Here is a 57,671-nt window from a genome sequence, read left to right on the forward strand (position 1 = left end):
GGCAGTGACCGCAACAATACTTTCTGCCCGAACTGCGGAAAAATGTTGATCAAGCGTGGCTATTTCGATATTGAAAAGTATGAGATCACACCTGAGAAAACCTGCCCGAAATGTGGGGAACACATTCCCATTGTAGGTGAATATGCCGGTTCAAAACATGCACCGGGTGAATACGACTATTAAGCGGAGTATTCAGCAAACGACAGATGAGAATAAACTACCAAGAATAAACTACCAAGAATAAACTACCAAGAATAAACTACCAAGAATAAACTACCAAGAATAAACTACCAAGAATAAACTACCAAGAATAAACTACCAAGAATAAACTGCCAGACAAAATTAGATCTCAAAAAATATATTTTTCGCACCCTTCGTGGAAAATTTTTATAATTCCTTCTCGCAGGGAAGGCGTATATTTCTCAGGTTCAGTTTTGACAGCCCTGTGCAGTTCTTCAAGTTCAACCCATTCTACAGATACGGCTTCTTCCGGGTCAGGCCGAATTAAGCTTGCAGTTTTTTCCGAGCATAGGCCTGAAAATACCATATGAAAAGCTCCTTTGTTTTCGATGATACAGGGAATTTTAAATAATTTTTGGAATGGAACCGAGATTCCTATTTCTTCAAGCATTTCCCGTGCCATGCAGGCTTCATAAGACTCATTTGCTACAGTACCGCTTACCGAATATGTATAACGGCCCGGAAACCACCGTTTTTGAGGTGCCCTTTTCTGGATAAGCATTTTATTTTCAGGGTTGAGAAGGATAAGTTGGGCAGCCCTGTGGATATGCTTTCCCGAATAAAATTCCTCTCGTTCGCGCAGCCCGAGAACGTTATCGTTTTTGTCTACTTCAGTGATTAGTTCTGCCACAAAAGCACTCCTATTAAGTTGTTTCACTACCTTTATTCAGGCGGGGAAAAAAATAAAAATGTCGGTTAAAATAAAAATGACAGGCTTCATTAAAAAAGGTTAAACCTGGAATAATGCCATGAAAAGAAAAAAGAAATTCACTTTTCAGGCTTTTTCAGGGTTCTGAGACCTCTTTTGGTTTTTCTGCGGCTTTCTGGATCTCATCCAGAAGCTGATCATCGGTCTTACCTTTTATGTCAATCCCAAGTTTCTGGGCAGTTTCCTGTACCTTGCTCTTTGGAGCTGTGGGTTCTGTGATGGATTTTTCAAATTCTTTAAGGTTTAGCTCGGATTCCTTCTGAGCTTTCTTAAATTCGCCCACTGAACTTCCCATGGACCTGGCTAGCTCCGGAAGTTTAGTAGCTCCGAAAAGGAGTACAACTACTGCAAAAATCATTATGAGTTCTTGTGTGCCTATCATGGCTTAACCTCAAGTTTTTCGTTTTCTTAAATAAATATAATTCAGCAGGTGATAATGATCTAAAAATTGTAAATATCTATAAGTTAAGCTAAGATTTTTTATGTTATATAAAGTTTCTATTTTTATTTACTATTTTGCAGATTTTATATATTTAATAGTTTTTATTTTGCTTTTTATATTTATTAAATTTATCCCATTTTGGTTTTCGACTCAGGTTTATCTACTTTTATCCCGATTTAATCCTGGATTTCAGATTTTCCGGAGCTCTTCCTGTTCAGAAACAGATTTTCCGGCTTCCGGCTTGTTTTCCAGATCTGTATCGATTTTCGTGTCTGTACCGGTTTTAAGCTCTGTATCGATTTTCGTGTCTGTACCGGTTTTAAGCTCTGTATCGGTTTTCAATTCTGTATCGATTTTCGTGTCTGTACCGGTTTTAAGCTCTGTATCGGTTTTCAATTCTGTATCGATTTTCGTGTCTGTACCGGTTTTAAGCTCTGTATCGGTTTTCAATTCTGTACCGGTTTCCAGCTCTGTATCGGTGTTTGTTTTTTTACTGCTGCTGGGAGTATCTTTTTGTTCCTTCCCTTTCTCTTTTTCCTCAGAAGCAGCTGTATTCGCAGCTTTTCTGGTGTAGGCATCAAATTGATTGAGCTCAAGCTCAGAAGCGCGCTGTGCTTTTTTAAATTCTCCCATTGCACTTCCTAACGATCGTGCAAGCTCAGGAAGCTTCTGCGGCCCAAAGAGGAAGAGAGCTACAATAAGAATTACTATTAATTCCTGTGTGCCTATCATTGTTGGTTATTATCAACAATCAAATATAAAAGTTCTTGTAATAAGATCGGTAGGACTGGCTTGTTCGGAGATCCTTTTAAAAACATCTGTTTTTAAAAATAAAAAAGCCCTATAAATAGGCAAACTAGCTATCAAAATAGCCGGATAAGTAGCAGGCTGAACTCAAAGAGAATTCCCAATAAAAACGCCACAAGGATCTGGGCAATGAATGTAGGATCAGGCGAAAGGAAAAGTGAAATTGCCATAATCACACTGTAGACCAGTATCCTTTGCTTTTTAAGAGTCTCGTATTCTATAAGCCCCATTTTCACGGCAAAAATCACAAGCAAGGGAAGCTGGAATACAATTCCGAAACCTGATAGAATTGTAGTTACTGCTGAGAGAGTATCCTGAACGGAAAGCTGCGCTGTAGCCATGTCTCCCGAGTAAAATAGAATATATTTGAACATGACAGGCAGGACGATAAAGTAACCTACAGAGGCCCCCAAGATGAAAAGCAGGAAGGATACAGGAATGACCTTGAGGAAAAAGTGCTTTTCATGTGGATAAAGCCCTTTGCCTGCAAACCTGTAAAGCTCGTAGAAGAGCAGAGGGACTGAAGTGGCCAGAGCAAAAACGAGGCAGAGCTTGAGGCGCGCAAAGGTCCATTCAAGAGGAGAGTAAGCCGTCATGTAAAAGTCAGTATTTATAAATTCCTTCCAGACAATCAGCATCCCTTTTGCTGAAAATGGAAAAGCAATAAGTATTCCCAGACAGAGCCAGATCAAAACGATTGCTAGGCGGTTTCTGAGCTCTAACAGGTGAACCATGAGAGGTTCCTCAGTATCTCCCGGGACACCGGAAGTATAAGAGTTCATCCCCGAGTTTTTTTCGGTAGAAGCTGTTGGTCTGTTGCCTGTGTTCTCTGAGTTCATTTTTTCCGCTCTTATATATATCTAGGTAAATATATTAATATCAGAACATAATATAGAATGTAAATCTGCAACTCTTCGGAGGTATTCCAATTTCCCGGTGAATGAGATCTTCACAATCCATTTTACGATCCCTCTTCAGAATATCTTTCTACTATATATTTGCATACTTGAGAGTTGGATATCTGAGCATTTATAGTACTGAGCCATTAACAATGCAATCACTTAAAATGATTAACATAATCACTTAAAACGATTAACATAATTACTTAAAGCGATTAACATAATTACTTAAAATGCTTAACGTAATCACTTAAAACGATTAACATAATCACTTAAAACGATTAACATAATCACTTAAAACGATTAACATAATTACTTAAAATGGTTGACATTATCACTTGAAATGATATATAATCACTTAAAATTATTAATATAATACGATTAAGAGAGTTTGATTAATATATGCTGACGATTATTATAAATTACTTAAAATAATTTATGTATTATAGTTATTCAATTAATATAAATTTAGTTATAACAAATAATATAATCGGATTCAGAGAATTAATTGATGATTGTGTAAACGAATTAAGATAATTAATATAATATACTCGTAATAAATACTATCACCCATTAAAACAACTGCTATTTCCCGGTTCTCTATACTTGAACCTGTTGTTTCCATACTCCGATTTCGTGACTTTCATCAATTGAATCTTCTGAATGGCTTGCAGTCTCAGGAAAATTTGAAGGATTCCGTGAAAAGAGCCGAAAAAACCTAAAATCGAAAAAACAAAATAGGTAAAAAGAAAGTTGATATGAAAATCTCTGCAATGAATAGATCTCACTGCGGTGAATATAAGAGTTTCTTTAAATAGGACAAAAAACTTTCTTTTGCTTTCCCGGATAGGTACTCATTATGTCTGAAGCGATTGAAAATCTCAGTGCAATTCTGCTGACCCTGCGAAATAAGTTACTTGTGATTGCTGGGGTCCTTATCACAGGCATTATTCTCTCTTTCCAGTTTACAGGCCCTCTCATTGAGAGAATGAAGGTTGATCTTCTCCCAGAGGGCGCAAAGCTGGTGTATGTATCTCCCCTTGAGGTAATGATGCTGGAGCTAAAGCTCTCTATAATAATAGGAATTCTCATCACCCTGCCTCTTATTGCATTCTATGCTTATAGGGCAATCTCGAAGCGGTACTCAATTAAAGTTCCGATATCTATTGGAAAAGGCCAGTTTGTTTTCCTGAGTCTAGCTGTCATTGTCATGTTCGTCATTGGAGCCTCATATTCTTATTTCCTCATGCTGCCTCTCTTTCTTAAGTTCCTCTACATTGACGCAGCAGACTCAGGGGTGACTGCGACTTATTCGGTTTTCAAGTTTATCTCATTTATAGCAACAACTACAGCAATCTTTGGTCTGGTCTTTGAACTCCCTATAGTACTTACTTTCCTTACCCGAAATGGATTTGTAAAATACAGTACTCTTGTGACGTACCGCAAGCATATTTATGTCCTTGTCGTGTTTATTGCAGCCGTAGTTACTCCTGGGGCAGATGTCTTCAGTCAGATGATGGTTGCCGTGCCCATGGCGTTCTTTTTTGAGATCAGTATGATAGTTGTGCGGTTAATTGGAGTAAAGAACAGGCTCGGAAATTCTGATCCTTCAGCAACTGCATCAGGGATTACAAGAAGAGACTAAAAGAAGAAATGTGACAAAATACAGTTTAAGGATCTAAAAGTAAAATGGCTCTTCGTTATTTTGTGTGGATATCCTCATAATATTCTCATAAAAACCAATGCGGTCTTGAATTGAAAATCATCTTATCCATAGGGAATGAAAAAGAGCCAGTAAAAGTTTGATAATGTGCAAGTTAACTTCAAAAGTGCAAGTTAACTTCAATTAAGACCATAAATTATTCAGTAATCCAGATACACATCTGGACCTTAAAAATACTATTTTTATATAATTTTTAAAACAAGAGCTATTATAGGACCTGCATATTCGATACTAATCATTCTATTCCGCACTCGTCTATCCGCATTATCCTGTTTTGAGAACTTTAAGATTTACAAAATGCCGACTGCTAATAGTCTGCTGTCTGGATATTACTTTCAACATACTCAGGATAATCTTATTTAACAGAAATACATATTTGAAGAGGTCATGGAGACGCAGCACATAAAAGCAAATATCCAGGTAATTGCCGCATCTGTCATCTACGGATTTTCAGGAATTTTTTTCATGTATGTAAAGAATATGGCCGCAGGAGCTGTTGTGTTTTACCAGCTTCTTTTCGGGCTTCTCGCACTTACAGGTTATCTGGCAGTTACTGGAAAACTGTCAGGAATCAGGCTCCGAGGAAAAAGAAAAAACTTGATACTGCTTGGAGCTTTCAATGCAGGTGCAATGGTCTCTTATTACATGGCTGTGAGCTTTACTAATGTATCAATATCCGTACTTCTACTTTATACGGCTCCGTTTTACGTTTTGCTGCTTGCCCCTCTTTTCCTGAAGGAGAAACATAACAAAAAGAGCCTTGTTGCCCTTATTCTTTCTCTTACGGGTGTAGTAATGGTAATTGGTCCTGAAAACCTTGTTTCTGGATCGGGAATTGAGCCAGCATATCTTTTTGGAGTGCTTATGGGACTTTTTTCAGGCTTTTTTTACGCCTGCGTTACTATTACTTCCCGAGATCTCAGGAACGAGTATTCAGGTTTAGAACAACTTTTTATCTCAACCATCGTAATGCTTGTATTATTGCTTCCTTTTGTAAAACAGGCATCAGTAATAGCTCTTGTTGAAAACCTACCTGTTCTCCTCTTTCTAGGGATAACAATCACTTCAGTGGGTTCGATTCTTTACTTTACAGGGCTTTTACATGTCAAAGCCCAGAATGCAAGCATACTTTCCCTGATTGAACCTGTAAGTGCGATTTTTTTCGCTTACCTGCTCTTAAAAGACCCCATATCCGCTGAAACCCTATTTGGATGTGCCCTTATCCTTTCCAGTTCTTTCCTGGCAAGTCTGGAGGAGGAAAGCAAAACCGAAGAAGAACCTGTTTTCAAGGAAAAACTGCCTGCAGTCCCTTAGCTTACCAGAAGCGGGAAAAGTAATGTGAAAATCTCGAGTCCAGCAAGCTTTTTGAAAACACTCAAGAAGACTAAAATATAACAAAAATACGAATAACCGTAATTTTTAGAAAAACTCTAATAATAAGGAAATAGTTTTCAGATATAACAAAAAAAATATTCTTAAATGTGTTATTCTTAAGAATTTCATTCTTAAATGAGTTATCTGCCATCCGGGTTGTATTTTTTTATTTATTAATAGCTCTGTTTCCGGTTGGATCTAATAAAATTTATTAGTATGTGATCTTTATTCTATTAATCTTAAGCATATTTCACAGATTATTTCAAAAGAGCCTGGTATTCTTATGGTAGACGTAGTTAAGGAATTGGAAGCCCTGAGGCAGAATTTGCTTGATCTGTCCCTTCGAAATAATCTTCTCAATTACCGCCCTTCTCAGAAAAGGACCATCTCGATTACAGGTCGGAACCCGGAGGAAATTTACGAACTCTTTGTCCTCCAGGAAAAATCGATGAGGTTCAGAGCAACAGCTCAGTTAAGAAAAGGCAGGAAAAGTGAAAATGGGGAGAAATACGAGGCTTCTGAAAAGGAAAAACGGCTTTTGAAAACAATAGGAAATATTCTGGTATCCGAAGATAAAACCCATACTTCTCGCTCCGAAACTTTTCTGGAAACTCCTGATGACAGCGAAACCCTTGATAAAAAGCTTTTTTATGTCTTTAACCAGGCAAACTCCATATTTGAAGAACAGGGATATCCTGTTCTCTACCTTGCACTGGGCTTTCTGCAGTGGAGCGAAAGCCGCTCGGCCATAAAAAACCCGAAAGCTCCTCTACTTCTTATTCCCGTTGAACTCAAACGCATAAGTAAAGGCCGAATTTTCAGCATCCAGTGGACAGGAGACGAAATCTTCACTTCAATTACCCTACAGGCAAAAATGAAAGAATTCGGAATAACGATTCCTGAATTTGAAATGCCTGAGGAAGCTTCGGGGATTGAGGAATACTTCAGGGCTGTATCCAGAGAAATTCATGAAAATAGAGACTGGAAACTTCTGCCTGAGATCTGCCTTGACCTTTTTAACTTCAAGAAATTTGTCATGTATAAGGACCTTGACCCTGCAACCTGGCCTGAAGACATGTCTCCTGCTGACCACCCATTGATCCAGGAGGTCTTTAACCCTGAAGACCCAGAATGTGAGGTTTCCGGTTTTCTCGAAGAAGAGGTTGACCTTAAACTTCCGGCAAAGGACACTTATCAGATAATGGACGCCGATTCTTCCCAGATTGCAGTCATTGAAGATGTGAAAGCCGGAAGAAACCTTGTTGTTGAAGGGCCTCCCGGGACCGGCAAGTCCCAGACGATTGCAAATACGATTGCAGAACTTATAGCCCAGGGAAAAAGCGTACTTTTCGTGAGTGAAAAAATGGCTGCCCTTCAGGTTGTAAAAAGCAGGCTGGACTCTGCCGGCCTTGGAGAACTCTGCCTGGAGATCCACAGCAACCAGACCCGCAAAAAAGCCGTGCTCGAAGAGCTGGAAAAGACCCTGAACCGTGAAGCTCCTTCCCCCATACGCCCTGACAGAGATATAAACGAGCTCGAAAAGCTAAAACATGAACTCAACCAGTATGCTCTATCCCTTGGAGAACCTGCGGGAAAAATCTACCCAAGCCTCTATACCCTCTGTGGCATTCGAGAAAAAACAAGGGCTTATTTTGAATCAAAAGGCCTGAAAATGCCCTTATATAAGTTTCAAGAACCTGAAACCTGGGATCCTGAAGCCTGGGCCGATGCAGAAACTGTTATAGAAAAACTGAGTCAGGTACTTCCTTTTCTCGGGCCGGTCTGGAAAAATCCCTGGTACGGCTGCGATCCAGGGCTTGTACTGCCTTCGGATCTGGGAGAAATCGGAGCCTTTACAGAAGAATGCGCTGAGGCTTTTGAGACCCTTGAAACCGCCATAAAAACCCTTAATGACCTTTCTGCAACCTTAAAACCTGACACTCTCGAGGGAATTGCAACCGTAATCAATGCCGCAAAATTCCTTGGAAACTCAAAAACCATCCCTGAAAAAATGCTTCAGAATTTGGGATATGAATCCGAAGACTCAATAACAGAAGCCGAAACTCTGGTTTCAAAATTCAGAAAATACCTTGAGCTCAAAACTTTTACGGACAAAACTTTTCGCCCTGAGATTTTTAGCCTTGATACATCTGAATTCGAGGAGCTTTCCGGCAGTCTCCTCAAGTTTTTAAGCCCGAAATACAGGAGGCTCAAAAAAGAAATTTCAGCTTGCTATCTCTCACGAGTGCCTTTCCGAGACAGTAAAATCCTGCTTGACCTAACCGGCATTTCCGAATACAAAGCCCTCAGACTGGAACTGGAAAATTCGGGTGCAGAAGGGGAAAAATACTTTGGGGATTACTGGAAAGGCTTTGAAAGCGATCCTGAACAGCTTGAGGAATACAGCCAATGGATAATTCTCTTCCAGCAGTATCTGAAAGAAGGCACTTTCACAGACAGGAGTCTAAGGCTTATAGGACTTGGAATTGACAGCGAAGCAATCGAATCTGCGTCCAGCCATGTACTGGCCGCAACGCAGGAGTTTCTGGAGGCATTTAAGGGAGTTGGGATTCGTATAGGCGCAGATTTCGGGAAAATGTGCCCAGAAGGCCTGGAAGCCGCAAAGCTAAGTTCATTAAAAACCCTCGTAACTTGCTGGAAAAACGAGACTTCGTCCCTGGTGCTCTGGAGCCAGTATCTTGGTTACAGGCAGGTCTGTCTTGAAACAAAGGCAGCCCCGATAATGGAAGACCTTGAATCCGGAAAACTCGCAGTTTGTGATGCAATTCCTGCTTTTGAAGGCAACTACGCCGAAATCCTCCTGAATCGCACTTTCAGGAAAAGGCCTATACTTTCGACTTTTATTCGGGAACTCCACGAAGGTAAACTTGGCAAGTTCAGGAAACTTGACAAAAAGGTCCTTATGGAAAACCGAAAAAGAATTGTATGCTCGGCTTATAAGGAAACCCCAAAATTAGCTTCAGGAGCCTCAAGATCTTCAGAGGCGGGTATTCTGCTCAATGAGTTTAACAGGAAAAGAGGGCATATGCCTATCCGCACCCTTATGAAAAAGGCAGGCGGCCTGGTCCAAAAAATCAAGCCCTGTTTCCTGATGAGCCCGCTCTCCATTGCTCAGTACCTTGATCCCAGAAGCACACGTTTTGATGTGATTATCTTTGACGAAGCCAGCCAGGTCAAACCCGAAGATGCAGTTGGAGCTCTCCTGCGCGGAAAGCAGGTCGTAGTAATGGGGGATTCAAAACAACTTCCGCCGACTGACTTTTTTGATACTGTGCTCGATTCTCCGGAAAGCGAGCCTGATGACTGCATTACAGCCGTAGATATGGAAAGTATCCTGAATGTGTGCAAACGCAGTTTTCCGGTAAAGACCCTGCGCTGGCACTACAGGAGCAGGCACGAGTCCCTCATTGCAATTTCAAATCAGGAGTTTTACGATAACCGTCTCTATGTTTATCCCTCCCCCATGCAAAAAGACGAAAAACTTGGGCTGAAGTTTGTGCATCTTCCAGACTCAATTTATGAAAGGGGTAAAAGCGGAGCCAATCGGATAGAAGCAAGAGCCGTTGCAAGAGCTGTTTTCGAGCACTTCAGCAGGTACCCTGATAAAAGCCTGGGAGTCGGGACTTTCAATATAAAACAGCAGGAAGCTATCCAGGAAGAAATCGAGGCTCTACTTAAAACAAATCCCGGACTTGACCTTAACTCTGAAAATGGAAAAGGTGAGCATTTCTTTGTTAAAAATCTTGAGACCATCCAGGGCGATGAAAGGGACATTATACTGCTGAGCGTGGGTTTTGGCTTTGACAGCAACAGAAAGCTTTCCCTTAACTTTGGCCCGCTTAATCGCGAGGGAGGGGAAAGACGCCTGAATGTACTTATTACGCGGGCCAGGGAAAAATGCGTTGTTTTTGCAAATTTCACATCAAGGGACCTGAAGCTGGATGAAAACTCACCTTTCGGGCTTCGGGCCCTTAAAGTATTCCTTGAATTTGCAGAGAGCGGCAAGCTTCCCTTACCTGCATACCGCAGGGAAAAACTCGATCTGCCTTTTGAAGAAGCAGTTTACAATTTCCTGGCAGAAAACGGCTGCGAAATCCACAGGCAAATCGGTTGTGCAGGATACAGGCTTGACCTTGCAGTCCCTGACCCCGCCCATCCAGGGCGGTATGTGCTTGGGATCGAGTGTGATGGAAAAAGCTATTATTCCCTGCACGTTGCACGGGACCGCGACCGTCTGCGCCAGCAGGTGCTTGAAGGGCTGGGCTGGAGGATCTACCGGGTCTGGTCAACGGACTGGTACTTACATCCGAAAGATAGCAGGGAAAAACTGCTTGAAGCTGTGAATGGGGCTGTAAAACAGGCAAAAATACAGGCAATATCCGAAATCGGACCTGAGGTTTCGAGGGCTAATGAGCCGTCTGCCCGGCCTGGGCCTGTGAATCGAAGTCCTGCAGGAAAGTATTCCAGTTCTCCTGCAAATCCGGGTTTATCCCGGGTTCCGGTCTCGCCTGCAGTGAGTGTGGAGAGTGAAGGTGGGAATGAGGACGAACTTGAAAGTCGATCTTATAATAGAGCCTGCCTTTCGGAAACTTTTGAGGCAAAACTTCTTCTGGAGCCCTCATTTGGAGCTGAAGCTGAAAAGCCCTATTCAGACTCGTTTTTTAAACTGGAAGAAGGACTTACAGCCCCGCAAGATACAGATTTCTTGCCGGAAATAGATGTAAGAGCCAGGTCGATGGCTCTGGTAGCCGATGAAAACTCCCGTAAGAAGCCTGTAGGACGGTCAAAAAAATCAAAACTCCTTAAATTCAGTGTAGATCCCCACTCCAAGGGAAACAAAATCGATTTGATACCTGAGCCAGAGCCTGAGAAAGTGAGTTTTTACCAGGCTTACCCTGAGATTGACTTCAGCGCAAGCCCTGAAAAAAAGAAACGCAAGCGAATTAATGAGTTTGCATATATTTACGGCTCAGAAGGCTATTTCGAACCCGAGCCAGACTTAGAGGAAGAAAATTATGAAGCTGGAGATGACAGTTATGAATGGACATGGGACTCAGAAACTCAAGTTAAGCACGAAGACGAGCCTGTAATTGAGCATGATATAAAAAGAAGAACTGAAACCCGGTTAAGTGAGCCTGCTCTAAAACATACGTATAAGGCAGAAACCAGAAACCCAAAGGAACCCTTCTCTTCAGCCCCGGCTGAAAAAACAGGAACGTTTTTTGAGAAACCCGATACTGGAAGCTCCTTAAAATTCAGGACCGGTAATACCGGATCGAGAACTGCCGAAATCCGGGAAATTCCAGGAAAAAAACCTGAACTGGGTAATTCAAAAAAAGAGCCTGAAAATCTATCCGAAAAATCCAGTTCACTCGAAGATGTCGTACCCCTTTACCAGGTCTGCCTTTCCTCAGGCCTTCCGCAAACCGGCGATCTTTCGGAGGTTTCGGATAAGCAGCTTGAGGAGGCTATTCTAAGAATTGTAGCGTGTGAAGGGCCCATTCACGCGCAACTCCTGCAGCAGCGAATAAAATCGCATACAGGAATTTCCCGAATGCTCGGGAAAATCAAGCAGCGAATAAATGATGTTGCAGATCTTGCCGAAAGTTCCGGAGAAATCAAGGCCAAAGGTGAGTTCTACTGGCCAGTTTCAAAACCTGCATGTCTCCTGCGCAGGCGTGAGGGAGATGAATCCGCAAAAATCGAGTGGATCTGTGACGAGGAAATAAAAGAAGCTATCCGTTTTGTCCTGTACAACCAGTATTCGACTCCTCTTGAAGATCTTATTGTCCAGACTTCGAGAGTGCTCGGTATAAAAACCACACGCAAAAACGCAAAGGAACGAATCGAAAAGCTTGTAAAAGCAGGAATAGAGAATGAGGAATTAACTCTCACTCCAAATGAAATGATTTATTTTGTGAAATGAAAGAAGTATTTTGTTGAAGAAAAGAAGTATTTTGTTGAAGAAAAGAAGTATTTTGTTGAAGAAAAGAAGTATTTTGTTGAAGAAAAGAAGTATTTTGTTGAAGAAAAGAAATTTTCAGAAAATCATATTTTTTCCAAAAAGGTTATTTCTTTCTTTAAAATCTTGATTCCTGTTTATAATTTCTCATTTTTCACACACTACTTTTTAAAAGAGTGCTTTACCCTTCCAGGTACCTTTGCTTGAAACGCAGCCAACTATTGCCCTCGTCTAGAGTCCAGGTATCGTACACAGATGTCGCATTAAGGCCGCTATAGTGGTAGAGCGTATAATTACCGCAGTACAACACCCTATCCGGCTTATATGCAGTAACAAAGGCATCAGGCGTATTCGATTGTGAGTCATTATTACGAATAACGAAGTACTCAGTGGGTCTTTCGTTGTACCACCTTACACAAGAATTCCACTTATAAGGGATAAAGCCACTATCCGTAAAAATTACTGGACGGACAATCACCTTTTCGTTTGCAAGATATGTAGTTATGCCGGCATCCCAATAGTAAGCATATGCATAGGTAATATTGTTGGATTCCATGTAATCAACAAGTTCATTTACTCTGGCATTCGGTTGAGAATCTAAATTTGTGACAGAAGAAATGTTAGCAGTGGCAGATGATATTAAGAGAATGGCGATGAGGAAAATATACAACTGGTTTTTTGAATTTGTGAAGAAAGATAAAATCATGAAGACCGAAATGGCTGTGAATCCGAGGTATCTGTAAGTTCCTTCGCTTAAACTGGTGAAAGTAAGTCCGGTGAACATAAGCGCGGCTGATATCGCCATTATGACAGCGAAGCTTTTCATAATATGGTCGGTAGCATGCCCCAGATTCCAAATAGCAATGCAAAGAGCTGTTAAAAAAATCAGCGTAAATAATATGTCTATCGACGAAGGGGTCTGTCCTCCAGTTAGTACATGATATAAGCCTGTGTTCAAATACAGTGACAATTGACGGAAAATTTCTAAAGCGTTGGAGAATATGCTAGCCTGGTTCTGAACAGCGAACGGGTTAGGTACAAGGTAGTCAATAAACATGGATTTAATGACAGAGACAAGCCCAGCGAGAAGCGTCCATGATATAACCCACATATTTAGATTCCTGGATCTGCCCTGATTAACTAGAAAATAAGCAGCAAGAAATGGCAAAACGAACCATGCGACCACGATGGTATCAGATAGAACCACCAGCGCTATTAAAACTGTGATTAAACCAAGCTGTAATGTACTGGCCTTTTTTAGGTATAACACGAGAAGTAATAGGATGCCTGTAAAGAATAGAGTACCAGTGTGAGTCAAAGCTAGGGCGTAAACATTTTCGTAAGCTGTCATATTTACATTAGCTAGCATAGCAGCAAAAACAAGGGATGGAATAAGTCCTTTATTTGTGATTTTGTAAACAAGAACAGAGAATATTGCCAGAACACCAATAAAAATTATAAAAACCGTCAGCCGCAATACCATTGGGTCATAGTTGGTAATTCTCTGCAGCACCAGGTGAAAAGGTATCAATTCAGTAAAATAGTATGGATCCAGGGAAGGCAGATAAATGCCTGAGAACAAATAGTTATGATGTTTCCAGAACTCCATCGCTATAAGGCCAGCATTAGTATTGTCGCTATTCAGACGAAGATGTAGTGTCACAAGTAGCTTGCAGACTAATCCTTCGGTGATTAGCACGAGTAAAGCGATAACTGGCAGCTTCTTCATTAATAGATCTTCTCTGTCCACAATAACATCCCAATTTTTTAATTAGCCTGCATCTAAAACAATTGACTTCTTTGATTTTTATTTACTGATTGCTTTTTTATTATCCTTAGTTATTTATTGAATTTGTCGTTTTCATTAAAATCAATATCAGCAAACATGCCTTGCTTAGAATCAGTATCAACAAACATGCCTTGCTTAGAATCAGTATCAACAAACATGCCTTGCTTAGAATTAGTATCAACAAACATGCCTTGCTTAGAATCAGTATCAACAAACATGCCTTGCTTAGAATTAGTATCAACAAACATGCCTTGCTTAGAATCAATCTCAGCAAACATGCTTTGATTGGATGAATAATTACTATCGGTTTTTAGTTTCCATGTAATATGCCTGTTCACCAGGTAATTCCAGAAAAAAACAATTAATATTCCTATGAGGTTCGAAACAAGATAATAAATTCCAAAAAAGTCTGTTAAAATGTATAATATTCCTATATTAATTATAAGCCCTACAATTGAAACACACTGGAAAGAAAAGAACCGCTTAAGACGATTCTGTGTAAACGAATTTACTTCATCCTTTAGATCAAATGTCCAGTAATCATTCAGAAAAAAATTATTTAAAATAGCTATTTCGATTGCTAATACACTGGCTGTGATATAATAAAGACCCAGATATTCGGTAAATAAATACAGAAAACCTACGTTGACCAAAACTCCAGAAAATCCAACAAAGCCGAATTTTACCATTTTTTTCCATTCGTTCCAGATCTGGTTATTGCGGGAAGTCAGAGAATATTCAGCGAGACTTAAAATCTGTTTTGCATAATCGCTTATTATGCAGAAAGTAAGTTTACTCTCTCCATTCTGTCTGTCCGTAAATGTAAACGGGATCTCGACGATTGATTTCCATTGCCCTTTGCCAAGAACTTCCATAAGGATCTTATACCCTCGGGGATGAAGTTGAACTCCAGAAATCACTTCTTTTCTAAGAGCAAAAAATCCGCTTACAGGGTCTGTAATTTCAGGAAATAGTATCCTTCCCAGGCCTGTTGCCCCAAGAGAGAGAACCCGACGCTTAAGGGGCCACTGCTGAATTTTTCCCCCATGGATATATCGACTTCCTATGACAACATCGGCTCCTTTTCTGATTTCTCTATAAAAAAGGGGAATTAACACCGGGGGATGGGAAAAATCGGCGTCTATTACTATAAAAATATCCGAATTCGCCTGTTTGAAACCTTCTATTACGGATTGTGAGAGTCCATGGTCTTCATGCCTGACAATAATCTTCAGATTATTGTATTTCAATGTGAGATTCTGAACAATTTTGATAGTCTTATCCCGAGATTCGTCATCAACAACCAGAATCCCACCACGAATATTGTTTGCTGAAAGAGTTGAATTCACAGCCTCGATAATGTCAGCAATATTGGCCTCTTCGTTAAAAGTAGGTATAATTACTGTTATTTCATACTGAGCGTCCATTTTAACTCCAGATTGGATACTTTAAGGATTAAAATAATTATCAAGACCAAAATAATAAAACTTTTGTATGATTTTTCAAGAATTGCATATTATTTTATAACTGTCTATTTTCCATTGTTACTTGCATGTGAACTTACTGCTCCAGTTGTCACTCTAGCCATAAAACAGACTATGAGTAGAATTTCTGATACATTTTTTATTTTTTTATTGCAACAATAGTATTCTATAAAGATTTTTTGTCAGTCAGTGTGTATTATTGAAAACATATGCACAAGCCTCTTTTCACATTTATTTCAAATCAGACAAATGTACTTGCTTTTTCGGAATTGATCAACAACTCACGTACACGACAGACTTTTGTTGATCAGTTTAAGACTAAGTTTAGAACTATGCAGTTGAAAAAGAAAGTGCAGTTACCAGCGATTTTTGCTAGTTCAATTGCATAAACCATATTTTTGATTAACTTAGTCACCTATTTTGATTAACTTAGAGTTTATCCGAAAACTCAGCAATGAATGTTGAAAAAATCACAGGAGGTCTATATTTTTGGAGTAACCATTCAGGTTTTAGATATTGTGCAAGTTACACAGCATGTCATTTTTGGACAGGCTCTTAGTCCTTGGCTCTTAGTCCTTGATTCTGTGTCAACAATTCCTAAATTAGCTAAATAAAATATAATCATACTTGTATAATTGAAGCTTTATGGCGGTCTTCTTTTTTAACATACTTTAGTTGAGATTTAATCTCTAAAAAAAGTAATTATAATCCATTTGATACTTATTAAGGTTCATTAAGAACTTATAAGCTAAAAAGAAGTCATATATTGTTTGTATTTTTGTAATGAAGTCCGTTTCTTACTTTGAGGCAAGTAGCGTCAACAAACAAGGAAGTAATTTCATGCTCAATTGGCTTTGAAAGAATTTCTTCACCTTGTTTGATGACATCATCAAGGTTTCGACACGCCAACATTGGTCCATTTGCATTCGTCTCCGGAGCACGTACCTGACGAAGTCTAGTGCATTGAGTCCAAAGTATGTCAGGAATGAATTTTTTGAAAACAACTGAAAGCACAGAAAACACGGAAATCAGTATTAAAGGCGTGTTTCTTCCGTGCTTTCCGTGTTTTCCGTGGTTGTAATATCCAGATAGAATCACTCTGCGACCGGCTGTGTTTTCTGTGTTACAGAATTCCATGTGACTTGAAAATAATATTTGAGTCGTAAGCCACAATTATTTCCTTATTATGTACTTATTTAAGAATCGATGCACTAGCCTTGCCTTTTCCATAACGCTCACTACCGTGGCTTTTGACCAAAACGCACATGATATTCTTTGAATAACATGCGTAAACAATGAAAATGCTTGCAGATGGCAGCATTTTCATGCTAAACAGCTTATGGCAGTTTGAAATCACTTCCTGTAAAGCGAATTCGAGGAGCCTTCCCTCATCTTCTCTGCAGCATAGCTACCTTCATGAGACAAAACTGCCTCATGGGCGCGCTTTCGTGGCGCGCAGTCAGCATCCATTCGGATAGGATAAAATTAGAACCCTTATCCATTCCGTTACAGAATGGATTTCGCTTTTTACTGAATCCTCTGCCCTCAACGCCATCGTCATCCTCACGGGAATCATACTCGTAATGGGAGTATTTATAAACCAGCCCTTTTGGTTACAAGCATTAGTCTGCAACCGTTGCACTGGTTTATCAGACCTGATGGGAGGATGTGGACAAAGCACTCAAATTCAAACAGTTATTCAAACGTTTCGCAGTTTTCGAGTAAGTAGTGTTTTTCACTCAAGCTTTTTTTGAAAAGGCTTGCGGAAAGCAATTATTCAAAAGGCTGGAACTAACAACTGACTTCATACGTGGTTTCAAGGACTTCCTGGGCAATCTGGATAAGCCTGAACCATGTATTCAGGGCTGAACGCAGGGAAACCACATCTTCAGCTTTTACGCTGAGTACCAGCTTATTTGCATCTTCAAGAGACAGGCCTATTGCAGACCTTTGTGAAAAATTGTCATCGAGTTCGGGCAGGAGAGACCTATAAATCGTTTCTGCAGCTTCAGTTTCAAAAGTAAATTCTGCGAAAAGTTTCAAGGGATTACCTCTACTAATTTTTAAATTTTTTTGAAGTAAGTAAGGGAAAATCGGTTTCCAATTTCCTATGAGAATTGTCTTAAGATTCTTATCATAAAAATCCTTATCATAAAATTTCTTATCATAAAAATCCTTATCATAAAATTTCTTATCATAAAATTTCTTATCATAAGATTCTTATCATAAAAAATTAATTTATAAAAATCGGCTTTAAATATAAGGGTTTGGAAAAAGTTTGGAGGTCAGTACTTTTTAAAACCTTTGAGATTAAGCTTAAAAAGGGACTTTCCACTGCCCATAAAATCAATATCTTTTTCCCCAATCGCTATTAAGATGGAACTGGGAAGAAGTTGATCGATTTTATCGCTCTCAACCCTTTGAAAATGGAAAAAAGCCTCAAATGCGTCCGCAATCTCTCCCTGGCCTGTAAGCAGAGGCTCGATATCGGGAAACCAGTAGGAATCAAGTTCCTTGGAGTACCAGTCCGTAAACCTGAGTGAAAAAAGGAGCTTTCCGACTTCATCGTAAAAGCTGAGTTCCCCGGGATTTCCATGGTACTCTCCTACAACTATGAGAGGGCCGCCCTCCGCAAACTCCAGAAGCTCCTGCATGCCCATTTTTCCGCGCGTTATACATCTGCCAGCCATAAACCGCGAAAGCAACTTACAAAGTGCCCTGGTTCTTGCAGAAGGTTTTCGAGAAGAAGTAACCAGCATACTTCCCCTGATAAGTTAGAAGTATATATTACTTTCTCTCCATGGTTCTGGAAAGCGTGTAGGCCGAAATCAAAGAATCAAATCTGGATTTTTTTCTTAAAAAATATTTTCTGTATGATTCTGCATCGGTGAATTCTGGCTTGAAGAATAGATTTCCTGTACGCCTTGTAGAATTTTGGCTCTTCGTTATTCCCTATGGATAAGATGATTTTCAATTCAAGAACGGATTAGTTTTTATGAGAATATTATGAGGATAGCCACACAAAACAACGAAGAACTCTATTAAATAATTCTGAACTTTTTACTTATTCTGATTTCATGATAGCCGCAGTTTCTGCATTTAAAATACCTGATTTTCTTTTTGAAAATGTAATTTAATACATCCATGTTTCTATATTCTTCTAGTGCATGTTCTTCCCCGCATTCCTCGCAGGTGTCTTCTTTTAAATTATCTTGCCTCTTCTCGTGATGGTGGTCTATGTATTGAGGTTCGACTTTTATGTCTTCACGCCCACAATTTATGCAGTGCCAGTATTGTGTAAGGGTTTTTGTATAGGCATCGATTTTGCTTTCTTCTTTTACGAGTGGAACCTGAAATTCCTCAAAAACTAAATGCTTCCTGCATTTCTCGCAGTATGAATCCATACAATAGTTCGTTATTGCCTTGTAATAACCAAACATATAAAGGAAAACGATTTCTGACACAATTGTTAGGAATCTTCCGGCTGATAACAGAAAGCTTTCGGATTTTGTAGATGGCTGAACAGGGAAAAACATCAAAAACAGGAATAACAGTATTGAAATAAGAAGGAGTTTTGAGAATAACCTGGCTCTTTTTTGAATTCCTTCTACTCCAAGCTTATTTGCCAGATTAAAAGCTTCTTCGCTGCTCTCAGGGCTATATCTTGGATTCAATTTCTGGGTCATTTCCACGGTGTCATTCTCAGGGTCTATTTTGTATAGGACGCCTTCATAAAAAGCCTGATATGAGCCTGATGGAAACCTTATCCGTTTGTCTTTTGTCAATAGATCAGCAGCTTGTTTCTGTCTAGGTTAGCTATTATTCGTAAGTAATTTTATATCACAAGGCATAATAAATGTTTTTCCAGCAGAGCTGTGGCGCTGCAGCCCGAGCTCCGTCTGGGAAGGAGGAGGCACTATTTGCCGTCCGAATTCCATCCAGGAGAAGCAAAGTTTTAACTACGCTACGCTTTGCTCAGGAGGGCTGAGTTACAGTTAAAATACTGAGCTACATTCAAGAAGGGCTGACTTATTATAAAGTAGTATTACTTTTACTCAACCGGACCGGTTTTAAAGATCTTGCAATCAGGTTATCAGATGTGAACGTTTTTGAAATCCACTCAAAACAGGCTTTATATTCCGAGTTTTTCTCAGACTCATAGGAAACTGGAGTCCTTCTAGGATTTACTTCGCAACCACAACATCACAATATTCTTTTCGTTCCTTTCTGCTTTACTAAAAAGGGCTTAGAAAACCCATTTTGTAGTTAACTTAGGACTCTAGCAACAAAAACTTACAATTGTCATGAGGTACTTCCGGGAGAAACAAGTAGACTTAAATTATATATATCATGAGGTAGACTAGGATGTGGGCATCTGGAAAGGTCAGATAAGACCTTTTAACTTTTTTAATAACCCCCAACACCCCCCACTCCCCAATATCCAGATGCCCAATTTCCATATAATCAGTTTTCTTGAGACTTTTTATTATTTTCTGGCCATTAGATTTTCTCTCTAAATCGTGCAAAACAATAAAATTTTAATTATATTGAGATAATTTTTTATTTATGGGAAAAGGAAAAATCGTATGGCAAAAGGAAAAATCGTATGGCAAAAGGAAACATCGCAATAGATAAGTCAATGGTAAAAACGTTTGTTGACAGGAAAATAATAATTCCTTTGTCAAGGGTTTTGGTTGGAAATCAATAATACTCTATGTTCTCCATATTATATCCTATTCTCCATATCATATCCTATTCTCCATATCATATCCTATTCTCCATATCATATCCTATTCTCCATATCATATCCTAATCATTGTGATGACTGTGGCAGTAAATTAAATGTAAACTCTCACTGCACTCGTTTTATTTTGTCAAGTCACGGCACTATAGTTCGCAATGTTACCTCTTGACTTTGACAGTAAATAAAAATAAGTGCTCTTTATCTTGTGTTACTCGATACAATGCACATCACAAAACAGAGAGCCTTCCCACAATTCCTAACAAGAGTATATATCTTCGGTCAAGGCCGGTGAAGTATCCACAAGGCTTTTGCATCAGTGAAATCTCCAGACAAACAGGTTTTGACAGGAAAACCGGGAGGAAATATCTTCGGCTGAAAACCCTGCCTGCACCCCAGAAAGGTCCTGGAAGAAAGAGCAAGCTTGACCCTCACAAATCCTATATTATTGATAAACTCAAAGAAAGTCATTATAAAGCTCCTTTATAGGGAAATCAGAGAAACGTGTTTTGATGGAAGAAAAACTATCGTCAAGGACTTCATAAAAAAATAGACAAAAAAAAGGGAGTAACTGCAGTAATTCGCTACGACAAAAACAGGTGTATAGGGTCAGGTAACTGTGGCCTCTTTACATGAAATCGATACCCTGTTCCATCCGAGAACTTATTGAACATTTTACACATGTCGAGATATTGCTGCAATTTGTCATGATTCCTCACTTAACCAAAGACGTATGGAAGAGGATATGCTTTTTATATAGTTATTATTTAATTTTTAATAAAACATTTAATAATAATGTGTAAAACTATGATATTTACAATAAAAAAGTTTCAAAAAATATTCAAATTATGTCCAGCGCAGGTGGGGCACAAAAACCGATATATTAGAGAAAGAACAATATTATATACGCAAAAAACTGGATTTGAATTAATATAATATTGTTTATGGATATCAATTTTTTCGTGTCCATCCCCCTCACAACGAATAAATTTAAAAATCTATATATAGATCTATAACTTACATAGTTTACTACATCAGTAAAGGTGGTAATTAATGGTATCCATCCGAGCTAAAATTAAATCCAGGTTAGAGAAATTTCTAGAAGTTGATTCCAGTGGATATCGAAGGGCAATCCTGTGCATTTTTATCAAGGTAAAAAAAGCAACTATTGACGAGCTGCATGAAATGCTTACAAGTAAGTATAATGTATCTCGAAATACGGTTGCATCCATGGTAGGATATATCCATTCGAAGCTTGGAATTCTAAGAGCGCATAAAGAATCCTATAAAACCCCTATGGTTTACCTTTTGAGAGAAGAATATGTAGATCTGCTGATGAAGATTGTAACTTCACCTAAAGAATCTGCTGAATTCACGGCTTGATAATTACTATTACACCCTAAAATGTCTGATGGACGATGTCACTCGTTAAAAACGCACCCAGAACAGCAACTACTATTGTCGTAAGATCGGATTCCAATTCTCGAATAAGCCATTCAAGGGACCCATATTACACCCTTATGCGACGCATTTTTCAAGAAGATGCCACTGCAGTAAGAGGTCAAAAGTTCCTAACTCTAGTAGAAGAGCGTCAGGCTGCTGGAAGTGCTATCCGGACTGATGAATGGAAAAACCTTCTAGAAGAACTTCAGATAGGGCGTGCCTCATTTTATGCGATGCGTAACAAGTTGCTTGGAGCCGGGTTGATTTCGATAAAAGATAAGGAGTACAGGCTTTCAGGTCAGTTCTCAAAGGATCTTTTAGATATGGCTCGCTGGTGGTGGACCGCAGTTCTCAACCAGTCTGAAGAGAGCCTTTAAAGGAATAATTCCTCTTTTTCATTTGACTTTAAAACATCTCATTTTAACATCTCATTTTAACACTTCATCTCAACATTTCATCTTAACACTTCATCTCAACATTTCATCTTAACACTTCATCTCAACATTTCATCTTAACACTTCATCTCAACATTTCATCTTAACATTTCATCTCAACATTTCATCTCAACATTTCATCTCAACATTTCATCTCAACATTTCATCTCAACATTTCATCTCAACATTTCATCTCAACATTTCATTTTAACATTTCCAAGCACTTCAGCCGAAAGGTATTTATATAAAATCTTCCTTTAGAAGATACGCTTCAGGGCGAAAGAAATGCGTCCCACAGCGAAAAATCATCGAAGCCCGGTAGTGTAGTGGTCAATCATGCGGGACTCTGGATCCTGCAACCTCGGTTCGAATCCGTGCCGGGCTATACTCACTAAATAAATAAACCTACTTTTCTGCCATGATGTAAAAAATTTTTCTAAATTTAGTATCTATCTATTTTTATAACAAACGAACAATTAGGAAGACAATCTTTCTTTGTCTTTGAATAATGATTCCTGGGTATCCTCTTCAAATTTAATGGAGAATTCCAACCTTTGTAGAATTTTCTTCAAAACGAACATGATATTCTTTGAATAATATGCACAAAAAAATGAAAATGCCTGCAGATGGCACATTTTCATGCCAAACAAAAGGAAAGTTGCCTCAAAATAGAGTTTTTCCTTGGGGTTCTGTGTTCTTCCCAAAAGCTCTTTAGTTAAAAGCCCCTCTTTTTATTATAATTTTGAAAATGCAGGAAAAGCATGACTGAAGAACGCCCAATTATCGAGCTTAAAAACCTGACAAAAATATATAAAAACGGAATGGAATTTCGCGCCCTCGACAATGCAAACCTGAAAATTAAGAAAGGGGAATTCGTGGCAATTGTCGGACCCTCGGGTTCGGGAAAAAGCACACTTATGCACATGATAGGCCTGCTGGACACCCCAAGTTCTGGGACGCTCTTAATCGATGGTAAAGACGTAACAAATATGTCGGATAAGGAACGTTCTGAGATGCGAAACAGAATGCTTGGTTTTGTCTTCCAGTACCATCACCTGCTCCCGGATTTTACGGCTCTGGAAAATGTAATAATGCCGCTCTTGATTGCGGGAAAAAGCAGGAAAGAAGCACAGGAAATTGCTGAAAACCTCCTTAAAGAGGTAGGACTTGAAGACCGGATGGATCACAAGCCCGGTGAACTTTCAGGAGGGCAGAACCAGAGAGTTGCAGTAGCAAGGGCACTTAGCTGTTCTCCTGCAATCGTGCTTGGTGACGAGCCCACAGGCAACCTTGATACAAAAACGGGCGATCTGATCTATGACCTGCTCAGACGACTGAACAGGGAGTATAATCAGACTTTTATTGTGGTTACTCACAATGAGAACCTGGCATCAAAAGCTGACAGGGTTATCAGGCTTGTGGACGGAAAAATCACAGATCAGTGAGGATAAAAAGATGGAATATGCAACAGGAAGAATAGGTAGAGTATTTACCGTAAGGATCGATTCTGGAGACGACCTGATTCTGGAACTGATTAAACTTGCTGAACTGGAGCGCATCGAATCTGCTGTTTTTGTGTTGATAGGCGCATTAAAAGAAGCAAAACTTGTCACAGGCCCTAAAGAAAGTATAATCCCTCCAGAACCTGTATGGTCAGGCTTTGACGATGCACATGAGATTATGGGAATTGGAGATATTTTTTTAATGGAAGGAAAGCCTAAGATCCATCTGCATGCAGGTGCAGGCAGGGGAGACAATGTAAAACTTGGGTGCTTGAGAGGAGAAAGCGAAGTTTTTATGGTAGTTGAGGCTTTTGTCTTCGAACTAGAGGGATTTTCTGCCAGAAGAATTACAGATCAGGAACAGGGTTTTGCCCCAGTAGCTTTTGAGCAAGTTTTAGATATGAAATGACGTTCTGGTAGAACAAGAGTTAATAAAGACTCAAAAGTTTGAGTAGGAAGGTAAGAAGTAAGAATATAGTCCTGCAAAATTGTCTGGCAGTCTTCTTCAAATTCAATTTTGCAATGTATTCTCCAGTTCACGAAGCCTTTTGAGTGCAATTATTTTTTCTTTATTATCTTTTAAAAACTCTTCTTCAAGGACCGTTACAATTTGTGAAAAGGGCAAAGTTAACTGGTAGTACTTCACAGGTCTGCCTTTTCCTTTATTCTTTTTTTCAGACCTTTCTTCCACCCAGCCTCTATCCCGCAGGGGGCGCATGGCTACACTTACTTCCGGTTGTCTAAGCCCTGATACAAGTTCAATATGAAGAGACCTGAGTTCACTGCAATCTTTTAGACACACGATTGCGGTGGCCTCTGTCCTCGGGAGTCCCAGGCTCTGGAGCATGTCAATGATTGAATACTCTTTTTCGGTTAAATTAACTGGAGAATCGTCGGTCATCGAATGTGAATAATACTTTCAGGTTTATATATTTTATGTAGATAAAATTGTTTTTTTAAATAAATTGAGTATTGTTAAGGAGTTAATTTGCTATCAAACCGTGTTAATACCTTTTTTTGGAAAGTTTTAGTATAAATACTAATATTAGCAAATCTCTGGAAAAAAAACGGTTTTGTAAAAACTGGCTTTGTAATCCTGACCAAAACCTTTAAAGCTAGTGTCTGCAGGAAAATGGACATTCCTTGATACTCAGGAAGCCTGAGTTAAGGGTGACAAAATAAGAAAATCTCTTGAAAATGCTCCAAGGATAATATTCCGGAACTAACACAGCTAAGGATGCAGATACCCGAGGCAAAAGTATTTCTGAATTCGGAAATTCAACATATAGCCTTCATTTGTTAATAGGGTTTCCTATGGGACAATAGCGTAAAACTTAATTAAAATTATTTCCGTTAACCGGATAAAGAATTAAATACAATTCGGACATCTAACGGTTAGGTTAAGATTAAGCTTCGAATTAAGATTAAGCTTTAAATTAAGGTTAAGCTTCGAATTAAGATTAAGCTTTGAATTAAGATTAAGTTTCGAATTAAGATTAAGCTTCAAAATTAAGGATAAGCTTTGAATTAAGATTAAGCTTCAAAATTAAGACAAGCTTCAAAATTAAAGATAAGCATTGAATTAAGACTAAGCTTTGAATTAAGACTAAGCTTTGAATTAAGACTAAGCTTTGAATTAAGACTAGCTTTGAATTAAGGATAAGCTTTGAATTAGTTAAGCTTCAAAATTAAGACTAGTTTCATGGAAATTTAATTATTGAGCAAATCTTTGATAGCTTTTCATCAACAGATAGCGATTCAGAGCTAACATGTGACCAAGAACTGAATTTTCAAGATACTAGCTTTGAATTAAGGATAAGCTTTGAATTAGTTAAGCTTCAAAATTAAGGATAAGCTTTGAATTAAGGTTAAGCTTCAAATAACAGAATATATCTATAGATAGATCAGAGATTAAAAAGGGTGAAATAATGTCGTATATCGGTCTACAGCAGGATTCTGGAGAATATAAAATCCAAAAGATACATGCTCGGGAGATCCTGGATTCAAGGGGAAATCCCACTGTTGAAGTTGATGTGTTTACGCCAAAAGGATTTGGCAGAGCCGGTGTTCCTTCAGGGGCTTCTACTGGTACGAACGAGGCCCTTGAACTGCGGGATGCAGACCCTAATAGATATGGAGGAAAAGGAGTTCTCACTGCAGTAAAGAATGTGAACACCATCATCCAGAAGGAATTGCTGGGGCTTGATGTGCGAAACCAGCGAGAAATCGATGAGTTAATGATCGAGCTCGATGAGACCGATAACAAATCAAACCTTGGGGCGAATACAATTCTTGGGGTATCCATGGCTGTTGCAAGAGCTGCTGCAGATTCCCTCAATGTTCCTCTCTACCGCTATTTGGGCGGCTCAAATGCATTTACTCTTCCGGTGCCCACAATGAATGTCCTTAACGGAGGCAAGCATGCAGGCAATGATCTTGCAATCCAGGAGTTCATGATTCAGCCCAAAGGCGCAGAAACCTTTTATGAAGCTCTCCAGATAGGAGCCGAAATCTATCATGTTCTTGGAAAATTGCTGGAAAAGAAATATGGTCGGTCTTCTACTAATGTGGGCTATGAAGGAGGATATGCTCCCAAGATGAGTGAATCAACCGAAGCCCTTGACGCCCTTACCCAGGCTATTGAGGAAGCAGGCTACACTGACACCGAGGTTACAATTGGGCTTGATGCTGCAGCCTCCGAGTTTTACGAAGATGAGGCCTATGCAATCGACGGCAAGAAACTCTCTGCTCCCGAACTGATGGACTACTACGTCGAACTTGTGAACTCCTATCCTATCCTTTCCATTGAAGACCCCTTCTATGAGGAAGCCTTTGAGGACTTCGAAGCCCTGACCAATGAGCTCTGGGACACAATTATTGTTGGTGATGACCTCTTTGTCACAAACATTGAGAGGCTTTCAAAAGGTGTTGACATGGGAGCAGCAAATGCACTTCTCTTAAAGGTCAACCAGATTGGGACTATTTCCGAAGCTTTTGATGCCGCAAATATGGCTTCCAGAAACGGCTATACCGTAATAGTAAGCCACCGCTCTGCAGAAACCGAAGACACAACAATTGCGGACATCTCGGTAGCTATCGGAGCAGAAATGATCAAGACAGGAGCCCCGGCCCGTGGAGAAAGGACTGCTAAATATAACCAGCTTCTCAGGATCGAGGAAGACCTGGGTGAAGTTGCACATTACGTGCAGCTCTAACCCTTTTAATTTTTCATATTAAATAGTTTTAGCTTTCTTTTTTCTTTTTAAAAATTCATTTCATAAATCACACTTGTCCCTTACAACCATAACCGGAACCTTTGAGTGACGGACCAGATTTTCTGCGACACTGCCAAGAAGCAGCCTGTTCAGTCCTGTCTTTCCAAGTGTGCCCATAACAACAATATCCATTTCTTCCTCTTCGGCGTACTGGATAAGCTCTTCTGAAGGATTGCCGTCAAGAAGGACGGGCTCCACATTGACTCCTTTCTTCTCTCCCAAGCTTTTTACAGAATTTACAGCTTGTTGCCCCTGTTTTTCCCATGCCTCATGTACCGATTCCCAGTAAGGGTCAACACTCGTAGGAAAGGTATCCCCATTGATAGGAGCCAGGTAGGCCGTTGACACTACATAGACTGCATAAACCTTTCCTCCACTCAACCGAGCAAGCTCAATTCCTTTTTCAGCAACCAGCCAGGAGCAGGGCGAGCCGTCGGTTGCAACCATTATTTTCTTAAAATTAATAGCTTCCATATAGAACCGTATTAAAATACGTGGATTTCCTAAATTAGATTTTTGGAATGCTGCAGGAAAAAGCTGTAAAACCTGAAAAGCTGGGTGTCTCTTTCAAGCCTGCAAGCTTCTTGAACTCTTAGATTACCAGAGCCAATTTGAAATCTTCAAGAGGACTTTAAACTGGAAAGCAGGCCTGACCCAACATAGAAACAGCAAAAAAAGAAATGCTGGCTCTTCGCGATTTTTCATAGATAATTTAATATAAATTTATCCCAATATTATAATAATAGGGGTATATAAAGTGTCAGAATATTGGGAGAATGAACAATTAGCAGAAATGGAAAAAAAATCTTTTTCGAATAAGGGCTTTAACTTGAATAACATTTCCTTATTGTGCTCCATATGGTCCACATGGAAAGCAACCTCACTTATAATTTTTCTCTTAGGGTACAACCCCTACTTTTTTCTAGTGACCTAATATCCGTGTACGCAAAAAACCATCTCTGATCAATTTATGTCTGTTCCGATTTACTTTCAGAAAGATCAGGAGAAGGCAAGTCAATCGAAGCTCTAAAAACCGATATTTTTGAAGGGCGTATTTTTAGTCCTTAAACGAGTTCAGATTGTCTCACAGGAAGAACAAGTATAAGCCAATTTTCAGCCAGAGCAGCCCTGTTTTATCCTAAAATTGTTTCGCTGTTTTAATTTCTTTTATTTCAGTTATATATCGTGTACAAATGACTCACCATTTTATTCGACTTAGAATTTGGTTCATTTTACATGATCATTCTATAGTATCAAAACGAAATTGTGTTTTATTCCAAAATTGTTTCTGGATAGCCTTATATAATAAAATTGAAATATCTTTACTTTTGGAATTTTAAAATTATTTAAAGAAAAGTCAACGTTTTCTGATAAACATTCCGAAACTTAAAGAACCAAAAACAGAAGGGATATTACAACAGGTATGAAAAAATATGGAAACAACATTCGATCCAGAGAATATAACTGGGCTTTCAGACGAAGAGGCTGCTGCGATACTTAAGAACGAAGGCTATAACGAGCTGCCGTCCCAGAAGAAACAGAGCCCTTTTTCTATCTTTCTAAATGTTCTTAAAGAACCGATGTTGCTTCTCCTTTTAATTGCAGGTACGATTTATCTATTCCTTGGGGAAGTTAGAGATGCTCTTATACTGCTAGTTTTCGTTTTTGTGGTCGTGGGTATAACATTTAACCAGGAAATAAAGACCGAAAGAGCATTGGAGGCTTTAAAAAATCTTTCAAGCCCAAGAGCTCTTGTGATAAGAAACGGGGAACAGAAAAGAATTCCAGGGAGAGAAGTCGTTAAAGGAGACATTATAATTTTAAGAGAAGGAGATCGTATACCGGCAGATGGAGTTGTGCTTTCCAGTACAAATCTTCTGGTGGACGAATCCTTACTCACAGGCGAGTCACTGGCTGTTAGAAAATGCGAATTTGCTGGCTTAACTCACTCCTTAAAACCTGAGCAGCCAGGAGGAGACGATCTTCCATTTGTATATTCAGGAACACTGGTAATTCAGGGTCATGGAGTATCACAGGTAAGAGAAACCGGAATACATACTGAAATGGGAAAAATCGGAAAAGCTCTGGGGACGATAGCCGAAGAAGACTCTCTACTCAAAAAAGAAACCGCCCAAATTATAAAGACTTTTGCGGTTTTTGGAGGGATACTCTGCGCAGTTGTAGTTGTCGTCTACGGCTTGACCAGAGGAGATTGGCTTCACGGCTTGCTTGCAGGACTGAGTTTGAGCATGGCCCTTCTTCCCGAAGAGTTTTCAGTAGTTTTACTGATATTCCTGAGTATGGGAGCCTGGAGACTGTCAAAAAGAAATGTGTTAGTACGACGGATGCCTGCAATTGAGACTCTTGGGGCTTCAACCGTACTTTGCGTGGATAAGACAGGGACTTTAACCTTAAATCGGATGATTCTGAACTCCTTATTTTCGAAGGGTGAGTATTGTGAACTCGAGAAAAATAAATGCCTGCTTGAGAAGTTCCATGAATTGCTTGAGTTTGGATACCTGGCAAGCCAGCGAGATCCTTTTGATCCTCTTGAGAAAGAGATAAAAAGAAACACTGAAAAATTCCTTATTAATACCGAACATATCCACGAAGAGTGGAAAACTGTCAGGGAGTACCCTCTCTCAAAAAACCTGCTTGCGCTTTCAAACGTATGGAAATCCCCAGACTCCGGACAATACGTTATTGCTACAAAAGGTGCACCAGAAGCAATTTTTGACCTCTGCCATCTGAGTGAATCCGAAAAAGAAGAGTTATCAGCTCATGTTCAGGAGATGGCAAACAGGGGTTTGAGGCTTCTTGGTGTAGCTAAAGCCAGTTTTCAGGATGACTCTTTGCCTGAAAAACAGCACGATTTTGAGTTCGAGTTTATAGGACTGCTTGGGTTTGTCGATCCTGTCCGGCAATCCGTTGCCCAATCAATAAAGGAGTGTTATAAAGCCGGAATAAGAGTCATTATGATTACCGGAGACTATCCAGGTACAGCTCAGCATATTGCCAGGCAGATAGGTCTCGAAAACCCAGATAAATATATTACTGGCCCTGAACTGGCAAATATGGATCAACAGGAGCTTGCAGAGAAGATAAAAGTAACAAACATCTTCGCCAGGGTTGTGCCAGAACAAAAACTGACAATTGTAAATGCTTTAAAACAAAACGGTGAAGTTGTTGCAATGACAGGAGATGGGGTTAACGATGCTCCTGCCCTGAAATCTGCCCATATTGGAATTGCGATGGGAGAAAGAGGCACGGATGTAGCTCGTGAGTCTGCATCAATCGTCCTTCTGAACGACGATTTCTTTTCCATAGTTGCAGCTGTCAGGCTTGGAAGGCGTATTTTCGATAATCTCAAGAAGGCAATAGGTTACATATTTTCAGTCCACATGCCCATTGCAGGACTAGCCCTGTTTCCGATATTATTTAATTTGCCCCTTGTCCTTTTGCCTGCACACATAGCATTTCTTGAACTGATAATTGACCCTGCCTGTTCAACAGTCTTTGAGGCTGAACCTGAAGAGAAAAATATAATGAACAGATCGCCTCGAAACTTGCAGGAAAGACTGTTCGGAAGAAAAAACCTGGTTCTCAGTCTGGTACAGGGAATAAGCATGCTTGCAGGAGTGATTGCTGTTTTCCTGTATGCCCTATATATGGGCAAGGGCGAAGTGGACGCACGCACACTCACCTTTGCGACGCTCGTAATTGCAAACCTTACTTTAATCGTGGCAAACCTTTCCTGGTCGCAGAGCCTTATCAAAACGTTGTCTTCCGAGAACAAAGCCTTGAGATACGTGCTAGCAGGAGCGCTTTCAGGTTTACTTCTGGTTTTGTATGTGCCGGCTTTAAGAAGTATGTTCCGTTTCTCACTGCTGCACGGTGATGACTTGCTGATCGTATTTGTTGTAGGGATACTAAGTATTGTGTGGCTCAGATTACTCAAAAGCCAAATAAACAATAATATCTGAAAGCAAAAGAAGCAATAATATCTGACAGCAAAAGAAGCAATAATATCTGACAAACCAAATAAACAATAATATCTGACAGCAAAAGAAAAAATAATATCTGACAAACCAAATAAGCAATAATATCTGACAAGCAAAATAAAAAATAATATCTGACAGACTCCCAAAAGTAAATTTAACGTTTGGAGAGCTAAATGGAAAAACTGTTTCTAGAAAAGTGGCTCTGAACTCTTGTGAGGTATGTCTTTGAAGATGGGAACTTTGATAAAAATCATTGTGACCCTTTTACTGCTCGCAGCAGGTGTATATCTCGTCCGCAGTTACTGGATAGAGATCATACCTGTTCTGGAAGAAATATTGGGAACACTCAGAGAAACAAAGCTACGTTATGTTTTTCTAGCGATCTCGGTATACTTGCTGAGTGTATACTTATTTTCAGTTCGCTGGCAGCAGGTTCTCTACTGTATTGGTTACAATCTAAAAGTCACAAGTCTTGTTCCTATTTATTTCGGAGCAGTATTCGTAAATAACGTTACTCCTGGAGGGAACATGGCAACGGGAGAATCCTTCAGAATTCTTTGGGCCAACAAACTTTTTGGGATAAGCTATGTCAACGCTTTTAAAACAGTTTTCTTTGAAAGATTGGTTGAAGTAATTCCTGTTTTTCTCTTATCAATTTATATTCTATATGCATTCCCTTCTTTAGAGATTAGACTCCTGCCCTCAATTGACAATTTAACGTTAAAATCAATTCATCTGTTTTTCTTAGTCTTTTTGGCAGCAGGAATAGCAATGTGGTTCTTTCGAGCAAAATTAGCTTCTCTCTTTCGGAATATACAGAAAAATTGGAACCAATTTAAACAAGCTTTTATTCCTGTTCTCCTTCTATCCTGTGGGGTCTGGACCCTTGACGTAATACGCCTCAAACTGGTTGCTTTAGCCCTGAATGTTGAACTCTCTTTAAGCTTGATTGTAACAATTTCAGTCTTGACTTTCATTCTAGGAGCCCTACCATTGACCCCAGGAGGCCTCGGAATAATTGAAGGGGGCCTGATCTCTTTACTTCTGTACTTTGGCTTGTCCCTCGCATCTGCAAGCAGTTTCGTTTTTTTAGAGCGTTTTATTTCTTATGGGCTCAGTAGCGTAATCGGATTTATTTACTTATCCTATTATGGAGGATTTAAGATCTGGAAAAAATCAAAAGAAGAAAAAGAAGAAAAAGAAGAAAAACTACGTTGATTGCAAACGATGTTTTCCAGTGGTTTGCAAAATTAAGTGCTCTACATTGGTTATCGGTTAAGGAATTTTCTTGCCTGAAAGCTATCGATTTTGCATTAGAAACCGGCCTTAAATTTTGGCATATTTATTTACATGAAATCAATACCATGTTCCATCTCACAATCTATTACAACATTTGACAAACGTTATGGAACTGAAGACAATTTGTCACTATTTATCACTTAACCGAAGGCGCATGAAGTGCTCTATGCATGTCTCTTTTAAATTCATGTCTCTTTTAAACATAAATTTGAGGAAACGGCTACCTTGATGGGATAGTCGTGAGCATAAATCGTCCCCTGGGGCTGGTATGGAAAGGTATTAATTGGAGAAGTATGAGTAGTAATATGTGGGTAGTATAATTATTACTGAGCCCCTGATAAAACCGTGAGGTGACAATGATGTGTAGTGTTGGAGACTCGTTTGATCTGGATATGGAAGGAAATTTGCCGGTTAAAGACTATGTATGTAAAGACTGTGGGAACAGATTCAAAGGCATTGGTAAAAATGTGACATGCCCTTCCTGCCAGTCTAAAAATGTAGCAGAATCCTGATAATTGACTGAATTTTTAAAATACTTATTTTAACATGAAAGAATCGAACTCTTCTAAAGACATTTCACTGAAGGACAGTGAAATGATCCTCCTGCGCGGCACAGCAGGAACAGTGGCTATTGTGAAAGCGGGTCCGCGTGGGCAGTTCTTTCTGGAAACCGAGAACGAAGAAATTGTACTCGGACTTGAACCTCATGACCTGATTGTTGCTTCTGCGCTATCTGTGGATGAGAAAACTGAAAAAGGGCTTAAATGCGTTCTTTTTATGATCCGGGAAATCAGGTCGCCCTTGATTGTTCTTCCAAAGAACCACCCTGCATCTCCAAGGCTTCCAATTGTAGTGTCGGCCGGGCAAAAAACTGTCCTGAGCTGCAATATCACTCCTGGCACGCACCCGAATCAGGACGTACTTTGCGGTTCAAATGAGTTTGACAGTCTTGAGGTAACGGGAACACTTGAAGGCGTACATATTGAAAATATTCCAGAGTGTGAGATATTAAAAGTTAACTTTGATATCTGACCCGAATATTTCTATAGATACAAAAAATAGGGTTTTTGAGGCTCTCCGCTTCATATAACCGTTTTGTTTGGCATCATATAGTGATTTTTGAGCTAGTAACCTTGATCTGTAGTGAGTTTAATTAACTCTTTCCACGCATTTTTTAGTATAGCTGGCAGTTTATCTTACAAGCCCCAATGGTGTTTATTTTTCGAGTAAATAATGTAATTGAGAGTTCTATGGTAACTCACATTTCTATTTTTGATACTTTTGTATAATTTCAAATCACAAAAGTATAATTATGGCAGTAATCCATTAGCAAAATGGCCAATATCAAGTGATTATTATTCCATTTTGGCAGGGGGCCGGACTGTCAGGTATCAGGTGATTCATAACTTAATTTTCACGATACTAGCTATTTTTATTTATTGTAAATTATGGTCAAAATCGTGTTTCTTTGAAAGAAAAGTCAAAGAAGCAATTTTGCGTTTTGGGACCAGCTCAATGAGAATAAGTTAGTTGACCAGTCCTATTGCCTGAAAATTGTGGTCGTTTTTATACTAACCCTCTCCAAATTAGTAATACAATTAAGAATTATAATAACATTAGGTATTATTAATTTAAAGAATAGTGTTAAATAGAAGTTCACCATATATATCTCTGTTCAAAAGGCAAAGAAAAAAACTCCTAAATCTATTAATTGAACTTGAGACTGTAAATTCCTCGCCTGTAATAACAAGCAGGTGGGGAGTTCCAGGCCCAGTGACTGAAAACCTATCTGAAAAGTCAACAATGTCATATCGCAAAAGTTATGATAAGTCTATAATTCCGGGTACTGAGGTGTTATAAATATGCAGAAGATGACATTGCCTGAATGCGTTTATGGTGATCTGAATAAGTTTATATCTACATGTTATTCCAAACATTTACCACACCCTTTACTTATTGCTCAAGCATTTTGTTTGAGGTTCCAGGAGCATGGGAAAAAATATAGTCTTTCTACAATAACTGATAATGTAGAATACATTATAAATAACTATCATTGAGCGGATCCCAAAACGCAAAATTACTTTTCTGAATATTGTATTATGGACTATCAATAGAACTTCTTATCCTGAAAAACGCACATGATATTCTTCGAATAACATGCACAATCAACGAAAGTGCTTGCAGATGGCAGTACTTTCATGTTAAATAATTCTGAAAACTCTTACTGATGTGGAAATAAATTTGTTTTGAGATGAAATCATTAAATAATTAGATAGAGTCGTAAAAGTAGCTAATAGTTAGCCATCGAAAGAATTTCAGCGCAAAATTTATTCCCTTCCAAAAAACTCTTCAATTTTTGGGAGTATTTTCATGAAAAATCGGAATAACCTGGAGTTGCATTGATATTTAGCATAAAAGTTCTTTCGCGTACTTTCATTTCTTTGTGCCTGTGATTATAAGAATTTCATGTGCGTTTTTTATGTAGTTGGAAACCCATTTAATTTGAAGAGGATACTCTTTGGCTTTTCGTCATTCCCTATGGATAAGATGATTTTCAATTCAAGACCATTGATTTTATGAGGAGATTATGAGGATATCCACACAAAACAACGGAGAGCCAAAAACTGTGATTCACAGCCCTTCATCCGGAATGATATTCCGAAGATAACCTGAATTATCAGATAAAAGTGGTCATGACCGGCAGTGCAGCAGAAGACGAAAACCTGCAGACACATATCCGGAACAAAAGCCGCAGAATGAAATAACCCTTTAGCAACAGGTTTACCCGCGAATTAGATGTACTATATCGATAGACGCTTCTTAAGGAATTTAAATAGCAAGCCATATTTTTGTTTATGAGTGTAAAGAAACAACCACCAGCCAGGACAGGTACCGGCTGATGTCCAGGAATGAATATTCTACCTGTAAAGAGAATGCCGACGTTTAATGGTGATTTCTTATGGAAAACAATAACGATCTCAATCGCATGGTCAACGATCTCATCAAAAATATATTCAGCGATGCGCTGAATGTCTCCTTGAAGAAACCTGCCATGGCTGCCTTTTTCGTCAGGGCCACGATGGCACAGAAAAAGGCGGCCTCAATCAGGCAGAAAAACGAGGAGAAGGGGCTCCATGTGCCTCCAGTGATGATACTAAGCGTTACCAACAAATGTAACCTGCACTGTGTGGGCTGCTACTCACGGCTCGTCCCCCGCGAACAAAAACCTGAAATGAGCACAGATAGTCTGACGAGCGTACTACGGCAGGCGAGTGAGATGGGCGTTTCCATTGTGTTAATTGTAGGCGGAGAGCCACTGACCAGGCCGGACATATTCGATGTTACTAAAAACTTTCCGGATATGATCTTCACCTTATTCACGAATGGTACCCTCATCGATGACGCTGTGCTTGAACAATTCAAGGAACAAAGGCATGTTATCCCGATACTCAGCATGGAAGGCCACGAGAACATGACGGACCTGCACAGGGGTGACGGTGTTTACGGCCGGTTGATGAAAGATATGGCGAAGCTTCACGAAAGAGACATCTTCTTTGGCATATCACTCACTGTCACCCAGTCAAATTACGAGACCGTTACGGACAAGAGCTTTGTTAGGCTCATGCGGGAGTACGGCTGCAAAGCGTTTATCTATGTCGAGTATAACCCTGTCATGAAAGGTACTGAGGACTGGGTTGTTACAGATTCACAACGAGACGAGATCCTGACTAAGATGGCTGCCTTCAGAGCAAGCCAGCCAGGCGTTTACATCGGGTTCCCAGGTGATGAAAAGGCCTTTGGAGGCTGCCTTTCTTCAGGAAGAGGCTTCCTCCACATAAGCGCCTCTGGAGATGTCGAGCCTTGTCCTTTCGCTCCGTACTCTGAATGCAGCATTCTGGACATGCCGCTGAAAGAGGCTCTCAATTCCAGGTTGTTCAAAGCACTGAGAGAGAATCGTGATAAGCTCATGGAATCAAATGGGGGATGTGCACTCTCAAAGAAGCCAGAGTGGGTGAAATCTCTTTTGGACTAAAAGACAGGTGAAAACATAACGATTTTAGCAATTATGGGAAGCTTGAAAGAAAAGGAGAGTGATTACAAGGTTGTACGGTAAACCGTGCAAGAATCACAGGGCAAAAAGAGAGATACGTAAATGAAAGAAATTAGATCCACAAAATACGAATCACCGTTTCGTCTTCAGCTCATACAGGCGATAAGATTTGTTGAAAACCTTTTTTAGGACTTTTCATAAGTTATTGACACAAGCATGAAGAATGAAAAACTTTCATTATTTATTTATTTATTTATTTATTTATTTATTTATTTATTTATATTCATATACTGACATGGGCAATGAATATTGTTTATATTTTTGGGCATTGATTCAGTTGAAGAAACTATAATTACTCTGCATTGGTCATCTGGTAAGGAGTTTTCTTGCCTGAAAGTTATCGATTTTGCATTAGAAGCCGGCCTTAAATGTTGGCTTATTTACATGAAATCGATATCTGTTCCAGCCCATATTATAAAATATTTGACAAATATTGTGGAAATTGACGTAATTTGTCACGATTCCTCACTTAACCGAAGACGCATGAAAATATATTATATCTTTGAGAAAGAGATACTCTGAAGGAAAACTAAAAGTTGCTGGATTACATATAGAATTACATACAGATATTGAAAGTAATAATTATTGTAAAAAATAAACTTAAAGAAATAGTATTGCTTAGGACTATTAAGATTTTTTAAATGGACTCGGCGGGATTCGAACCCGCGGCCTTTACGTTGCGAACGTAACGATCTTCCCCTGATCTACGAGCCCTTTTGAAGAAAGGAGAATATGAAAGATAGTTTTTCCGGACACATTGTCCGGGTCTCTTCTCCTTTTAAATACGATAAACATCCACAACCTGGACGTTTTCAACGCCTGAAACTTTTGCAAAGGCTTCTTCTGCAGGCTCAGTTCCGCCTTCTTCATCATCAACGATTAATGTTACAATCAGAGCCTTCAAACCAAAAGCGATAGGCTCTTCAACAATATCTCCGTGAAGATCGGCCCCTGCAGGAATTACGCCCTTTATCTTCTCTTTCAGCTCTACAAGGTCAGTATCAACGCTTTCTGGCATAATTTTAATCTTTGCTGCAACGTCACCCATTATGATTCCTCTTATACTTTTATCTGATCTTTTTGACCGAGTTTTATTTCATTTACATTTTCGGCATTAATCTGGTTCGAGATTATTGCAGAATCAGGGTGCCTTGTATCCGCACTTGGGGCAGGTGTATACGTTACCCTGCTGCCTGCAGCTTCCACATCTTCCGATTTCTGATCCGCACTGCGGGCAGGGAAACTTTACATAACCCTTTTCTACGAGGCGAATTCCGCATGAAGTACAGTATTCAACTTTTTGTGCTGACATTTTTTTTCTCCTTAATGGTTACTTTAAATTAATAGTTACTTCAAATAGTAAATTTTGTAACGAGTTGCCGGTGAATCAGGCGCCTTCCTTAAGCATCGAGCTTCTGCTTTTCCGGGCACCTTTGTTAACGTTAGCAGATTTAATGAACTGAATTTAATTAATGCTTTTGGACACGCTGTGCTTCTTCTGCCCTAGTCATATACGATATACGATTTAAATATTCCCCTTTACCACAGTACCGAGCACAGACTTCCCATACACGGCCTGAATTACCCTATCCGGAGATTTACCATTTACAATCAGGCACTCCATTCGGTTTTTCAGAAGAAATTCCGGCAGGGCAGAATCAATACAGCTTTCACGACTTCCTCCATAGCTGGCAACAGAAACTTCCCTGACTAATTTCCCATTTCTGAATATACCGTCCACATCCGTGGCCTTTATTAAGGTTGCCCCAATCTGCTTTGCAACCCAGGCCGCGATAGTATCCGAGGTCACATCCCAGCTATGAGGCAGAGGATCCTCTGTTCTCAAGAGCCTGTATGGGAAAAGAACAGATACACCCTGAGGCAGACTGGCTATTGAATCTATGTCCAGTGCGCGGCTTTTATCCTTAAGATAGCAAGCATACTGCTCCATACCCAGTATAGCCATCCAGTGAGCTGCATCCGCACTCAGCGAAAAGCTTTCATCAGTTTTCCTTACAGCATCAGCAAAAATGCCTCCTCCGGGCACTATTAGAATGGAATAAGGAAGTCCTTCGGATGCACACGCGTCCTCTGGAATTTTCGGGATTCCTGAGCCAAATTCCTTTACCAGCCTGTCTACAAGCTCGGGAGCCTCTTTGATAAGGCTTCCCCCGATTTTAATTACCACTCTCATAGTTCTTCCTTTCAGGCAACCGTTGACCCGAAACCGTTGCGCCTGTTCATCACAAACCGTTGCGCCTGTTCATCACAAACCGTTGCGCCGGTTTATCACGCCGATAGGGTTTGGGGATAAGGTCATCAAATTCAAACGGTTCTTGGGGTTTTCGCTCAAGCCTTTTTTGAAAAGGCTTGCGGGCAAGCAGTTTTTTGAAAAGGGTTGTTTTAAAAAGGCTTGCAGGAAAGCAACCTGGCAGCCGCATACGCCGGAAAGACTTTTGAGATTTCTTCTCCCCAGCGTCCGGATACTGAGATGCATTCGAAACCAAGTCTTTCTGCAGCTTCCTTTATAAGGAACTCACCAAGACCTGCAGCTGCGATTCTTTTAAGCCCGTTTCGTTCTGCAACTTCGGAAATGGCCTCAGCCAGGACAGAGATTTGTTTTTCCTTTACTTGGGATGCAATTTCGTAGATGTCTTCTTCCCGGATTTCGGAAAGGTCAGCACAGACCAGCCTTGCAAGCCTGCGCATAGCATCGGTTTTGCTCCTGCCTGCTCCATCAGCGGTCTCGCATGTGTACATGTTTTCATCAATGTTTCCAAGCAGGAGATAGGCGTCCGCAGTTGTAGCAAAGAGTTCGGAAGCTGTCCTGCACCAGCCCTTTTCAAGTTTTACTTTTTCTAAAAGTGCGGCAAGGTTTGTCCGGAGGGTGCCTGCATACACGAGCTCACTTCTGACCAGCCGCTCAAAGTCAGTAAACCCGGCTTTATGTTCTCCTGACAGGATAGGGATAATATCGCTTGTGGTACTTCCCACATCCACAAATATACAGTCTCCTATCTCTTCTCCTATCAACCTGGCTGAAGCCGCCCAGTTGGCAGCAGCAAGTTCCCTTATATCGTCAGCTTCGCTCTGGAACCTTCCCAAACTGTTTATATAAGACACATTTGAGGGCCCAAAGGCAGAGTTGACACATGACATTATAAAGCGGATGCCCTGTTCCTTGTCCTCAAAGCAGTCCGCAAGTTCACCGGTCATAACAATAGCAACTTTTTCGGGCTGCAGCCGCTGTGCGATTTCCTTTAAAACTTCCGGAAGCCGTGTATTCTTCCAGAGGGGCAAATAGTGCAGTTCTACAATAGTTCCGTCCGAGGAGGCAAGTTTAGTATTCGCTCCTCCAATATCAAGCCCGATAACTTTAGAATTCATTTTTGAGCCCTTTATCATGTTTTTTCAATCTGTTCTCTATCTTTCAAGCCTCTGGCTTTCCAATCTGTTCCCTATAGTTCAAGCTTCGGCTTTTCAATCTGTATTCTACCTTTCAAGCTCTTCCGAAAAGCTCGCCCAACGCATCCTTTGAAAAGCGGTATTCGCCCTCAATATGTATAGAATCCGGAAGTTCTCCAAACTTATTTTTCAAAAGCAGGTCTCCAATTTCCTCTCGCATAACGCGGTTAATTCCGAAAAGCGAGGCTGTGGGCCTGGGGTTTACATCCACTACATACGGAAAGTCAGCAAGTATGATGTCTACACCCACATATCCGAAACAGTCAAGGCATTTGACTGTGGAGATCGCGGTTTCATAGAGTTCTTCTTGCCTTGGAGTCTGGTAAGGAGTAAGGCTTCCGTTATATTTTATGCCGGAAACTCCTGTTTTCTCATTTTCTATGGTTTTTGCTTCTTTTTTGCCAAACTCTATAAACTGGCAGTTTACAGTAAGAGGAAGCGGTTTTTTTCCTGCGATAAGGCTTACGCTCAGAGTTTTTCCCTCAACATACTCGCTTGCAATAAATTCTTCGTTGTTCTCAAACTCCGTGACAAGGTATGTTGCTTCTGCGCCGCAGCCGAACCTTGGCTTTGTAACATACTTTTTACCTTCTTCAGCCTTTTTTGCAATCTCAGGGGCTTTAATTCCGGCTTTCGTCAGGATTTCCGTGCACATCAACTTATCAGCGCAACAGGCTGCCGACTGAGGTGAACAGCCCAGGTTTACGGTATTTTCTTCAAGGACTTTATTCAATTCGGGAAGCATAGAATCAGGTGCAATAATCAGCCCTGCATCACAGTCTTTTGCTTTTCTCTCGATTACCTGCATGAAATTTTCAGCTGTAGATTCAATGCACGTGCCTGCGCAGATTTTCGTACCTGCTGAAGGATAGTATACCTCATGCCCAAGACGAACAAAGCTTTCCGAGAGGGTTTTTAGCATGGCAGCTCCCTCCGGGATAAGGGACTTTTCAATGTCCGTGCCGACAGCAAATTCTGCAATCAGGATTTTCATCGGAAAGGAAAAACTCGGGAACTTATTTATTACTTTTTGTTCCAAGCCTTTTCAAAAAAGGCTTGAGCGAAAACCCCAAGAAACGTTTGAGTCTGATAACCTTGTCCCCAACCCCTATCGGCGTGATAAACCAGCGCAACGGTTGCGTTTGAGTCTGATAACCTTATCCCCGAACCCTATCGGCGTGATAAACCAGCGCAACGGTTTGTGATGAACAGGCGCAACGGTTTCGGGTCAACGGTTTCGGGAAAGCAATTTTTTGAAAAGGCTTGCTAAAAATGAAGTTGAGTATGTAAAAGTTTATATAAATTATACAGTTTATACCATAAAGTTAAACATTGAAAAACATAAAGGTGCCTGGTACTATTAACAGCATAAACCCAAATACTCAGTCGATCTTTGAAAACCCGTTTGTCAAAACCCTTACCATTGCGGTTTTCATGGGTATATTCCTGGTTGATATGGGGCTTGGGCTCTTTGAGGTTTTTTCCACAAAAGAAAGTCCATTGCCCTCCGCAGTTGTACTTTTGATTTTTGCAGTAATGTTTATTGCAGGAATGGTTTTTTATGAAAAGCATGGACTTGACACCCTGAGTTCCCTTGTAGGAGGAGCTCTTGCAGGCTTTGGCTTTTCCTTTGTGTTTGTGTCGCTTGTAGGCGGCGTACAGTTTGCACTTGGAGGAGGAATCTCAGCCATCGGGTGGGATCAGGTGATTTCAGCAGTTGCGGCTTCCATGATTGCAAGCGTCGTAATGCTCAAAGCACTCTTTTATAAACTTCAAAACCACTTTTACTGATTTTTCTTTTTCTTCTCTTTCTGGAGTAATATGTATCCGTAACCGTTCGAAAACTATTTATAGAATTACAAACAATCACAGATCAGGACGAGCGAAACCGTTGTACTTACTTGATGGGGTTCGACGAATGAAAATATTCAATAAAGAAAAGAATAAGGATTCTAACGAAGATGCCCAAGCTGGGGCTGAAAATTCTGAAGCCCAAAACTCTGGTTCTTCGGCGGAAGAGATTAATGAAGCACGGGAAAACCCCGAAGAGGCTTCTGCCAGTTCGGAAGCTGAGAAAAGTCCTGAAGTCAGGTGCCAGGAGGAGAAACAGGTTCTCATGGATAAGTATTACCGGCTTGCAGCCGACTTTGACAATTTCAGAAAACGGACCGCCCGCCAGATGGAGGAAAACCGGAAAGCTGTGCTTGAGCAGGTACTTCTTGACTTTCTTGAAGTAACGGATAATTTTGATCGCGCCCTTAACTCTGCAAAGACTGCAGATGATATGAGCTCAATCATCAGTGGAATAGAACAGCTTTCAAGGCAGTATTTCTCAATCCTCGAAAAATACGGACTTGAGAAGATCGAAAGTGAAAAAGCCAGTGAATTTGACCCTCACAGGCATGAGGCAATTCAACATATCGAGACCTCTGAAGTCCCGGACAATACTATAGTAGAGGTTTACAAAACCGGATATGTTCTTAACTCTAAAATTATCAGGCCTGCTATGGTCTCAGTGGCCAGAAACCCTGATGAGGCCGAGAAATAAAGGAGAAAAATCTTACTCCTTAATTCAGGCATACTTACTCTCTAATTAAACTGAACATAATTAAACTGAACTGAACATAATTAAGCTGAACATAATTAAGCTGAACATAATTAAGCTGAACAGCTTTACTATAACTTTACCAGATAACTTAATTAATAATTTAACTTAATGATTTATCTAAATATTTTGTAACTTTATAATTGAATGAAAACTTTAATTGAATAATTTAATCAGGTAATCTAGTGAGGATAAAACATGGCAAAAATACTGGGTATTGACCTTGGTACTACGAACTCATGCATGGCAGTAATGGAAGGCGGGGAAGCTGTCGTGATCCCAAATGCCGAAGGCGCCAGGACAACTCCGTCAGTAGTCGGATTTTCCAAAAAAGGAGAGAAACTTGTAGGCCAGGTTGCAAAGAGGCAGGCCATTTCGAATCCTGAAAATACTGTTTATTCCATTAAAAGGCATATGGGAGACGCCAATTACAAGGTGACTCTTCAGGGAACGCAGTATAAGCCGCAGGAAATTTCCGCAATGATTCTGCAGAAGCTCAAAACCGACGCAGAAGCTTATCTTGGAGAAACTATCAAACAGGCTGTTATTACTGTTCCTGCTTATTTCAATGATGCCCAGAGACAGGCTACAAAGGACGCAGGGGCAATTGCAGGCCTTGAAGTCATGAGAATTATCAATGAGCCAACTTCCGCATCCCTGGCTTATGGTCTCGATAAGGGGGATATAGAACAAACAATTCTTGTCTACGACCTGGGAGGCGGAACCTTTGATGTATCTATTCTCGAACTTGGAGGCGGAGTCTTTGAGGTGAAATCCACAAGCGGGGACACTCACCTTGGAGGAGACGACTTTGACCAGCGTATAGTTAACTACTTACTTACTGAGTTCAGGAAAAACGAGGGAATTGACCTCTCCAAAGACAAAGCTGTACTCCAGCGCTTAACCGATGCTGCGGAAAAAGCCAAGATCGAGCTGTCCGGAGTTGCAAGTACAAATATCAACCTTCCATTCCTAACAGTTGGTCCTGATGGCGAACCAAAGCACCTTGATACCGACCTTACAAGGGCCCAGTTCCAGAAGATGACTGAGGACCTCCTTGAAAAGACCCTCGTATCTATGCGCCAGGCCCTCAGTGATGCAAAGCTCACTCCAGGTGATCTTGATAAAGTGATCCTCGTCGGAGGCGCCACAAGGATGCCTGCAGTTGTCGAGCTTGTGGAAAACTTTACAGGCAAGAAACCCTACAAGAACATCAACCCTGATGAAGCCGTTGCAATCGGGGCAGCTATCCAGGCCGGTGTGCTCGGGGGCGAAGTCAAAGACGTCCTGTTGCTTGATGTCACTCCTCTGACACTAGGAATAGAAACGCTCGGAGGTATAGCAACCCCACTTATCCCGAGAAACACGACAATTCCGACCAAGAAAAGTCAGGTCTTCTCAACTGCTGCTGATAACCAGCCTTCAGTAGAGATTCATGTCCTTCAGGGAGAAAGGGGAGTTGCCTCCGAAAACAAGACTCTCGGCCGCTTTACTCTTGACGGTATCCCACCAGCTCCAAGAGGCATCCCACAGATTGAAGTTACCTTTGATATCGACGCAAATGGGATACTGCATGTAGGTGCAAAAGACCTTGGGACCGGTAAGGAACAGTCCATTTCCATCCAGAAGCCGGGTGGGCTCTCGGATGACGAAATCGAGCGCATGGTCAAAGATGCGGAATTGCATGCCGAAGAAGACAAAAAGCGCAAAGAAGATGTCGAGACCAGAAACAATGCCGAAGCCCTGATCAATGCTGCGGAAAAGACTTTGAAGGAAGCCGGAGATGTAGCAACCGAAGACCAGAAGTCAAAGGTAACTGCCGCAATCGACGACCTTAAGAAAGCTCTTGAAGGTAAGGACAGCGAAGCCATAAAGTCAAAAACCGAAGCTCTTCAGGAAGCAGTATACCCAATCTCCACTGCAATGTACCAGAAAGCCCAGCAAGCTCAGCAGGCTGAAGGCGGAGCAGCAGGAAGCCAAGATGCGAAAGGTCCTGACGAGACAGTCGTTGATGCCGATTATGAGGTAGTTGACGACGAAAAGCGTAAATAAGCAAAAACAAAGTAATGAAACAGGCCTGGAGATTCTCAGGCCTTACCGGAAACCTGGCTTTTCAGGCTCCGGAGCTTTATCTTTTTTAAAATAACAGGGAATCCTGATGGCCACAACACGTGATTATTACGATATTCTCGGATTATCCAAAGATGCCTCACCCGAGGATATAAAGAAAACTTATCGAAAACTTGCGCTAAAGTATCATCCTGACAGGAATAAAGAACCTGGAGCTGAGGAAAAGTTCAAGGAGATCTCTGAGGCTTATGCCGTCCTTTCAGATGATGAGAAACGCGCTCAGTACGACCGTTTTGGACATGCCGGAATAAACGGGCAATACAGTGCAGAAGATATCTTCCGTGGTGCGGATTTCGGCGGCTTCGGAGATATATTCGAAATGTTTTTTGGCGGAGGAAGCAGAAGAGGTCCTATGGGGCCACGGAGAGGAGCCGATCTCCAGTATGATCTTTACATCACCTTTGAGGAGGCAGCTTTTGGAGTCCGTAAAGATATCGACATCCCTAGAACGGAAAGATGTTCTAAATGTTCCGGAACCGGAGCCAAACCCGGAACAAGCCCGAAGCGCTGCCCCACATGCGGAGGCACAGGGCAAATCCGTACTACTCGCTCCGGATTGGGTATGCAGTTTGTAAGCACCACCGCCTGTAGCACCTGTCACGGCAGGGGGCAGGTTATTGAATCTCCCTGTCCGGTATGCAGCGGTACAGGCAGAGTCAGAAACACAAGGAAGATAACAGTAAACGTGCCTGCTGGAGCCGATTCAGGCATGAACCTGAGGCTCAGTGGAGAAGGAGATTCGGGAGAACCCGGGGCTCCAGCCGGAGATCTTTATGTTGTGCTTCACGTGATGGAACACCAATACTTTAAGAGAATTGATTATGACGTAATTTCCGAGCTTCCTATCTCCTTTGCCCAGGCTGCGCTCGGGATGGATATAATGGTCGATACCCTACATGGAAAGGTCAAGATGAATATCCCTGCAGGAACCCAGACCCACTCCGTATTCAGGCTTAAAGATAAAGGGATTCAGCACCTTCACGGGGGTAAAAAAGGCGACCAGCTCGTCAGGGTTGTAGTCAAGACTCCGACAAAGCTTACTCACGAGCAAAAAGAGCTCCTCCGTCAGTTCGAAGATCTGAGCAGCAGTAAAAATCCTGAAGGAAATCAAAACGACAGGACCGAGAGATCTACGGAGAAACCCAAGAAAAACAAAGGATTTTTCGAAAAAGTAAAGGATGCCTTTGAAAATTAAAAGCGGCTTTTAGCCCCTTTTTATCATTTTAGAGGCATCTTTTTCTTTTTAACTGTCGTTCTTCTATATTTAGTGCACAAATTTAAATTAATATCCAAAAGTTTCTTATTAGGATTTAAGATTGGTTTTTGAATTTATTTTCGTGTTCCCTTTTTGAGACCCTTTCTTTTTCCTTTTCTACCTTTTTCTTTACTTTATCTTATTTTCTCAAGATTCGTTTACTTTTGTATTTTGTTTCTTGCTGTAAATATTTGAAAACATTTATATAACTGTTTAATTTTAGAATTTTAACTTGTGGTTATATTCCAGTTGTATTCATAAAAGCCTGGATCGTACAAAATTCTGTTTGCAACACATTTAATTTCCAGAGATGGTCAACACGCCGATTAATATTATCACAAACAGTTTATTGAGCTGTGTTTTACAGTTTCATTTTATCGGTGTGCTCTCAACTTTCTCTAGTTATATAATATTCGTATCTATTATCTCGTGCCTGTTCTTTTTATCCGCCAGGCCCCACAGTATAAGGTTAGTTAAAAACAGTTTTTTTGAAGGTGTGCTATGAAGGTTATAATTATCGGCGCAGGGGAAGTAGGTTATCACATCGCAAAGGCTCTTTCCCCCAAAAACGATGTAATAATTATTGAAAATGCTGAAGAAGCGTCAAAACGGGCAGACGAACTTGATGTGCTTGTTATCGAAGGAAACGGAGCAAATGCTGAGATCCTATCAGATATCCTTCAGGGTACTGATTTGCTTGTAGCTGTAACCGGTATAGATGAGGTTAACATTGTAGCCTGCATGACAGCAAAGCTGATTACCCGGGGAAAGCCCGGATGGAAGGAAACTAAAACTATTGCCAGAGTCAGCAACCCGGATTATATTGATTCGCCTGTAACCTCAAGGTCTCAGGTTGGAGTCGATCTCATGATCTGCCCTGAACTTTCACTTGCCTCCGAAGTTGCTGAGATCCTGTCAAGTCCATCCGCGATAAGTGCCGAAATGTTTGCCGATGGAAAAGTCCGGATGACTGAGTTTGCAATAAGTCCCGAAAACAAACTTATAGGAAAACAGATTAAGGACCTCAGGCTTGCCGACTGTTGCATTGTCAGTGCAATTTTTCGAGAGCATGAAATAATTATTCCTCATGGAAGCGACACAATTAAGGCAAACGACCATATGGTAGTTGTGGGTAAACCTGAGACTATGGAAGGGCTAGGCAGTACTTTAGGTAGCAAGGTACCCCACAAAAATAGAATTCTTCTTATAGGCTGCGGCATTGTAGGGTTTTATCTCGCTAAACTGATAGACAAAGAAGAGAATGCCGACCTTAAAATTATCGAGTACAGTAAAAGCCGCTGCATAGAAGTGGCAGAAATGCTGGAAAACGCTCTTATTTTAAATGGAGACGGCACCGACATCAGTCTACTCAGGGAGGAAGGCATTGAGAACATGGATGTTGTTATCTCGGTTACGGACAGCGATGAGAAAAATCTCCTGTGTTCCCTTCTTGGAAAGCAACTGGGTGCAAAGAAAGTGATTGCCAGGGCTGACCGCTCGGACTACCTGCCCCTCTTTGAAATGGTCGGCATAGATCTGGCAGTCAGTCCCAGGGAAGCAACTGTAAACGAGGTACTTAAGCTCACAATGGGCAGAGGAATACAAACCCTGACGACCTTTGAAGGCGAAAAGGCAGAGATCATAGAGTATACGGCTTCCGAGAACTCGAAAATTGTCGGGAAACCTTTAAACAAAGTCAAATTCCCAAGGGGAGCCCTCGTCAATATGGTGGTTCGGGGAAAAGATACTATAGTCCCGAGAGGGGACTTCGTCATTGAAAACCAGGATAGAGTGGTCATCTTTTCCATGGCTTCTGCAATGTCGGAGATAGAAAAGTTTTTCAGATGAACTTTAAAAGGCAGGTGGTTTCTTATAGATAACAAGGCAGTCTTTAATGCATTAGGGAAAATTCTATTTCTTCTGTCTTTTACAATGCTTGTTCCTCTTTTAGTAGCTTTTTACTACCGGGAACCTCTTGTACCCTTCATTGTCTCTTTTTTCATAACCCTTATTTCTGGCTTGCTTCTCATGCGGTTTAAAGGCCGTGAGGATTGGCAGCAAAAGGAAGCGCTTTCCATTGTAGCCTTGAGCTGGCTTGCAGCAGCGGTTTTCGGAGCTATTCCTTTTCTTTTTGAAGGGGTCTCTTTTATTGATGCGGTTTTTGAAACAATGTCGGGTTTTACTTCAACGGGTTCTTCGATTCTTATAAATATTGAGAGCTACTCAAGAGGGCTTCTTTTCTGGCGTTCTTTCACCGCCTGGCTTGGAGGAATGGGGATTATTGTACTTTTCATAGCAGTTCTACCAAAGCTTGGAGTTGCCGGCCGCCAGCTATTCAGGGCCGAGGCACCTGGCCCGACTGAAGATAAGCTGAAGCCAAGAATCCGGGAAACTGCAAGGATTCTGTGGACGCTCTACGTTCTCATTTCTGCTCTTGAAGTTGTGGCTCTGGTGCTGGGAGGAATGTCCCTTTACGATGCTCTCAATCATACCTTTGCCTGTATGGCTTGCGGAGGATTTTCTACCTACAATGCAGGAATAGAAGCTTTTCACAGTCCTGTTATTGAATTTATTCTTACATTTTTCATGTTTGTTGCGGGGGCAAACTTTGCCCTTTATTACCGGGTTATTCGTGTTAATAAGCTTGTTCTCTTCCGAGACGAAGAATTCAAGGCCTATTCTTTTTATATCCTTGGTTTCACAGGTTTACTGACATTGGTTCTATTCAAAGATATGGGATTTTCTCCGTTCAATTCTTTCCGTTATGCCATATTTCAGATAACCTCTATTATGACAGCCACTGGTTTTGCTTCAACTGATTTTAATATGTGGAAAGATTCGGCAAAAATTCTGGTTCTTTCAGTCATGTTTATCGGGGGCTGTGCAGGTTCTACAGGTGGAGGCATGAAAGTTGTACGCTTTATGCTGATGTTAAAATACGCAAGGAGAGAACTTTTTAAATTTGTTCATCCCAGAGTTGTTAAACCTATCCGCTTTAATAATAAAGCAGTGCCGGATGACATTTTGCAGTCAATACTCTCTTTTGTTGTGCTTTATATAGGTGTTTTTGTCGTAGGTACAGTGCTTCTAACACTACTGGGAGTTGACATGGTAAGCTCGGCTACGGCTTCGATAACGACTCTCGGAAACATAGGTCCGGGTTTTAACATTGTCGGACCTATGGCAAACTTTGAATCAATCCCATCACTGGGAAAAATCATTCTTATCAGTAATATGTGGGTAGGCAGACTTGAGGTTTATACCGTGCTTGTACTCTTTACAAGGGAGTTCTGGCACTCATGAAGAGAATTGTGAAATACAAAAAGGAGTATTACAAACTGCTGATAAGCGACAAAATAGGATATATCCCATTTGATGAAGAAGGAGCTTACTGTTTGTTTTAGTTGATTTTAAGACGTTATGAAAAGAATTCGACTATCTTTACATCAAATAGTCATATGGAGAATGAGGAGAGATATTTAGGAATGATTCAAGTATAAATATCAAGGCATTTGTTGCTAAGAATCATTATTGTGGTAATGAAATTATAGATCAATTCCTGAACTGCAAATTTGAAGTTATATTTTTATCATTCCTATGTCGTTACTGGAGTTTTCGCTCAAGCCTTTTTTAAAAAGATTTGCAGGCAAGCAGTTTTCCGTTTTTCATCAAACTCTTTTTAAAAGTTTGTAGTCGTCACCATCTTAGTAATTTTGCATATTTGTTTATGAAATAATCTTTTCTATTTGAGACTTCAGGGTACAATTCTCAATCGTTATGTTATATATTCAATCATTGTGTTATAGTTTCAATCGTTATGTTATAGTTTCAATCGTTATGTTATAGTTTCAATCGTTATGTTATAGTTTCAGTAGTTTTGTTAACTCAAGTATTAAATGTCAACTTATTGTAAACGGAAACATTTATCATAAAGTAAACAATATGCTTCGATGCTGATTTGTACCAAACTAATGGTTAACAATAACGGACTTTACCTGCTATTCACTAAAAAACTGCAAGTCAAGTAATAAATCCACTAACGGATTCAGTAAGAAATTCAGCAGCGCATTTCATAGTAAGTTCAACACTCAGTTCAGTGGTAAACTAAGGTCTGAGCTGTACACAGTGAGGATTCGTTTCATGAGTAAAAAAACCGTTTTTCCAAAAGTAATGTGCACCCAGCATCCGGACTCGGCGTCAAAATATATTGCGACGCAGGAAGAGCCGGGAGAAGCTATAGAGGCTGCACAGATATTCGGCTGTGATGAGTATATGCCGGATTATGAAGGGAAGGCAACTCCCTACCATCAGAATGTCCAGATTGTATCAAAATTCATAGAAGAAACAGACCTGATCCCAGGAAAAGATATTTTTATCACTCCTCGAGCTCCGAGTGCGGTTCAGGAAAACCGGTTCAGGCAGCTCATGGTTATGATGTCAATTGCTGAGGCTAATTACAATGCCCTTGAATACTCGGATGTCCAGGCGATCAGTGAATTCGTGCATCCCATGACAGATAGCGTCAGGGAAATTATTGGAGCTCAACAGCACATGGTAGACGTAAGTGAGCTTGCAAAAAAGGAATTTGGTTTCTCAATGGAAGTCCCTCGCATAATTCCTCTCATAGAAGATGCTCCTGCGCTGCTGAATGCAAAAGAACTTGCAGAAAATACGATTCTTGCCTGGAAAGGACACTTAGGGACAGTACCTGAGAAATTCCGGGTGTTTCTGGGTAAATCCGACTCTGCTCTTTCTTTTGGGCATATTGCGAGCACGCTTTCATGCAAATACGCAATAAACGGAATCTGCGAACTAAATTCCGAAATAGACACCCAAACTGGCATTATATTCGGAGCAGGAACACTGCCTTTCAGAGGACACCTGGACCTGAAGAATGCGGAGAACTTTTTCCGGGAATACCGTGGGGTCGGAACTATTACACTCCAGTCCGCGCTCAGGTACAGCCATAAAAAAGGGGACGCTGAATCCCTTGTAAAACTTGCAAAGGCCAGGCTACCTGAAATGCCTGAACTCTTTTCTGTCGAAGAAAAAGAAGAAATAATAAACCTCATTGGGATATTTGGAGCAAGCTACAGCAGAATTCTCAGGCAACTGGCTCCTGTGATAAACCGGATAGCTGACCTTCTCCCACAGCAGCGGGATCGTCTTATGCACAAAGGTACAGGCGGCTATTCAAGAAGCGCTCCTGATATCTCAGGCATAGTTCAACTCTGCCGTACCGATATTGGAAAAGAGCTTGAAGCCAGTATGCCTGCTGAAGACCTTCAGCTTCCAAGGGCAATCAAGTTTACAGGCGCTCTTTATTCCATAGGCCTGCCTCCGGAATTCATAGGGACAGGCCGTGCTCTTGAAGAAGCTCGGGAAAAACTCGGAGAAGCTGCCTGTGAAAACTTACTTACAAAATACTTCCCCTCCCTTGCAGGTGACCTGAAGTTTGCATCAGGATATCTGGATCTCAATGTAGCTTCTCGTTTTCTATCCAGGGAATGCCTGAAGGAGGTCCGCAAAGATTTAGATATCCTGCATGAGGTCTTTGATCTTGAAACCAGCCCCGAACCTTCATATCGCATCCTGGTAGAAATGATGCAGCCTGATCTTCTGCAGGCAGGAAGTAAAGGAAATTGTATGGACGAGGAAGTTTCCCAGCTTGTATGCTCGACCCTCACCAAAATGGGAAAAATAAGAAAGGCCCTCGGTTAAGTAATTCTGGCTCCGATCGATTGATTCTTTCTTTTTTTCGTTCTTTTTTTTCGTTCTTTTTTTTCTTTATTTTTTTTCTTTATTTTTATCGCCTTTCGGTGCTGCTGGCCGGCGACCTAACTTCTTATCAAAATTTCCCGCTGGTTATCGACTTTTTCCGTGGTATTGTCCTCGTTTGAGCTGCTTTTTGAAGGAATAGGAGTTTTAGCTATTTCTGGAACAGTAATATTGGTAAGATCGTTACGGAGATTCTTACCATTGGTACTGGAGTTTGTAATATATATACAAAGGAACTGTCACAAAATCAAATTGCGGGCGACCACCTCGCCCTAAACAGGCTGTCAGGCAATTATTGGAAGTAATAAAAAAGTTCTGAATAAAAGCAAATAAAGCCTTTAAATCAAAAAAAAAGGAATTATTTTATTACGAAGGGTAGTTGTAGGACAGCCTGTAAAGAATGGGTTATTCGTGACCCTCTACGCTCCCTTTGTAATAAAAGGGCAGGACTTAAAGTCCTGCTCTTTCAACTATTGTGTCTGCTACTTTTTTTGCGTCTTTGAATGGAAAATCTGCTGGAGTAAGCAATTTTCCTGCTTCTCCTGCAGTAACTTCAAGGTTGCCCGACCTGCATGTAGTATCTGCACCTGCAGGAAATGCAGCAAGCAGTTCTTCAGGGGTATTTATAGGAAACTTTGCATCTTTAAGACCTGCAACGATCTGCCCGTGAATATCATCTTTTACAGTCATTTTTACTCCTCATATTTTGCTGTTTTTTCAAGTTTTATTCCGTGTTTTTTATATATGCTTTGTCTGACATTCTGGTTCTTTGCAGTTTGATTTCCCCGGAGAATTCATTCTACACTCTGTTATTGGCAGGTTATTGATATATACTTAATCGGCACTGAAATATAGTTAATGCATTCAACTGTATTACTACACCTGAGTTACTCATTTTAACCAGATAGTGCTTAAAAAATGGAAAGTTGCACGGTTGAACGCTGTAAAATTGAGGATCAAAAATACCTGAGTTTAAATAGTCATCTCTGTTTTCTCTTTTCTTTCCATGAGATCGTTCTTTTCAGGTGTCTGCTTTGAGGAATTTTGAAGTGGATAATTTTGAAGTGAAGAATAAATTTCGTTCAGACCCTGAAGTATCTTGAAACCTTTCTCAGTAATCATATAATCTCCCCTCTCGTGCTGTTGTAGAATCAGCCCGCTTTCCATAAGTTTCTGGAGATGGAAGAGCAGATTTCCTCCTCTGAGGCCCGTAAGTTCGGAAAAAGCAGAGAAACTTTTCATTTCGAATGCTACTGCTCTGAGAATTTCCAGACGCTGGGGGTTTGAGACCGGCTCAAGGATCTCACTCATAACTACAGAGGTTTTAAGAGCAGAAATATTCGGTTTCTGTTCCTGGTTGTTAGTATAAATCCTCATAGAGCGCATAAGGTTTACCTGTTTTACCAGAAGGCTCGATACTTCGGAAAAGCATTTCTCACATTTGTTGTAAGGAGCTTCGCATCTAAGTTCCTCCAGTTTTTTTCTGTTGTCCGATATTGATTTGTCATCTACTCTATTTTTCGTTATAAGCCCTGCATTTTGCTGCAGAAGAGCCGTAAATGCAGAAGTACATTTTTGCTTTTCAGGGCATTTTTTTACCATGTTCTGTTCAAGACCGGAATCGATGTCTTCGAAGAGGTGATTGAGAAGAGCATTTGAATACTCTTGCCTGGACCTTTCAATAGCAGCTTCTAAACGCAGCCTGCTGGTAAATTCCATCACTTTTTTAATGTCATTGTGCATTTCAGAAAGCTTTTCTCTAATAGCTTTTACTTCCCCCAGCTCCAGGTCATCGGATATTGTCAGGGCCTCAGGAGAACCGTTCTCACTTCCGCTTTTCATGCTTTTAGATCTTCCTGCCTTGTTTTTAAAGTTTTTGCTACGACTTTTAGAGTCATCAAGATGTATAAATTTCTTAAAGGCAAAAGAAATAGTTAGGATCTTTTAATGCTGATTTTGGGATATTTGTATCAAGCTCATGAGAAGAGGTTTCAGAAAATTTGTAATAATTGAGTCCATAAGAAATGAGTCCATAAGAAATGAGTCTATAAGAAATGAGTCTATAAGAAATGAGTCTATTTAAAGAGTAAAATTTGTTTTTTTGAAAGATTACTTTTTGGACTTCAGCTTGCTGATAATAGTCTGAAGTATATTTTTTGAAGTTGGAGGACATCTTGAATCTGGAGAATTATTAGGGGCTGGATAATAGTTTGAGTTTTCATTTTATTCAACTCCATCAAGTTCTTTTAACTTTTTCTCACAAAAGATAATTATCCTCGGGTCTTCAATAGCTTTTCCTATCGCAAGGGATTGCTTCAAAAACTCAATTGCTTTTCTGGGTTCGCCCAGATAACTGTATGCTAACCCCAGATTTTCAAGGTCTGAACCTTCTCCGCGCCTGTCACCTATTTCTCTTGAAATTTTTAGTGCTTGTTCATAATATTCAATTGCTTTTCTGGTTTCGCCAAGATCACTGTATGCTAACCCCAGATTTCCAAGCCAATTACCTTCATTTCGCCTGTCACCTATTTCTCTTGAAATTTTTAGTGCTTGTTCATAATATTCAATTGCTTTTCTGGTTTCGCCAAGATSACTGTATGCTAACCCCAGATTTCCAAGGTCTGCACCTTCTCCGYGCCTGTCACCTATTTCTCTTGAAATTTTTAGTGCTTGTTCATAATATTCAATTGCTTTTCTGGGTTCGCCAAGATGACTGTATGCTAACCCCAGATTTCCAAGGTCTGCACCTTCTCCGTGCCTGTCACCTATTTCTCTTGAAATTTTTAGTGCTTGTTCATAATATTCAATTGCTTTTCTGGTTTCGCCCAGACTATAGTATGCTGACCCCAGATTTCCAAGGTGATTACCTTCATTTCGCCTGTCGCCTATTTCTCTTGAAATTTTTAGGGCTTGTTCGTGATATTCAATTGCTTTTCTGGTTTCGCCCAGATCACTGTATGCTAACCCCAGATTTCCAAGGTCTGCACCTTCTCCGCGCCTGTCACCTATTTCTCTTGAAACTTTTAAGGCTTGTTCATAATATTCAATTGATTTTCTTATATGACCAAGTTGTTCGTAGATAATACCAAAATTTTTGAAAATAAATCCTTCTTCTTTTTTATTTCCAAGTTCTTTAGTAATTTTAAGAGCCTGCCCTGAATATTCAATAGCTTTTTTCAAATTTCCAAGATAGTAGTAGGTTATACCTAGATTACTGTATATGGATCCCTTTAGGTGTTTGTTGTCAAGAGTGGATGATATTGATTTAGCCATTTCAAGATATTTTGCAGCTTCTCTTGAATATCCCCTGAACAGTTCAATTATTCCTAGATTGTAATTCCAATAAGCAAATTTATAAGGATCTTTCAATTCGTTGTTTTCAAATTCTATAATTAAATTTTTGTAATAATCAACAAGTTCTTCAAGCCCTTTTTTATCCATACCGTCAAAATCTTCAAATTCGAACACTGGACTGGAAGTTACTTTTCGTTTTATATCAAAATCAAAAATAGTAGTTCTCCATGAAAAGAAATCCTGCGCTTCTTCAAGTATTGAATTAAGCGATGCACTGTTGATCCAGATCAGTATAGGATGTTTGATCTCCAGAAACTTTTCCCGCATCATATTCAATAGAAGCAGGGCTTCTGACTTTCCGTTTGCATTTTTCTTTTTTACTGTTTCATTGAGACCAAAAACAGAAAACGCGATTTTCTTATTTTCACTAATTTTTGAATTGTATGAATCCGATTTGGTTATTCCCTCTAAAAGCTGAAAAAGATTTACGGAATCTTCACTCATTTGAATATTATAAACATAGATTTTATTATGTACCCGTTCAAGAATTTCTTTATAGATTGCATCACATAAAACAGGTTCATTACAACGAACAAACGCAATCGTGCAATCGTCTGAGAGATCAAGAAGTGTAACTATCTCTTCAATTTTCATTAAATGAGAGGGGTTTAATTCCATACTTTTACCTTTTAGACTCACAAGTTAATGTAAAACTTTCAACCTTATTCAGCAATGATTTTTATTCATGCCTTCATATTTATTACCTTGGAAGAAGATTTTTCTCTTCGAGAATCGACCTGACTATTGGATTAACATCACACCAGCTTCTCCCATTTTTGTATTCAAGCACGCTGAGGTTATGAAGCAGACCAACAAGTTTTTCGTCTCGTTTTATATCCTTTGTTTCGTATATATTCAAAAGTACTTCATAATCTTCATCGCTCAACTGCGCCTGATATGAGTTTTTAAGTCCATTTATTACTTCTACGACAATATCTTTGTCTATCAACGTTTTTCTTCTGGCTATGGCACGTACTGCTGAATCTCTAATTATTCGTATGAACTCTCTGATAACGCCGCCACTCATGTCAATAATATACTCAAGGGCATCAGGAGTAAATAGGTCAGTCGAGACTCTTTTTGCCACAATTTGTTTCATGAAGGTTCTGCCATTTGTTTCTTTTACATTCTCGTCTTTTTCATGAACTTTGATATTCGGATAAATTATGTCCTCACTAAAATTCATTTTAATCTGGGTGAATTTATTCGAGCTTCGGAGAGAAATTGGAAATGTATAAATGATTTTACAAATTGGCTGAGTTAGCTGAGTGCTATGGCAGTAGAATAAATTTAATGCTTTCTCATAGTCGCATTTTTCAAGGTTGTCAATTATGACAACTACCTGTTTTCCACTTTTTTCGATTTCAGCGATTATGTCATTTATCAAGTTAATTAGTTCAGAAACACGTGGCTGAATCTCCTCTCTTATTTCTTGCCTGGTGGTTGTTTCACTTTTCATCCTTGCCAGTAATTCGATGAAATAAGCAGGTAAACTTAAGCCTGCACCTGCTTCCACCTTATCTTCAGATATCTCTGTCCTTGTTATGGATTTTCCCCATCTTTTTGTTCTTTCAACCAGTGAAGGACTTATATCACAGTTTTCCTGGCACTTTTCCATTATTTTTGTAAGTATTGAAAATAAGACATCTGTGTAGTTGATATCATTGTTATCAAGGAGGTCAAGGACACTAAAATGTACGATAAAAAAACTACCTTCCATTTCTCTGTTCAGGTATGAAACAAGACGGTTTAATGCTGTTGTTTTACCTGATCCTCTATGACCAGTGAAAAGGAGTTTAATTGGCTCGTGAGTTTCAAGGCTAAGTTCAAGGCGGATTTTAAGCTCGTCAATATTTGTTTCATTTTGATCAATTTCGACATAGTAGTTTTTCAAATCATCATTTTGAAGAGCTTTATTTGGATTAAATAGATGGTAAATTTCCTTCAAGTCTCCGGCCATTGTTATACTTCCTTATTACAAATTTATGTGGTTTCAATATGAAGTGTGTGTGATTATGTGGTTTTAATAGGAAGTGTATGTAATGAACAATATATAATCTTTTGAGTACAATGCTTTTTATGAGGCTTCTTATTTTGTTTTAAGGATACCTTCAGCTTTAGATACTCTGTAGTTTCGGCTAAGAGTTTTGGATAACTTACTTCATTTCTGTAGTTTTGGATAAGAGTTTTGGATAACTTACTTTAGGCTTTCCGGAAAGGCCGCTCTCCTGCGTCGAGCGTTGAGTGTCCGGGATATTAGAAAGCAGTATTTACAACCGGTTATTTGGGCATAACATGAAAAATGGGCTTTAAAGTTTTGTTATATGTTTTGGGTATTTCTGTGACACTATTTTTACGAAATAGAAACAGATCAAAACAGGATGAGTATAAGGGTTCATTTGAACAATCAACAGATCAACTATTCAAGTATAATTAACGCTCCACCAAGGTTTCTAATATATTTAATGATTATTATATTGTCAGTCGCAAAGATTTACATTTTATTTTTAGAAAGAATCAAAAACACACAGTCTTAAAAGAGATTGAAGAGATCCTTTCTTTTTAAGTGCAATTTTTATTTTTTAAATGTAATTCTTTGCTAGAATAACTATAGCTTATAGGGGGATATGGTATATGAAAAACTGTATACCAGTTATAATACTTGGCATTTCGTTTATACTGCTAACAGGAACCGGCCTCGCAGCGAATGAAACATACGAAGCGGGAGCTTTTCAACAGGCTTTAGAACAGGAGGGGTTCACCGTACAGGAAGGTGAACTGGGTTACTTCGATTTAATAGGGATGTTAGAGAAAGGAATATTACCTTC

General features: G+C 40.1%; 45 protein-coding genes, 2 tRNA genes and 1 pseudogene (2 of these 48 running past the window's edge). 24 read left to right on the top strand and 24 right to left on the bottom strand.

Annotated features, from left to right (window positions below):
* A protein-coding gene (amrS, locus tag FXW07_RS12620; RefSeq protein WP_229395737.1) for an AmmeMemoRadiSam system radical SAM enzyme crosses the window boundary here: on the top strand, positions 1-183 show its final stretch. The gene continues 882 nt to the left of window position 1, outside the view; the window shows 183 of its 1,065 coding nt (coding positions 883-1,065); its start codon lies beyond the left edge, outside the window; its stop codon occupies positions 181-183.
* A gap of 166 nt (positions 184-349) precedes the next feature.
* Here the strand turns inward: amrS and FXW07_RS12625 are convergent, their stop codons facing one another.
* From FXW07_RS12625 to tatC (FXW07_RS12640), 4 genes are all read right to left on the bottom strand, one after another.
* On the bottom strand, positions 350-871 hold the full coding sequence (locus tag FXW07_RS12625; protein WP_052725376.1) for a Nudix hydrolase: 522 nt from the start codon (positions 869-871) through the stop codon (positions 350-352).
* 154 nt (positions 872-1,025) lie between these two features.
* Positions 1,026-1,331 carry a twin-arginine translocase TatA/TatE family subunit gene (locus FXW07_RS12630; RefSeq protein ID WP_048119955.1) on the bottom strand — a complete coding sequence of 102 codons (306 nt, stop codon included), beginning with the start codon at positions 1,329-1,331 and terminating at the stop codon, positions 1,026-1,028.
* A 249-nt stretch (positions 1,332-1,580) separates the two neighbouring features.
* Positions 1,581-2,123, bottom strand: a complete 543-nt coding sequence (locus tag FXW07_RS12635; protein ID WP_229395738.1) for a twin-arginine translocase TatA/TatE family subunit — start codon at positions 2,121-2,123, stop codon at positions 1,581-1,583.
* 131 nt (positions 2,124-2,254) lie between these two features.
* Positions 2,255-3,037: a twin-arginine translocase subunit TatC gene (gene tatC / locus FXW07_RS12640; RefSeq protein WP_229395739.1), complete on the bottom strand. Its 783-nt coding sequence runs from the start codon at positions 3,035-3,037 to the stop codon at positions 2,255-2,257.
* Between the two features lie 919 nt (positions 3,038-3,956).
* On the opposite strand from tatC (FXW07_RS12640), the gene tatC (FXW07_RS12645) reads away from it, so the two are divergent.
* The 3 genes from tatC (FXW07_RS12645) (at position 3,957) to FXW07_RS12655 (ending at position 12,141) form a co-directional block, all read left to right on the top strand.
* The gene (tatC, locus tag FXW07_RS12645) at positions 3,957-4,742 is read left to right on the top strand and encodes a Sec-independent protein translocase TatC (protein WP_229395740.1); all 786 of its coding nucleotides are present in this window, start codon (positions 3,957-3,959) and stop codon (positions 4,740-4,742) included.
* A gap of 465 nt (positions 4,743-5,207) precedes the next feature.
* Positions 5,208-6,134, top strand: coding sequence for a DMT family transporter (locus FXW07_RS12650; protein ID WP_229395741.1), 927 nt, complete (start codon positions 5,208-5,210; stop codon positions 6,132-6,134).
* 343 nt (positions 6,135-6,477) lie between these two features.
* A complete protein-coding gene (locus FXW07_RS12655; protein ID WP_229395742.1) occupies positions 6,478-12,141 on the top strand; it encodes a DUF3320 domain-containing protein in 5,664 nt (1,887 codons plus the stop codon).
* Between the two features lie 217 nt (positions 12,142-12,358).
* Here FXW07_RS12655 and FXW07_RS12660 read toward each other — a convergent pair whose 3' ends face one another.
* The 8 genes from FXW07_RS12660 to FXW07_RS12690 all read right to left on the bottom strand — a co-directional run bounded on the left by FXW07_RS12660 (position 12,359) and on the right by FXW07_RS12690 (position 19,976).
* On the bottom strand, positions 12,359-13,927 hold the full coding sequence (locus tag FXW07_RS12660; RefSeq protein ID WP_229395743.1) for a hypothetical protein: 1,569 nt from the start codon (positions 13,925-13,927) through the stop codon (positions 12,359-12,361).
* An 89-nt stretch (positions 13,928-14,016) separates the two neighbouring features.
* The gene (locus FXW07_RS12665) at positions 14,017-15,393 is read right to left on the bottom strand and encodes a glycosyltransferase family 2 protein (RefSeq protein WP_229395744.1); all 1,377 of its coding nucleotides are present in this window, start codon (positions 15,391-15,393) and stop codon (positions 14,017-14,019) included.
* 816 nt (positions 15,394-16,209) lie between these two features.
* Positions 16,210-16,587, bottom strand: a complete 378-nt coding sequence (locus FXW07_RS12670) for a hypothetical protein (protein ID WP_229395802.1) — start codon at positions 16,585-16,587, stop codon at positions 16,210-16,212.
* Positions 16,588-16,642: 55 nt separating this feature from the next.
* Positions 16,643-16,777: a hypothetical protein gene (locus tag FXW07_RS19350; RefSeq protein ID WP_255679060.1), complete on the bottom strand. Its 135-nt coding sequence runs from the start codon at positions 16,775-16,777 to the stop codon at positions 16,643-16,645.
* A gap of 464 nt (positions 16,778-17,241) precedes the next feature.
* Complete coding sequence (locus FXW07_RS12675) at positions 17,242-17,493, bottom strand: KEOPS complex subunit Pcc1 (protein ID WP_048123798.1); 252 nt, start codon at positions 17,491-17,493, stop codon at positions 17,242-17,244.
* A 242-nt stretch (positions 17,494-17,735) separates the two neighbouring features.
* Positions 17,736-18,209, bottom strand: coding sequence for an rRNA maturation protein (locus FXW07_RS12680; RefSeq protein WP_229395745.1), 474 nt, complete (start codon positions 18,207-18,209; stop codon positions 17,736-17,738).
* Positions 18,210-18,491: 282 nt separating this feature from the next.
* Positions 18,492-19,235: a hypothetical protein gene (locus tag FXW07_RS12685; protein WP_229395746.1), complete on the bottom strand. Its 744-nt coding sequence runs from the start codon at positions 19,233-19,235 to the stop codon at positions 18,492-18,494.
* Between the two features lie 549 nt (positions 19,236-19,784).
* On the bottom strand, positions 19,785-19,976 hold the full coding sequence (locus FXW07_RS12690; RefSeq protein ID WP_229395747.1) for a hypothetical protein: 192 nt from the start codon (positions 19,974-19,976) through the stop codon (positions 19,785-19,787).
* A 485-nt stretch (positions 19,977-20,461) separates the two neighbouring features.
* On the opposite strand from FXW07_RS12690, the pseudogene FXW07_RS12695 reads away from it, so the two are divergent.
* From FXW07_RS12695 to FXW07_RS12720, 6 genes and pseudogenes are all read left to right on the top strand, one after another.
* Positions 20,462-20,741, top strand: a pseudogene (locus FXW07_RS12695) (IS21 family transposase); the annotation flags it as partial.
* A gap of 503 nt (positions 20,742-21,244) precedes the next feature.
* Positions 21,245-21,574, top strand: coding sequence for a DUF2551 domain-containing protein (locus FXW07_RS12700; RefSeq protein WP_048119936.1), 330 nt, complete (start codon positions 21,245-21,247; stop codon positions 21,572-21,574).
* A gap of 35 nt (positions 21,575-21,609) precedes the next feature.
* On the top strand, positions 21,610-22,011 hold the full coding sequence (locus FXW07_RS12705; protein ID WP_048119933.1) for a hypothetical protein: 402 nt from the start codon (positions 21,610-21,612) through the stop codon (positions 22,009-22,011).
* A gap of 369 nt (positions 22,012-22,380) precedes the next feature.
* Positions 22,381-22,453: transfer RNA gene (locus FXW07_RS12710), tRNA-Gln, on the top strand.
* Positions 22,454-22,829: 376 nt separating this feature from the next.
* Positions 22,830-23,513: an ABC transporter ATP-binding protein gene (locus FXW07_RS12715; protein ID WP_229395748.1), complete on the top strand. Its 684-nt coding sequence runs from the start codon at positions 22,830-22,832 to the stop codon at positions 23,511-23,513.
* 10 nt (positions 23,514-23,523) lie between these two features.
* Positions 23,524-23,979 (top strand): PPC domain-containing DNA-binding protein, encoded by a 456-nt coding sequence (locus FXW07_RS12720; protein WP_229395749.1) that lies wholly within the window; start codon positions 23,524-23,526, stop codon positions 23,977-23,979.
* A gap of 102 nt (positions 23,980-24,081) precedes the next feature.
* On the opposite strand, the gene FXW07_RS12725 is transcribed toward FXW07_RS12720, so the two are convergent.
* Positions 24,082-24,471, bottom strand: a complete 390-nt coding sequence (locus FXW07_RS12725) for a transcriptional regulator (RefSeq protein ID WP_048119929.1) — start codon at positions 24,469-24,471, stop codon at positions 24,082-24,084.
* A 1,027-nt stretch (positions 24,472-25,498) separates the two neighbouring features.
* Here FXW07_RS12725 and eno point away from each other — a divergent pair.
* The gene (gene eno, locus FXW07_RS12730) at positions 25,499-26,785 is read left to right on the top strand and encodes a phosphopyruvate hydratase (RefSeq protein ID WP_229395750.1); all 1,287 of its coding nucleotides are present in this window, start codon (positions 25,499-25,501) and stop codon (positions 26,783-26,785) included.
* A gap of 60 nt (positions 26,786-26,845) precedes the next feature.
* Here the strand turns inward: eno and FXW07_RS12735 are convergent, their stop codons facing one another.
* Positions 26,846-27,319, bottom strand: a complete 474-nt coding sequence (locus FXW07_RS12735; protein ID WP_048154852.1) for a universal stress protein — start codon at positions 27,317-27,319, stop codon at positions 26,846-26,848.
* 959 nt (positions 27,320-28,278) lie between these two features.
* Here FXW07_RS12735 and FXW07_RS12740 point away from each other — a divergent pair.
* The 5 genes from FXW07_RS12740 to FXW07_RS12760 all read left to right on the top strand — a co-directional run bounded on the left by FXW07_RS12740 (position 28,279) and on the right by FXW07_RS12760 (position 36,178).
* Positions 28,279-30,828 carry a cation-translocating P-type ATPase gene (locus tag FXW07_RS12740; RefSeq protein ID WP_229395751.1) on the top strand — a complete coding sequence of 850 codons (2,550 nt, stop codon included), beginning with the start codon at positions 28,279-28,281 and terminating at the stop codon, positions 30,826-30,828.
* Positions 30,829-31,077: 249 nt separating this feature from the next.
* Complete coding sequence (locus tag FXW07_RS12745; protein ID WP_229395799.1) at positions 31,078-32,064, top strand: lysylphosphatidylglycerol synthase transmembrane domain-containing protein; 987 nt, start codon at positions 31,078-31,080, stop codon at positions 32,062-32,064.
* A 437-nt stretch (positions 32,065-32,501) separates the two neighbouring features.
* A complete protein-coding gene (locus FXW07_RS12750) occupies positions 32,502-32,657 on the top strand; it encodes a zinc ribbon domain-containing protein (RefSeq protein WP_156150995.1) in 156 nt (51 codons plus the stop codon).
* A gap of 34 nt (positions 32,658-32,691) precedes the next feature.
* Positions 32,692-33,177, top strand: a complete 486-nt coding sequence (locus tag FXW07_RS12755) for a hypothetical protein (protein WP_229395752.1) — start codon at positions 32,692-32,694, stop codon at positions 33,175-33,177.
* Between the two features lie 1,927 nt (positions 33,178-35,104).
* Positions 35,105-36,178: a radical SAM protein gene (locus tag FXW07_RS12760; protein ID WP_229395753.1), complete on the top strand. Its 1,074-nt coding sequence runs from the start codon at positions 35,105-35,107 to the stop codon at positions 36,176-36,178.
* Positions 36,179-36,898: 720 nt separating this feature from the next.
* Here FXW07_RS12760 and FXW07_RS12765 read toward each other — a convergent pair.
* The 6 genes from FXW07_RS12765 to FXW07_RS12790 form a co-directional block, all read right to left on the bottom strand.
* Positions 36,899-36,970: transfer RNA gene (locus tag FXW07_RS12765), tRNA-Ala, on the bottom strand.
* Positions 36,971-37,034: 64 nt separating this feature from the next.
* A complete protein-coding gene (locus FXW07_RS12770) occupies positions 37,035-37,304 on the bottom strand; it encodes an elongation factor 1-beta (protein WP_048119914.1) in 270 nt (89 codons plus the stop codon).
* A 93-nt stretch (positions 37,305-37,397) separates the two neighbouring features.
* A complete protein-coding gene (locus FXW07_RS12775) occupies positions 37,398-37,568 on the bottom strand; it encodes a zinc finger domain-containing protein (protein ID WP_011308351.1) in 171 nt (56 codons plus the stop codon).
* Between the two features lie 213 nt (positions 37,569-37,781).
* On the bottom strand, positions 37,782-38,450 hold the full coding sequence (locus FXW07_RS12780) for an amino acid kinase (protein WP_229395754.1): 669 nt from the start codon (positions 38,448-38,450) through the stop codon (positions 37,782-37,784).
* A gap of 209 nt (positions 38,451-38,659) precedes the next feature.
* Positions 38,660-39,643, bottom strand: coding sequence for a hydantoinase/oxoprolinase family protein (locus FXW07_RS12785; RefSeq protein WP_229395755.1), 984 nt, complete (start codon positions 39,641-39,643; stop codon positions 38,660-38,662).
* Between the two features lie 112 nt (positions 39,644-39,755).
* Positions 39,756-40,715 carry an ATP-grasp domain-containing protein gene (locus FXW07_RS12790; RefSeq protein WP_229395756.1) on the bottom strand — a complete coding sequence of 320 codons (960 nt, stop codon included), beginning with the start codon at positions 40,713-40,715 and terminating at the stop codon, positions 39,756-39,758.
* Positions 40,716-41,053: 338 nt separating this feature from the next.
* On the opposite strand from FXW07_RS12790, the gene FXW07_RS12795 reads away from it, so the two are divergent.
* The 7 genes from FXW07_RS12795 (at position 41,054) to ppcA (ending at position 51,432) form a co-directional block, all read left to right on the top strand.
* Entirely contained in the window at positions 41,054-41,512 is a 459-nt protein-coding gene (locus FXW07_RS12795) for a heat-shock protein (RefSeq protein ID WP_082091062.1), read from the top strand.
* A 127-nt stretch (positions 41,513-41,639) separates the two neighbouring features.
* On the top strand, positions 41,640-42,269 hold the full coding sequence (gene grpE, locus FXW07_RS12800) for a nucleotide exchange factor GrpE (protein ID WP_048154830.1): 630 nt from the start codon (positions 41,640-41,642) through the stop codon (positions 42,267-42,269).
* A 255-nt stretch (positions 42,270-42,524) separates the two neighbouring features.
* On the top strand, positions 42,525-44,378 hold the full coding sequence (gene dnaK, locus FXW07_RS12805; RefSeq protein ID WP_229395757.1) for a molecular chaperone DnaK: 1,854 nt from the start codon (positions 42,525-42,527) through the stop codon (positions 44,376-44,378).
* A 106-nt stretch (positions 44,379-44,484) separates the two neighbouring features.
* Positions 44,485-45,651 (top strand): molecular chaperone DnaJ, encoded by a 1,167-nt coding sequence (gene dnaJ, locus FXW07_RS12810; RefSeq protein ID WP_229395758.1) that lies wholly within the window; start codon positions 44,485-44,487, stop codon positions 45,649-45,651.
* 561 nt (positions 45,652-46,212) lie between these two features.
* Positions 46,213-47,559: a Trk system potassium transporter TrkA gene (trkA, locus tag FXW07_RS12815; protein ID WP_229395759.1), complete on the top strand. Its 1,347-nt coding sequence runs from the start codon at positions 46,213-46,215 to the stop codon at positions 47,557-47,559.
* A gap of 24 nt (positions 47,560-47,583) precedes the next feature.
* Positions 47,584-49,014, top strand: a complete 1,431-nt coding sequence (locus tag FXW07_RS12820; protein ID WP_229395800.1) for a TrkH family potassium uptake protein — start codon at positions 47,584-47,586, stop codon at positions 49,012-49,014.
* An 837-nt stretch (positions 49,015-49,851) separates the two neighbouring features.
* On the top strand, positions 49,852-51,432 hold the full coding sequence (ppcA, locus tag FXW07_RS12830; protein WP_229395760.1) for a phosphoenolpyruvate carboxylase: 1,581 nt from the start codon (positions 49,852-49,854) through the stop codon (positions 51,430-51,432).
* Positions 51,433-51,939: 507 nt separating this feature from the next.
* Here ppcA and FXW07_RS12835 read toward each other — a convergent pair.
* The 4 genes from FXW07_RS12835 to FXW07_RS12850 all read right to left on the bottom strand — a co-directional run bounded on the left by FXW07_RS12835 (position 51,940) and on the right by FXW07_RS12850 (position 56,791).
* Complete coding sequence (locus tag FXW07_RS12835; RefSeq protein WP_048119896.1) at positions 51,940-52,179, bottom strand: MTH865 family protein; 240 nt, start codon at positions 52,177-52,179, stop codon at positions 51,940-51,942.
* Positions 52,180-52,461: 282 nt separating this feature from the next.
* Positions 52,462-53,331 (bottom strand): winged helix-turn-helix domain-containing protein, encoded by an 870-nt coding sequence (locus FXW07_RS12840; protein ID WP_229395761.1) that lies wholly within the window; start codon positions 53,329-53,331, stop codon positions 52,462-52,464.
* 381 nt (positions 53,332-53,712) lie between these two features.
* Positions 53,713-54,957, bottom strand: a complete 1,245-nt coding sequence (locus tag FXW07_RS12845; protein ID WP_229395762.1) for a tetratricopeptide repeat protein — start codon at positions 54,955-54,957, stop codon at positions 53,713-53,715.
* Between the two features lie 586 nt (positions 54,958-55,543).
* Positions 55,544-56,791, bottom strand: coding sequence for a P-loop NTPase fold protein (locus tag FXW07_RS12850; protein WP_229395763.1), 1,248 nt, complete (start codon positions 56,789-56,791; stop codon positions 55,544-55,546).
* 686 nt (positions 56,792-57,477) lie between these two features.
* Between FXW07_RS12850 and FXW07_RS12855 the strand changes: the two genes are divergently transcribed.
* A protein-coding gene (locus FXW07_RS12855; protein ID WP_229395764.1) for a hypothetical protein crosses the window boundary here: on the top strand, positions 57,478-57,671 show its 5' end (the start). Its footprint extends 1,300 nt past the window's final position; only the first 194 of its 1,494 coding nucleotides appear in the window; the start codon lies at positions 57,478-57,480; its stop codon lies off the right edge, out of view.

The organism is Methanosarcina sp. DH1 (genome assembly GCF_020804205.1).
Classification (GTDB): Archaea; Halobacteriota; Methanosarcinia; order Methanosarcinales; family Methanosarcinaceae; genus Methanosarcina; species Methanosarcina vacuolata.

Bases quoted from the DNA above. Each gene is read 5' to 3' on its own strand.
- FXW07_RS12630 (WP_048119955.1), bottom strand. From the start codon at position 1,331: ATGATAGGCACACAAGAACTCATAATGATTTTTGCAGTAGTTGTACTC.
- FXW07_RS12635 (WP_229395738.1), bottom strand. From the start codon at position 2,123: ATGATAGGCACACAGGAATTAATAGTAATTCTTATTGTAGCTCTCTTC.
- tatC (WP_229395739.1), bottom strand. From the start codon at position 3,037: ATGAACTCAGAGAACACAGGCAACAGACCAACAGCTTCTACCGAAAAA.
- tatC (WP_229395740.1), top strand. From the start codon at position 3,957: ATGTCTGAAGCGATTGAAAATCTCAGTGCAATTCTGCTGACCCTGCGA.
- FXW07_RS12650 (WP_229395741.1), top strand. From the start codon at position 5,208: ATGGAGACGCAGCACATAAAAGCAAATATCCAGGTAATTGCCGCATCT.
- FXW07_RS12655 (WP_229395742.1), top strand. From the start codon at position 6,478: ATGGTAGACGTAGTTAAGGAATTGGAAGCCCTGAGGCAGAATTTGCTT.
- FXW07_RS12665 (WP_229395744.1), bottom strand. From the start codon at position 15,393: ATGGACGCTCAGTATGAAATAACAGTAATTATACCTACTTTTAACGAA.
- FXW07_RS12670 (WP_229395802.1), bottom strand. From the start codon at position 16,587: ATGGAATTCTGTAACACAGAAAACACAGCCGGTCGCAGAGTGATTCTA.
- FXW07_RS19350 (WP_255679060.1), bottom strand. From the start codon at position 16,777: ATGAAAATGCTGCCATCTGCAAGCATTTTCATTGTTTACGCATGTTAT.
- FXW07_RS12680 (WP_229395745.1), bottom strand. From the start codon at position 18,209: ATGCTGGTTACTTCTTCTCGAAAACCTTCTGCAAGAACCAGGGCACTT.
- FXW07_RS12700 (WP_048119936.1), top strand. From the start codon at position 21,245: ATGGTATCCATCCGAGCTAAAATTAAATCCAGGTTAGAGAAATTTCTA.
- FXW07_RS12705 (WP_048119933.1), top strand. From the start codon at position 21,610: ATGTCACTCGTTAAAAACGCACCCAGAACAGCAACTACTATTGTCGTA.
- FXW07_RS12715 (WP_229395748.1), top strand. From the start codon at position 22,830: ATGACTGAAGAACGCCCAATTATCGAGCTTAAAAACCTGACAAAAATA.
- FXW07_RS12720 (WP_229395749.1), top strand. From the start codon at position 23,524: ATGGAATATGCAACAGGAAGAATAGGTAGAGTATTTACCGTAAGGATC.
- FXW07_RS12725 (WP_048119929.1), bottom strand. From the start codon at position 24,471: ATGACCGACGATTCTCCAGTTAATTTAACCGAAAAAGAGTATTCAATC.
- eno (WP_229395750.1), top strand. From the start codon at position 25,499: ATGTCGTATATCGGTCTACAGCAGGATTCTGGAGAATATAAAATCCAA.
- FXW07_RS12735 (WP_048154852.1), bottom strand. From the start codon at position 27,319: ATGGAAGCTATTAATTTTAAGAAAATAATGGTTGCAACCGACGGCTCG.
- FXW07_RS12740 (WP_229395751.1), top strand. From the start codon at position 28,279: ATGGAAACAACATTCGATCCAGAGAATATAACTGGGCTTTCAGACGAA.
- FXW07_RS12745 (WP_229395799.1), top strand. From the start codon at position 31,078: ATGGGAACTTTGATAAAAATCATTGTGACCCTTTTACTGCTCGCAGCA.
- FXW07_RS12750 (WP_156150995.1), top strand. From the start codon at position 32,502: ATGATGTGTAGTGTTGGAGACTCGTTTGATCTGGATATGGAAGGAAAT.
- FXW07_RS12755 (WP_229395752.1), top strand. From the start codon at position 32,692: ATGAAAGAATCGAACTCTTCTAAAGACATTTCACTGAAGGACAGTGAA.
- FXW07_RS12760 (WP_229395753.1), top strand. From the start codon at position 35,105: ATGGAAAACAATAACGATCTCAATCGCATGGTCAACGATCTCATCAAA.
- FXW07_RS12770 (WP_048119914.1), bottom strand. From the start codon at position 37,304: ATGGGTGACGTTGCAGCAAAGATTAAAATTATGCCAGAAAGCGTTGAT.
- FXW07_RS12775 (WP_011308351.1), bottom strand. From the start codon at position 37,568: ATGTCAGCACAAAAAGTTGAATACTGTACTTCATGCGGAATTCGCCTC.
- FXW07_RS12780 (WP_229395754.1), bottom strand. From the start codon at position 38,450: ATGAGAGTGGTAATTAAAATCGGGGGAAGCCTTATCAAAGAGGCTCCC.
- FXW07_RS12785 (WP_229395755.1), bottom strand. From the start codon at position 39,643: ATGAATTCTAAAGTTATCGGGCTTGATATTGGAGGAGCGAATACTAAA.
- FXW07_RS12790 (WP_229395756.1), bottom strand. From the start codon at position 40,715: ATGAAAATCCTGATTGCAGAATTTGCTGTCGGCACGGACATTGAAAAG.
- grpE (WP_048154830.1), top strand. From the start codon at position 41,640: ATGAAAATATTCAATAAAGAAAAGAATAAGGATTCTAACGAAGATGCC.
- dnaK (WP_229395757.1), top strand. From the start codon at position 42,525: ATGGCAAAAATACTGGGTATTGACCTTGGTACTACGAACTCATGCATG.
- dnaJ (WP_229395758.1), top strand. From the start codon at position 44,485: ATGGCCACAACACGTGATTATTACGATATTCTCGGATTATCCAAAGAT.
- trkA (WP_229395759.1), top strand. From the start codon at position 46,213: ATGAAGGTTATAATTATCGGCGCAGGGGAAGTAGGTTATCACATCGCA.
- ppcA (WP_229395760.1), top strand. From the start codon at position 49,852: ATGAGTAAAAAAACCGTTTTTCCAAAAGTAATGTGCACCCAGCATCCG.
- FXW07_RS12835 (WP_048119896.1), bottom strand. From the start codon at position 52,179: ATGACTGTAAAAGATGATATTCACGGGCAGATCGTTGCAGGTCTTAAA.
- FXW07_RS12840 (WP_229395761.1), bottom strand. From the start codon at position 53,331: ATGAAAAGCGGAAGTGAGAACGGTTCTCCTGAGGCCCTGACAATATCC.